This is a genomic window from Aquabacterium fontiphilum, from assembly GCF_009909205.1.
Classification (GTDB): Bacteria; Pseudomonadota; Gammaproteobacteria; order Burkholderiales; family Burkholderiaceae_C; genus Aquabacterium; species Aquabacterium fontiphilum.
The window spans coordinates 113885-168589 of record NZ_JAAAPN010000004.1 but is presented as its reverse complement, the minus strand read 5'-3'; the positions used below and the strand labels follow the sequence as shown (position 1 = coordinate 168589).

Sequence of the window (54705 nt, the reverse complement as noted above, 5' to 3'; positions counted from 1 at the left end):
CCTGCCTGACGACAATGGCCGCGTGATCCTGCCTTCGGCCGTGCGCTACTTTCTGGGTGAGCAGGGGCAGACGCGCCGCCAGATCGGCCACGATGCGCTGGCCGTGCAGGCGCAAGATCCGCTCAACACCATCGTCTCGGTCAAGCGCTTCATGGGGCGCCGCCTGGCCGACTTGCCCGACGCGGGCAAGCTGCCTTATCAGTTCGTGGATCAACCCGGCATGGTGGGCGTGCAGACGGTAGCGGGCGTGAAGTCGCCGGTCGAGGTTTCGGCCGAGATCCTGGCCAGTTTGCGCCAACGTGCCGAAGACACCTTCAACGACGACCTGTTTGGCGCGGTGATCACCGTGCCGGCCTATTTCGACGACGCCCAGCGCCAGGCCACCAAGGATGCGGCTCAGATGGCGGGCCTCAACGTGCTGCGCCTGCTCAATGAGCCCACGGCCGCAGCCATTGCCTATGGCCTGGACAACGGCGCAGAGGGCCTCTACGCTGTGTACGACCTGGGCGGCGGCACCTTCGACATCTCGTTGCTGCAACTCAGTCGTGGGGTGTTCGAGGTGGTGGCCACCGGGGGGGACTCGGCCTTGGGCGGTGACGACATCGACCACGTGCTGGCCGAAGCGGCGCTGGCTGAAGCCAGCATGCAGGCCGCCACACCGCAGGACAAACGCACCGTGCTGGTCGCGGCGCGGGCCGTGAAGGAAAAGCTCTCGACCGATGGCAGCGCCCACCTGTCGTGCAAGCTGTCGGGCGGCATGCTGTCGGTCATGGTCACACGTGAGCGTCTGGGCGAGTTGGTCAAACCCTTGATCGACAAGACGCTGACCTCGGTCAAGCGCGTGCTGCGCGATGCCAAGGTCAAGCCCGACGAGGTCAAGGGCGTGGTGATGGTGGGCGGCTCCACCCGCATGCCCGCTGTGCGCGACGCGGTGGGCGCCTTCTTTGGCCAGACCCCGCTAACCGACCTCAATCCCGACGAGGTGGTGGCGCTGGGGGCGGCCGTCCAGGCCAACCAGCTGGCAGGCAACAACGCGCAAGGCGATCTGCTGCTGCTCGACGTGCTGCCGCTGTCGCTGGGCCTGGAGACCATGGGCGGTCTTGTTGAGCGCATCATCCCGCGCAACACCCCCATCCCCTGCGCCCGTGCCCAGGATTTCACCACCTTCAAGGACGGCCAGACGGCGCTGGCGGTGCACGTGGTGCAGGGCGAGCGCGAGCAGGTCGAGCATTGCCGCTCGCTGGCCCGATTCGAGCTGCGCGGCATCCCGCCGATGGCGGCTGGCGTGGCGCGCATCCGTGTCACCTTCCAGGTCGATGCCGATGGCCTGCTGAGCGTGTCCGCGCGCGAACAGACCTCGGGCGTCGAGGCCTCGGTCATCGTCAAGCCCAGCTACGGTCTGAGCGATGACCAGGTGGCCAACATGCTGCGTGAAGGCTTTGCCACCGCGGCGGCTGACATGAAAGACCGCGCCTTGCGCGAAGCACGCGTCGAGGCCGAGCGCTTGCTGGAGGCCACCCGGGCCGCGCTCAACGCCGATGGCGACCTGCTGGCGGCCGACGAGCGCGACCGCATCGAGCAACTGATGGCCCAGATCGGCCAGCGGTGCGACCGGGGTGACCTCGATGCACTCGAGGCCGCCACCAAGGCGCTGGCCCATGGCACCGAAGCCTTTGCCGCCGAGCGCATGAACCGCAGCATCCGCCAGGCGCTGGCCGGCCGCTCGGTCGATCAGATGTGACCTGAACCAGGCCTCCCCATGCCCACGATCAAGATCCTCCCCCACGCCGCCCTGTGTCCGCAGGGCAAGACCATCACCGCCGCCCCGGGCACCAGCATCTGCGAGGCCCTGCTCGAAAACGGCGTCGAGATTGAGCACGCGTGCGACATGAGCGCCGCCTGCACCACCTGCCACGTCATCGTGCGCGAGGGCTTCAACAGCCTCAACGAGATCGAAGAAACCGAGGAAGACCTGCTCGACCGCGCCTGGGGCCTGGAGGCCAACTCGCGCCTGAGTTGTCAGGCCATCGTCGCGGGTCAGGATCTGACGGTGGAGATCCCGAAATACACCATCAATCACGCCCGCGAGAACCATTAAGCTGCGCGCATGACCCGCCAGATCTTCCTCGACACCGAAACCACCGGCCTGAGCCCAGAGTCGGGCGACCGCATCATCGAAATCGGCTGCGTGGAGATGGTCAATCGCCGCCTGACCGGCCGGCACTTGCACTTCTACATCAACCCCGAGCGCCCCAACAGCGAAGACGCGGTGAAGGTTCACGGCCTGACCGACGAGTTCCTGGCTGACAAGCCCGTGTTCGCCGCGTTGGTCGATGAGATCCTGGCCTATTGCAGTGGCGCCGAGATCATCATCCACAACGCGAGCTTCGACCTGGGCTTTCTGGACGCGGAACTCCGGCGCCTGGGCAAGGGCAGCTTCCGCGACCATGTGGCCGGCGTCATCGACAGCCTGGTCATGGCGCGCGAGATGTTCCCGGGCAAGAGCAACTCGCTGGATGCGTTGTGTCGCCGGCTGGAGGTCGACAACACCCACCGCACGCTGCACGGCGCGTTGATGGACGCGGAACTGCTGGCCGAGGTCTACATCAACATGACGCGCGGGCAGGATGCCCTGCTCATGGATGCCGATGCAGATGGCGCGGGAGCAGGTGAGGGCGCGGGAGACGGCGTCGTGATCGACCTCAGCCAGTTCTCCTTGCCAGTGGCTGGCCCCACGGCCGATGAGCTGGCAGCCTGGGAGGTGTCGCTCAAAGACATCGACAAGGCCTCGGGCGACAAGACGGTATGGCGCTCATTGGAAAACGTGGTATAGTCATGGTCTTCGCTGATTGCTGAGACGATTTTCAGCCGTCAAGTGAAGCCGGTGGACCCAGTCCCGAAACCAGTTTCGGGCGGTTAGCTCAGCGGTAGAGCACTGCCTTCACACGGCAGGGGTCGCAGGTTCGAACCCTGCACCGCCCACCAGATCAAGCCTCTTGCGCCATGGCCCAAGAGGCTTTTTCTTTTCCGGGGCCGTTGTTGGGGCGGTGTCGCATGCAACGAGCGACAAGCGCGGCTACCATGCCCCCTATGCTGCTCGACCGTCACCATGCCGCCCTGGTTCTCGTCGACTACCAAGCGCGGCTGATGCCCGTGATCCAGGATGCCGACCGCATCGTGCGCCATGCGCTGTTTCTGGCGGAGGTGGCGCGTGCGCTGGGCGTACCCGTGTGGGGGACCGAGCAGAACCCCGAGGCCCTGGGGCCCAATGATGCCCGGGTGGCTGCGGCCTGTGACGAGACGCTGCCCAAGATGCATTTCAGTGCGGTGCCCGATGGCCTATTGGAGGCTGTGCGTGCCCGGCGCCCCGGTGTGCGCCAACTGGTGATGGCGGGCTGCGAGGCCCATGTGTGCCTGATGCAGACCGCGCTTGAGGCGCAGGCCGGTGGGTTGCAGGTGGTCGTGGTGGCGGAGGCCTGTGGGAGCCGCCGAGCGGAAGACAAGGCGCTGGCGCTTCAGCGCATGGCTGCGGCCGGCATCGTCTTGGCATCGGCCGACATGGTGGCCTTTGAATGGCTGCGCGCGTGCACCGACCCGGCTTTCCGCGAGGTGCTCGCTTTGATCAAGGCGCGTCCTTGAAGCAAGGCGCGGCCGCGTCAGTGGCCCTTCGACTGCGTGCAGTGCGAGCCACCACCCAGGCCGATACCGAACGCGCGCCCGCCTCGCGCAACATCAGTGCAGCCTCGTTGAGAGTGGCGCCCGTGGTCATCACGTCGTCCACCACCGCCACATGGCGCCCGATGACCCGTCTGCGCGTGGACGGGTTGACGCTGAACGCGCCTGCGATCTCGGCCTGACGTTGGGCTGGGTCGAGTTGCATGAGTCGAGTCGTGTGTCGGGCACGCTGCAGCACGTCGTGCGCAACCGGCAGACCCAGGCGCTGGCCCAGCGCCTGCGCCACCAATCCGCTCTGGTTGTAGCCCCGCTCGCGCAGGCGCACCCGCGAGATCGGCATGGGCAGAATCACGCTGGCAATCTGAGGGCGCGCTTGCCAGGCCTGGGTCAGCCGCTCGGCCAGCCAGGGCGCGAGATGGCATGCATCCTGAAACTTGAGCCGCGCCAGCAGCCGGGACCACGGCGGTGCGTAATCGAGCGCGGCCAGCGCGCGGTCGAACTCGGGCGAGTGGGCCTCGCAGTCCATGCAGATCCCGTCCGCATGGGGCAGGTGGCTCAGATTGACGGCACAACGCTGGCAACGGAGCGGGGCAGGGCGGGCCCAGCGCATGGTGCAATGCCCGCAGACGGCCGCCGCGCTCCAGCGGTGGCAGACCAGACAGCTGCCGGGCGGGCGCCAGCGCATCAGCCCGGTCAGCCAGCCTGTGGCCTGGTCGGGCTTCAGGCGGAGCAGCGCGCCGGGCGCCAAGCTGGACGCCATGGCGGTGGCGCGGAGGGCGCGCGGTGGGGTCTTGTCGACCTGGCTGGGGCGTGCAGGCATGGCGGCTCACTATACTGAGCGCCCCCAGTTCGTTGCCATCGCCCCTTGGGGGGCGATGGCCATCCTCGCTCGGCTCTTTTCCCTTCGCCTTCTGCTTGTACCTGTCGCTGTAGCCATGTCCTCGACCGACGCCTCGCCCGTGCCCCCGCCCGCGTCGCCCTGCGGCGTGGCGCTTGCCCATCAGGCCCGACGGCTGGCGCGACAGCAGGCGCCTTGGCTGCATGAAGAAGTGGCGCGTCGCCTGGCCGACAAGCTGGGCCCCATTCGCTTGCAGCCGCGCAACTGGCTCGACTGGTCTGCGCACCTCGGGGCAGGCGCCGCGTTTGTGACGCAAGCGTACCCAGAGGCCCAGCGCCGACTGGCCGAGCCACACGCTTCGCTGGCCGAGCGCAGTCGCGATGCGGCGGCCGGGGGCGCTTCCGCCAAGGGTTGGGCGGGCCTGCTGCCTTGGCGTCGGCCCGCCCAGTTACCCGTCTGGCTGCCGGGGGAGGATGCCGCCGCCCCCTGGTCACAAGGGGGCGTCGATCTGGTCTGGGCCAACATGGCGCTGCACGCCAGTGACGATCTGCCGACGCTCATGGCGCTGTGGCACCGCTGCCTGGCCGTTGATGGCTTTCTGATGGCCTCCGGCTTGGGTCCGGACACCGCGCGCGAACTGCGCGGGCTGTACGCCGAGCTGGGTTGGGGTCTGCCCACTGTGCAATTCGTCGACATGCACGACCTGGGCGACGAGCTCGTGCGTGCCGGCTTCGGTGACCCCGTCATGGACATGGAGCGACTGACCTTGACCTGGGCGACGCCTGCGGCGATGCTGGCCGAGTTGCGCACCTGGGGGGGCAACGTGGCCCGTGGGCGGTTTGCCGGCTTGCGGACGCCACGCTGGCGCGCCCGGCTGGAAGCCGCCCTGTCGGAGCGGCTGCGCGGCCCAGACGGCCGGCTGCGACTGACGGTGGAGCTCGTGTATGCCCACGCGGTCAAGCCTGTTCCGCGGGCTGCGGTTGCGGCCGAGACGCGCGTCGCCCTCGACGACTTGCGTGCCATGGTGCGCCGCCCGGGCAAGCCCTGAGCCGCGCTGTCGCGTGACGGCTTCAGTTCCTCGACATTGATGCAGGAACCAGGGGTTATCCATAGCATGTAAGCGCAGATTGCGTATTGAGGCAGCGCAAGCGGCTCCCTAGAATGACCTTACCGATTGCGTGGCGCACGAGGCTCGCGGTCGGCTGAGCCCCCACCGGGGCGTTTCAGTTCGGTTCGTTTGGTCGAGGAGCCCTGGCGCGATGACCGCCACACTGCCGCCCGCTCGGTTGAAGTCGATGTCCCGGCTGTCTCGCAGCATGCGGGAGGCGAACCTGACCCGACACCACCCCCCGCGCCGCCCCAAGTGGGCGGCCAGGAACGCTGCTTGCCCTCAGGCACGCGCCCCTGCGTTGACCCTGCTCACCGCCTCCCCCCACCGATCTGCTCGCGCCTGCCTGCCCAAGCGGCAGGCGCACATCCCCTTTTCATTCCATTGAGTCGAGACATGCGCCAGACATCCGACCCTTGCCAAGCCCTCCACCGCCCGTCCCGACTGCGGGGGCTTGACCGGCTCCGTGCCGCGGCCGTGATGCTGGCCGCATCGTGGGCCACCCTGGCACAGGCCCAGCAGGCCGGCAACCTGCCCGGCGGCCCTGCTGTGCGCCAGCTCGACCTGCATCCCCCCGTCACCAAGATTGCCGCAGCCCAGCAGGATCTGCACTACATGATGCTGTGGATCTGTGGGGCCATCTTTGTCGGCGTCTTCGGCGTGATGTTCTATTCCATCTGGAAGCACCGCAAATCCAAGGGCGCCAAGCCGGCTGATTTTCATGAGTCCACAACGGTGGAAATCGTCTGGACCGTCGTGCCCTTCCTGATCGTGATCGGCATGGCGCTGCCCGCCACCAAGGTGGTCGTGGCCCAGAAGGACACCACCAATGCCGACCTGACCATCAAGGTCACGGGCTACCAGTGGAAATGGGGCTACGACTACATCAAGGGCGAGGGTGAAGGCATCGCTTTCCTGTCCACGCTCGACACCGCCCAGCGCATCATGTCCGACCAGGGCAAGCCGCAAGGCGACGATTACCTGCTGCGCGTGGACAAGCCGCTGGTGGTGCCCGTGGACCAGAAGGTGCGCATCATCACCACCGCCAACGACGTGATTCACTCGTTCATGGTGCCGGCCTTCGGCATCAAGCAGGATGCGATCCCCGGCTTCGTGCGTGACACCTGGTTCCGCGCCGAGAAGGTGGGCGACTACTACGGCCAGTGCGCCGAGCTGTGCGGCAAGGAACACGCCTACATGCCCATCCATGTCCGCGTGGTGACCCGCGAGCAGTATGCGCAGTGGGTCGCCGAGCGCAAGAAGGAAATGGCCGCCGCGGCCGATGATCCGAACAAGGTCTGGGAGCTGCCTGCGCTTGTGGCGCGCGGCGAGCAGGTTTACAACGCCAACTGCGCGGCGTGCCATCAGCCCAGCGGCAAGGGGGGCGGCGCCATCAAGGCGCTGGACGGCTCGCCTGTCGTGCTCGACAACGACAAGCTGCGTGCCATCCTCGTGCTGCTCAATGGCCAGGGCAACGCGATGCCTGCCTGGCGCCAGCTGTCGGACACCGAGATTGCGGCCGTCATCACCTACACCAAGAACCAGTGGTCGAACCAGACGGGGCAGATCGTTCAGCCGGCGGACGTGCTGGCAGCACGCAAGTGAGCGCTTCGCGCGGCTCGCAGGCACACGGATCGAACGGATTGAAGAGGACACACCATGAGCGCAGTGCTTGACCATGGCGGACACGCCCACGGCCATGATGGCCATCACGACCATCCGCATGGCTGGCGGCGGTGGCTGTACGCCACGAACCACAAGGACATCGGCACGCTGTATCTGCTGTTCAGCCTGACCATGCTGATGGTGGGCGGGGTGCTGGCGCTTGGCATTCGCGCCGAGCTGTTCCAGCCCGGCCTGCAGCTGATCAACCCCGAGCTGTTCAACCAGCTCACCACCATGCACGGCATCATCATGGTGTTCGGGGCGATCATGCCCGCCTTCGTGGGCCTGGCCAACTGGATGCTGCCGCTGCAGATCGGCGCCTCCGACATGGCGTTCGCGCGCATGAACAACTTCAGCTTCTGGCTGATGATCCCCGCCGCCTTGCTGCTGGTGGGTTCGTTCTTCATGCCGGGTGGCGCACCTGCCGCCGGCTGGACGCTCTACGCCCCGCTGACCCTGCAGATGGGCCCTTCAATGGATGCAGGCATCTTTGCGATGCACATCCTGGGCGCCTCGTCCATCATGGGTTCGATCAACATCATCGTCACCATCCTCAACATGCGCGCCCCTGGCATGACGCTGATGAAGATGCCGATGTTTGCCTGGACCTGGCTGATCACCGCCTACCTGCTGATCGCCGTGATTCCGGTGCTGGCCGGCGCCATCACGATGACGCTGACCGACCGCCACTTCGGAACCAGCTTCTTCAACCCGGCTGGCGGTGGTGACCCGATCATGTACCAGCACATCTTCTGGTTCTTCGGCCACCCCGAGGTCTACATCATGATCTTGCCGGCCTTCGGCATCGTCAGCCAGATCGTGCCGGCGTTCGCGCGCAAGAAGCTGTTCGGCTACCACTCGATGGTGTATGCCACCGCGTCAATCGCCATCCTCAGCTTCATCGTGTGGGCCCATCACATGTTCGCCACTGGCATGCCGGTGACGGGCCAGCTGTTCTTCATGTACGCCACCATGCTGATCTCGGTGCCTACCGGGGTGAAGGTGTTCAACTGGATCGCCACCATGTGGCGCGGCTCGATGACTTTCGAAAGCCCGATGCTGTGGACGGTGGGCTTCATCTTCGTGTTCACCATGGGCGGGTTCACGGGGCTGATCCTGTCGGTGGCGCCCATCGACATCCAGCTGCAGGACACCTACTACGTGGTCGCCCACTTCCACTACGTGCTTGTGGCAGGGTCGCTGTTCGCGCTGTTCGCGGCTTTCTATTACTGGGCGCCGAAGTGGACGGGCGTGATGATTGCCGAGTGGAAGGGCAAGCTGCACTTCTGGTGGTCACTGATCGCCTTCAACATCACCTTCTTCCCGATGCACTTCCTGGGGCTGGCCGGCATGCCGCGCCGCTATGCCGACTACCCCATGCAGTTCGCCGATTTCAACGCCATCGCCTCGGTGGGGGCGTTCGCATTCGGCTTTGCCCAGGTGTACTTCATCTTTGGCGTGCTGATCCCGGCCATGCGTGGCAAGGGCGAACCGGCGCCGGCCAAGCCGTGGGAAGGCGCAGAGGGCCTTGAGTGGGAGGTGCCGTCGCCTGCGCCGTTCCACACCTTCGAGACCCCGCCCAAGCTGGATCCCACCGCCACCCGGGTGATCGGCTGATGCGCGGCATGACCATGAATGACCCGGGCGCCTCTCAAGGCCAACAGGCCCAGCAAGGCGAGGCGGCCCGCCGGGCCCAGCGCCAGCGCAATGTGCGCCTGGGACTGATTCTGGCGTCGATCGCGCTGACCTTCTTTGCGGGCTTCGTGGCCAAGACCATGTTGTTCCCCGCTGGCTGACACGACCCTGGCCCCGACCATGTCCACGCCCTCTGCCACGTCCCCCCGCCGACCTTCGGCCCTGGCTCGCCTCAAGCGCGCCAACGCCGACATGGTCGTCAAGCTGATGGTGATCGCCGGCGTGATGTTCGGCTTCGGCTATGCCATGGTGCCGCTGTACCAGCACATCTGCGCCGCGCTGGGCATCAACGTGCTGTCGCTGTCTGAGAAGAAGGTGCCGGGCATGGCCAGCAAGGTCAAGGCCAACACCCAGCTTGATACATCGCGCACCATCGTGGTCGAATTCGACGCCAACGCGCGCGGCCCATGGGATTTCAAGCCCGAGAAGCGGTCAGTGACTGTGCATCCGGGCGAGATGGTCACCGTCATGTACGAGTTCCGAAACATGCAGGGGCGGACCATGTCGGCGCAGGCCATCCCCAGCTACGCCCCCAAGCAGGCCACGGCGCATTTCAACAAGCTGGAGTGCTTCTGCTTCAACGAGTACACGCTCAGCCCTGGCGAACGCAAGGCCTGGCCGGTCGTGTTCGTGGTCGACCCCAAGCTGCCACGTGATGTCACCACCATCACCTTGTCCTACACCTTCTTCGAAGTGGGCGGCAAGGTGCCGCCTGCGCCGGAGAGCCGCACGTGAGTGGCCTGATCCATGTCCGACGACCTGCGCGAGGCTGCCTCGCGAAAAGGCTCCTTTCTTCAGACGGTCAAGGCCGTGGCCTGGTCGTTTTTCGGGGTGCGCAAGTCGGCCGATCACCAGAAGGACCTCGAGCACCTCAATCCGGTTCACGTCATCGTGATCGGCTTGCTGGCGGGGGTGCTGTTCGTGGTGGTGCTGTTGCTGATCGTGCGCTGGGTGGTGACCAGCGGGGTGACTGTGTGATGCATCAATGGCGTGCCGGCCGGGCTGGCAACTGATCAAGGATCGAGGAGAGCAACATGTCTGCAGCGGTTCCGAAGGGCACGACGCCTTACTACTACGTGCCTGGCCCATCCCGGCATCCCTTGATGGCGTCGATCGGCCTGTTCTTCGTCATCCTGGGCGCGGGCCAGTGGGTCAACGGTGTGAGCTGGGGGCCGTTTGCCGTGGCCCTGGGCCTGGTGTGGTGGCTGGTGGTGCTCAAGCAGTGGTTTGGTGAGGCCATCCATGAAAGCGAAAGCGGCCTGTACAGCGACCGCATCGATGTGTCCTTCCGCTGGAGCATGGCGTGGTTCATCTTCTCGGAGGTGATGTTCTTCGCCTCGTTCTTTGGCGCGCTGTTCTGGGCCCGTATCTACTCGGTGCCGGCTCTGGGCGACATGGAGCATGCGTTGCTGTGGCCCGACTTCAAGGCCATCTGGCCGTCCAGCTCGCCCGGCGCCACCGCCTCGCCCGCCGGCACGGTCGAGCCCTTCCAGATCATGGGCCCCTGGCCCATCCCGACGATCAACACGCTGCTGCTGCTGACTTCGGGCGTCACGCTCACCATCGCCCACCACGCGCTGCGTGAGAACCAGCGCAGCAAGTGCATCACCTTCATGTGGGCCACCGTGGTCCTCGGCGCGATCTTCCTGTGCGTGCAGGGCTATGAGTATTACCACGCGTATGTCGACCTGAACCTCAAGCTCACGTCAGGCATCTACGGTTCGACCTTCTTCATGCTCACAGGCTTCCACGGCATGCACGTGTTCGTCGGCATGTTGATGCTGCTGTTCATCACCTTGCGCCTGCAGAAGGGTCACTTCACGCCCGAGCGCCATTTCGGTCTGGAAGGCGCCGCCTGGTACTGGCACTTCGTGGACGTGGTCTGGCTGGGCTTGTACGTGGTCGTGTACTGGATGTGAGTCAGGTTGCCGCCTTGGCGGCAGCACCTGCGCAAAAAAAGGCCGTCTGCGGACGGCCTTGTCGTTCGCTGAGCCGGCTGCGCGCCAGCAGCCGCCGTCAGCGGCCTACGGGGATGCCAGTGGGCTGGATCCAGCCCAGTTGGTGGGCCAGCAAAATGAATGCAAACAAGGCGATCGACAGCCCCACGCGCCACGCTAGGGCCTTCACCATGCGGTTGCTCTTGGGCGCGCCGTTGCGGCCATCCTTCAGCATGGCGCGCCCGGCCATGGCCAGTGCCAGAATGATGGCGACGAACGCGCCAGCAATGACGATTTTCATGATGAACGATTATGGGGCCGGGCTGTGCCGGCCGATAGCGCGATGACCCCACTGTGGGCACGGATGAGCGTGTGGCTTGCCGCGGCGGCGGGCATCAGCCTGACGGCGGGCCTGGGCGTCTGGCAGATGGGCCGGGCTGACCAGAAGCAAGCCGCCCGCGCAGAGCTGGACGCGCGGGCGCGGGCACCGGCCTGGACCGGTGCGGATTGGCCGTGCGAGGGTGATCCCCAGTCCTTGCCGCGCCATCAGCCAGTCCGCCTGCAAGGCAGTTGGTGGCATGCGCGCAGCGTGCTGCTCGATAACCGGCCGATGAACGGGCAGGTGGGTTTCGTGCTGGTGACGCCCCTGCGCGTAGAGGCGCCAGCGACCTGCCGAGGCCGCGTGATCCTCGTGCAGCGAGGCTGGTTGCCGCGGCACGCACAGGACCGCACAGCCGTGCCGCCCTGGCCTCAGCCCGAAGGCGCCGTCGAGGTCGTGGGCCGGTTAGACACCGATGTGTCACGGGTCTACGCGCTGGGCGAAGAGCCCATGCCGGGCCCCACGCAGCCCGTCATCCGACAGAATGCGCCGGTGAGTTTCTGGGCTGCCTGGCTGGGCGAGTCGCCGCGGCCAGGGGTGCTGGTCCAGGTCCAGTCGGAACTGAGCGACGCTGCCCGTGATCCATTACGGCGGCAATGGCCCGAGCCGGATCTGGGTGTGGACAAGCACCACGGCTATGCGGCGCAATGGTTTGGTCTGTCGGCCCTGCTGACCGGGCTGACAGTGTGGTTTCAGATCATCCGCCCAGGGCGGCAACACAAGGTGCGCAACCATGACAACGCGCGGTGAAGACTCTCTGCTGCAGATGAGCGTCCACAGCATGCCGCAGGCGGATGAGGCTCGGCGGGTGCGCCGTGGACGCTGGCAGATGATGCTGGTGTTGCTGGCGTGTGCTGCGCCCGTCATCGCGTCGTACTTCATGTACTACGTGGTTCGGCCGCAGGGACGCACCAACTATGGCGAGCTCGTCCTGCCCCCGCGGGCGTTGCCCGCTGATTGGCAGCTTCAGCGCGTGGGCGGCGAGGGCGGTGTGGTGCCTGGCAGCGCGCTGCGTGGGCAGTGGCTGCTGGTCACGGTGCAGCCGGGCGCATGCGATGCCGGCTGCGAGCGGGCCTTGTATGTGCAGCGCCAACTGCGCGAGATGCTGGGTCGCGACAAGGACAGGCTGGACCGCGTCTGGCTGGTGCCCGATGGCGAGCCGGTACGCGAGGCCTTGCTCCCTGCGATGAGTGGCGGCTGGATTCTTCGTGTGGATGCCAGCGCATTGGCGCGCTGGCTGCAGCCAGGCGAAGGCCGCTCGCTGGCCCAGGACTTCTTCATTGTCGATCCGCGTGGCGACTGGATGATGCGTGCGCCCATTGACGGCGAGCCCAAGCGCATCCACAAGGATCTGGCCCGGCTGCTCAAGGCAGCCGAGTCTTGGGACGAGGCAGGGCGCTGAGCGTGACCACAGCTGAACTGGTGGATCTCGCCCCGCTGATCGAGTTGCTGGCGCTGGGGGCGGTGCTGGCCTTGTTGCCGCTGGCCGTGGTGGTGTGGAAGGCCAGGCGTGATGGCGTGCAAGGCTGGCCCGCGTGGCAGCGTGCGCTCACCGTCGCCACGCTGTTCCTCACGATGGACCTGATCGCCTTTGGCGCCTTCACGCGCCTCACGGATTCGGGCCTCGGTTGCCCGGACTGGCCGGGCTGCTACGGCGAGGCCAGCCCGTGGGGGGCGCGCGACGACATCCGCGCAGCGCATGCTGAAGCGCCCCATGGCCCTGTCTCGCCTACCAAAGCCTGGATCGAGATGATCCACCGCTACCTGGCCACGGGCGTGGGCGCACTGATCACCGGCCTGATGGTGGCCGCCTGGCTGCGGCGGCACCACCAGGGCGGGCTGTCGCCCTGGTGGGCCACAGCCACGTTCGTGTGGGTGTGCGTGCAGGGCGCTTTCGGCGCGCTTACCGTGACGATGAAGCTGCAGCCGATCATCGTGTCCATCCACCTGCTCGGGGCCATGCTGGGCGTGGCGCTGCTCACCGCGCAGGCGCGCGTGCTCGAAGGCCATCGCCCCCAGCTGGCCGGGGCAGCGGCGTTGTACCAAGCCCAGCAGGCCGTCTGGCAAGCTTGGCGCGGCGCGACGCTCCGGCGGGCAGGGAGGTGGGTGCTGGCGTTGCTGGCAGCGCAGATCGCCCTGGGCGCTTGGGTGAGCACCAACTATGCCGTGCTGGCCTGCATGGACGTGCCCACCTGCCAGGGCCAGTGGTGGCCCGAGATGGACTTCCGCTCCGGCTTCCAGCTGTGGCGCCCGCTGGGCAAAGACGCCCACGGCGAAGCCATCACCGCGGCGGCACTGACCGCCATTCACATGGCGCACCGGCTGATGGCCCTGGTGGTCCTGGGGGCGCTGGCCGCCTACGGGTATGCGCTGTGGCGCTGGCGCGCGGGCGAGCCCTCAAACGCGTTGAATCATCGCGCATCGAACCCGACCGCATTGCCCTGGCGCCGCGAGGCGATGGTGCTCTGGGCGCTGGCCGGCTGGCAACTGCTCACCGGCCTGAGTAATGTGGTGCTGGGCTGGCCCCTGGCTGCCGCGCTCGCACACACCGTGGGCGCGGCGCTGCTGGTGTGGTGGCTGGTGCGGTTGTTGGTGGTGCCGCGTGCGAACGCAGGGGTGCGGTAACCCCTGGCATGCTCCTCTATTGGGCCTGCTCAGGCATGCCGGTTCGTCGGCTCATTGTTATTGCGTCTGAGGTGTGCACAAACCTTCAGTGGCAAGTGGCCTCATCAGTGGAACCACATCGTTTTTATTGTCGGTCACCTCAATCTTGCAACCAGTCGACACCGAGATCAGACCTGACGCAAACAAAGGTGTTCCTGCCAGCTTGTAGGTCTGGCCGGGCTGCGGCATGAACGTGCCTGCAACTTTGCAATACTTGTCTGAAATCGAGTAAAGGTACGAAACAGTGATGGGTCGGTCGGTTTTGACTTTGAGGGAGTGACTTCCATCCGCATTCTCCCGGAAGCGCGACGTGTACACCCGTCTTGCGTATAGACCAGTCCAATTCTTCTCGCATGGACCGCTGTCCAACAACCCGTAAGAATCGTTCTTGTACAGCCGGTACGCTAGGACAATCTCGGCTGTCTCTCTCGTGTTTTCGTCAGCAAGGCTTGACAAATCGGCAGGGACTCTTGGCGGGCCGGCGCAACCGGCCAACGCTACGGCGAATGCGAAGAGGGAGGCTTTTGGGAGGGACAAGGAGGTAAGCATGTTGAGCGAGACCTTTCTGCACCTTCACTTTTCGAGCGCATCGCCTGGCTGCCACGTTCGTGCACACCGTGAGCGCGGCGCGGCTGGTGTGGTGGCTGGTTCGGCTGTTGATGGTGCCGTAGAAGCGCAGGAGATCACTTGTTCTTGAGCTTGCCTTTGGGGATGACCGAGGTGGTAGGCGCAATCGGGCGGGTGGATGGGGAAGAGGGCGCCGTTGGCGGGCTGGTGTCCTTCTTCGGTTTCTTCGTCATCTTGTTGCTGCGTTGCTCGCCTTTGGGCATGTGTGCCTCCTGTGGGTCGACCCAATGTACATGGAATCGCAGCACTCCCCGTGCGGGTGCTCAAGTGCGCCCCGGTTTACCCAGCCTTGTTGCGACCGGCAGCGCCAGCCAGACCGAGCAGCCCCAATCCCATCAGCACCAGCGCACCGGGCTCCGGAATCGCGGCAATGGGGATGCTGGAGTTGTATCGGATGGCACCCATATTCCATGCACTCGGCACGCCCTCGTCGTACTGAAGGAAATCTGCCGCAAACGAAAGCACACGGCCGTCGGTCCCGTAGACCGCTTCCAGCACGGTGAAGGAGCCCGTCAGGGTATTGTTGCCACGCCCGTTGCCCGAGAAGCTCAGCCCGGGTGCATCGGAGGACTGGAACGGCCAGCGCGTCGCATGGTCATAACTGCCGACCGTCAGTTCGGCTTCAGCCGGAGCGGCGAATTCGAGATACCACCAGCTCCGCGACCAGAAGTCCGGGTTGGATTCGTAATCGTTGATGCGGAAGGCGATGGTGTTGTCGGTGTAGCGGTCGACTGTGATGTCAAAGCCGCTGTCACGTCCGACCAGCACGGTCTCGCCGGCGCCCACCCAGCTGTCGGCGCTGCTGGTGTAGTAGAGCTGGGTGGCCGCAAAAGCTTGCGGCGCTGCGCTCAGCCACCCCAGTGAAGCCAAGCAAATGGCGACGAAGGATCTGCTGTTCATATTTATCCCCTGCTATTCTGTTTCGACTGCTCATCGCGGGCGCGTCCATCGTTTGCGCGCCCGGCTGTCCGCCCTCAGCGAGCGGCGCTGCACTTGCCCGTCTTGGCCATTTCGAGCTTGGCGACGTCGGCCTTGCCCTGTTCTTCCGGAACCTGTTCCACGCCTGCACCGCCCACAAACACACCCATCTTGATGAACTGGCGGATGAAGTAGTTCTTGCCGGCCTCCAGCATCACTTCAATGGTATTGGGCGAGAACTCCGACTCTGTGTCTACTTTGTAGGTCTTGCCGCCGGGCACCTCGGTGTAGAAGAAAACGTCGGGAGCAGTTTCGCCAACGCACTTACCGTCGATCCAAACGTCCTTCTTCAGCGATTTACCCACAAAGCTGTTGCGATAGACGTACACGCCTGCGTTGCCTTGGCTGGGAGGGTTGAACTCCTTGGCCTTGGCCGACTCAGCTTTGGATGCCATGTCGACGGAAGCGCAACCCGACAGCAGGATGGCGGCGGTGAATGCGATGGCGTAAGAGACTTTCATGGGTATGGCCTTTGGTTGATTGAAAGTTGAGCTGTTTTTGCCCGCTCACGGCGTTTCAGAATGGGGGCGGTGACATGCGCCGCGCGGAGCAATGTGTGACGTTCGCGCCTCCCGGCGCAATCGCTTTCGTTCACTGCGGTATCCGCCTATTGGCTGCCGGAAGGCAACCCGCGTGCTTGCTGTAAGCATGCGCCATCCCCTGAGACTGTTGGCGGCGTTTGGCCGCTCTTGGATTCATTTATAGCAGCAATGCAGTTGCATCTCACGGAGGTGTTGCGCTTGATACCTTAAAGAGGGGGGCGGGGTGGGCGCGCCACAGGGTGGGATGCCCGACGCGCGCTTGTCATGGGCACGCACCATCTCTTCTTGCCGTTGCTGCATCTGCTGATGAGATTTCCAGCTCCGCTCAGCCTGAGGCTGTCATTGGCCATGCCTTTTTCATGGTTATAGCAGCCCTTGGCCTGTTTATTGCCACCATCAGGGACTTCACGGTACAGCGGAAGTCGGTTGTGCTGCATAGTGCGATCAACTCCGCGCGCAACATGTCGAACACTGCTGCATCCACCTCTGAGGCCCTGCATCTGAGCGCCCAGCGCCCGCTGTCGCGCTGGCGGCAGTACTACGCGCTCACCAAGCCACGGGTCGTGCAGCTCATCGTGTTTTGTGCCGTTATCGGCATGCTGCTGGCCGTACCGGGCTGGCCCACCGAGGCGCAGTGGCTGACGGCGGGTGCGGCGTGCGTCGGTATCTGGCTCGTGGCTGCCGCTGCGGCGGCTTTCAATTGCCTGGTCGAGCAACACATTGATGCCCGCATGAAGCGCACGGCCTGGCGGCCGACCGCGCGGGGCGAGCTCACCCGGCAGCAGGCCCTGCTGTTCAGCGCTGTACTGTGCGGTGCGGGCATGCTGATCCTGGCTGTGTGGGTCAACCTGATCACCATGTGGCTCACGCTGGCCACGTTCGTGGGTTACGCCATCGTCTACACGGTCATGCTCAAGCCCATGACGCCACAGAACATCGTGATCGGTGGCGCCTCGGGGGCGATGCCGCCGGTACTGGGTTGGGCCGCGATGCGCGGCGCAGTCGAGCCCGAGGCCATGTTGCTGTGCCTGATCATCTTTCTGTGGACACCACCGCATTTCTGGGCCCTGGCGCTTTACCGGGTCGAAGACTACGCGCGCGCCGGTCTGCCCATGCTGCCCGTGACACACGGCAACGCTTTCACGCGGCTGCATGTGATGCTCTACACCCTGATCCTGCTGGCGGGCAGCCTCCTGCCCTTCATCTATGGCATGAGCGGCTGGATCTATCTGGTGGCGGCCGTGGGCCTGGGGCTCACTTTCTTTGCGTACACCTTTGCGCTGTGGCGGCGTTACAGTGATGTCCTGGCCCGCAAGACCTTCCGATTCAGCATCATCTACCTGATGCTGATGTTCGCGGCCTTGCTGGTTGATCATTACTGGACGATCTGACCACCACCATGCCTGTTTCTCGCCCGAATGGCCGCCGCGCGGCCCTGGCCGCCTTGCTGGGCGGCTCGATTGTGTTGTCCGGCTGCGAGAAGTGGCCTTTCAGCTGGCCCGGCGCGCCGAAGGCGTCAGACGCCGCAGCCAGCTTCCATGGTGTGGATATCACCGGCGCCAACTACGCCAAGACGCTCTCGCTCAAGGACGTGGACGGGCGTGCCCGATCACTGGAGGAGTTCAAGGGCAAGGTGGTGTTCCTGTTCTTTGGCTTCACCCAGTGCCCTGATGTCTGCCCCACCACCATGGCCGAGCTGGCCGAGGTGCGCCGCCGTCTGGGTGCCGATGGTGAGCGGGTACAGGGGGTGTTCGTGACGGTTGACCCCGAGCGCGACACGCCCGAGCTGCTCAAGGGCTACCTCGGTTCGATGGACCCGAGCTTTGTCGGCCTCACCGGCACGCCCGACGAGATCAAGGCCGCCGCCAAAGAGTTCAAGGTGTTCTATCAGAAGGTGCCGACCAAGGGTGGCAACTACACCATCGATCACACGGCTGGGGCTTTTGTGTTCGACCCCAGTGGCCAGGTGCGGCTGTTCGTGCGCTATGGCATGCCAGTCGACCAGTTGCTGGCCGACATCCGCCAGCTGCTCTAAGCGCGCTCAGTCGTCGATCAGTCTTCGGCCAGCACGAGGGTGTGCAGACCGGCCCAGGTCTCGCCGGGTTGCAGTGTGAGCGGCGACTCGATGCGGGCGGCTTCCACGCACAGCATGTGTTCCCAGTCACCTGCGGGCATGTCGTTCATGGCCGCGCATTTCTGGGGGCCCGGGTTCCACACCACCGCGTCGGGCAGGTTGTCGCTGCGCAGACTGAGCCGGCGTGGGCCATCGCGCAGCAGCAAGTCGGGCACCTGGCTGTAGATGCGGTCCATCTCGCCGTGGAAGCGCTTTTCGGGGTGGTCTTCCACCGCGCTGCCGCCCAGCAGCCTATCTCGGTAGCGGCAGCCCTCCAGCCCCTGCAGCCGCACATTGGCCAGGTTGGACACGGCCAGATAGGTGTGCAGCGCGGCCGCAAAAGGCCAGGGCGTCTGGCCCGTGTTCTCGGCGAACAGCTCCAGATCCAGGCGGCGCGCGCCAACCGAAACGGTCAACTCCAGCCGGAAGCCATGGGGCCACAGGGCGCGGGTGTCGGCATCGTCGTGCAGCGCAAGGGTGACCTGGCTGTGCTCGCGGCCGCGATGGTGGCTGTCGATTTCCCACGCACGGGTGCGGGCAAAGCCATGGCGGGGCAGGCTGGTGTCCGGTCCCATCTGCTCGAATTGAGGAAAGATGACCGGCACGCCACCGCGCACGGCGCGGCCCGGGCCCGCCACAGCGGTGGGCGAGAGGTAAAGCTGTTCATGGGCGCCGGCGGGCACCCACGAGACGACGTGCGCGCCGTGCAGCAGCACGGTGGCCTGTGCGCCGTCGGGCGCGACGATGTGGACGGCTGGCTGACCGAGCACCTCGGTCTGATTCAAGGTAGAGACGTTCATGCCGTGAGTATCCACCCTTCGACCGGATCCACCTCGTCCGGCATGCCCCATAGGGGAGCACCCGCTTCTGCCTGGGCGTGGGCCCAGGCAGCCTGGATCAGGCACAAGACGGCATCCAGCCGGTCGCCTTTCGGGTCGGCCGCGAGGTGGTCGCGTTGCGCAGGCGTGAGCTTGAGCCGCAAGCCCAGGCGGGTGCGGCCCTGCTCCAGGGCGTCGACAAGATCCATGCGGGCGAGCAGTCGCTCGGGGCTTGGGTCGGTTTCGCTCTTGTAGCTGCGCCGGCCAATCACCTCGGTGGCCAGCAAGCCTGGATACGCTTCCAGCGCGATGGCGTGCGGCTGGCCCGCCTGCATGCCAGGCAGGGTCACACCGGCATCCACCAGGCGGCTCAGGCCTTCGAAGTACATCTTGCCAACGGGCACATACCTTGTCTGCAGCGGGCTGGTGCTCACGGTGCCGGGTAGGGCCTGGTCACAGCGGCGGTGAATCAGTCGTGAGCCGGCTGGGCGCGCGGTCTGCCAGTCCTGCCCCCAGCCGTCGACCAGGCGCTGAAAGCCCGCGCGGTCGACGCAGTGCGCGTGCAGCGCCCGAATCAACGTGGCCGGCGCGCCCTGCGCGTCCAGCGGGCCCTGCGCCAGGTCCTGCGGCAGGGCGGCCGGTCCCTCGCGGCGCAGCGCCTCGACAAACGGGCGAGGCAGGCCGAACGGGAAGTCGCAGCCCATGACGAAGCCGTCTGGCAAGGCGACCGCTTCGCGCAGCCATGTTCCCCAGTCGCTCAGGGTGGTGAAGGTGTCGATGCGATCCAGCCGCACGACGGCGCCAATGCGCGTGCCGCGCGCCAGCATCAGTGGCTTGCGGGCGGAAGGCGCGCTGCTGAAGTCCAGCCCCAGCAGCGTGGCAGGCAGAGGATTCAAGGCCGGCTGATGATGGAAGCCGTGGCAATCAGCTCGTCCAGCAGCGCCATCGACACGGCGCCCGAGACCGCATAGGGATCGAGCACCGGCCGTTCGGAATACTTCAGCAGGATGGACGGATTCACACGGGTGAGGTTGACCTGGCCCATCGTCCAGCCGGCAAAGCGCCGCTCGGTGATCTCTTCGTAATACAGCAGCTCGACCGCGCCGTGGCGCGGGTCGCGGCTGATGCGGGTGTACAGCTGGTTGACGGCCTGGCGACCACCTTCGAGCACCTGCATGAAGATGTCGCCGCTGTGGCAAAGCAGCCCTGTGATGCCCACGGCCGGGTTGTTGCGACGCGAAGCAGCCAGGATGCTGTCGATCACTTCCGGCGTGAGCGCCTGGGTGGCGCGGCTGGCATAGAGCAGGCGGACCAGCATGGTGTTCAGCCCTTGCGCGTGTTGACCAACGCCAGAAACTCGCGGCGCAGGTTGGCGTCCTTGAGGAAGGAGCCGCGCATCACGCTGTTGATCATCTTCGAGTCCATGTCCTTGACGCCGCGCCAATGCATGCAGAAGTGATCGGCTTCCATCACGACGGCCAGGCCATCGGGGTTCATGCGCGACTGCAGCAGGTCGGCCACCTGGGTCACCGCTTCTTCCTGAATCTGTGGTCGGCTCATGATCCAGTCGATCAGGCGCGCATACTTCGACAGGCCGATCAGGTTGGAGTGCTCGTTGGGCATGATGCCGATCCACACCTTGCCGATGATGGGGCACAGATGGTGCGAGCAGGCGCTGCGCACGGTGATCGGCCCGACGATCATCAGCTCGTTGAGCCGTTCGACGTTGGGGAACTCGGTGACCGAGGGCGCGGCGTGATAGCGGCCCTTGAAGATCTCGTTGAGGTACATCTTGGCCACGCGGCGGGCCGTGTCCTGCGTGTTGTGGTCGCTCTCGGTGTCGATGACCAGGCTCTCGAGCACGCCATCGAGTTTCGAGGCGACTTCGTCGAGCAGTTTCTCGAGTTCGCCCGGTTCGATGAAGGCCGCGATGTTGTCGTTGGCGTGGAAACGCTGCTGCGCGGCCTTGATGCGCTCGCGGATGCGCACCGACACGGGCACGCCCTCGTCATGCGAAACAGCTTGGGGCGACGGGTCGGACGCAAGTGGCATGGTGACAGCTCTCAGAGTGGGCGTGGTCATGGTTTGTCCAGGCAGGGGCGCGAGGGTGAACGGTCAGGCATGGTAGCCGCCCTCGACAGAACGCGCACAAGCCGGGGACGGGAATCCGGTACTGAGTCAGGGTTGACGCTGGATTGAACCGATTGGCGCCAGATTTTTGTGTGCGAAACCGCGTCAGGGCGGCAGCCAGCGTTGCAGGTCGGCGAGCGTGTCCGCCTCGCGCAGCGGCTTGTCCGTGCGCCAGCGCAGGATGCGGGGGAAGCGCACGGCCAGGCCGCTCTTGTGGCGCGGGCTGGCGCCAATGCCCTCGAAGCCCAGCTCGAACACGAGCGTGGGGCGCAGGCTGCGCACGGGCCCGAACCGGTCGACCGTGGTCTGGCGGATGACTTTGTCCACGGCCTGCAACTCCGTGTCGGTCAGGCCGCTGTAGGCCTTGGCGAAGGTGACCAGTTGCAGGGCGCCGGGCCGAGCAGGTTCACGCGCCGCGATGGCTTCCTGCACGGCCTGCACCTCGGCATCGTTGGCTGGCGGGCGATTCCACACGGCAAAGGTGTAGTCGGTGTAGAGATTGGCGCGCCGCCCATGGCCTGCCTGGGCATAGACGAGCACCGCGTCGACCGTCATCGGGTCGAGCTTCCATTTCAACCACACGCCGTCGCTGCGCGTGCGGCCCATGCCGTAGCGTGCCTCGGCCTGCTTGAGCATCAGCCCTTCCAGGCCCGCTGTACGTGCGCCCGCGCGCTGCGCCGCGAGGCCCGTCCAGTCGGGCGCGCGCACCAGCGGCGAGGCGATCAAACCGAGCGCCGCGGCAACCGCTTCCAGCCGCGTGCGCCGCGCGGCCTGGGGCAGTGCGCGCAGGTCGGCACACTGCCATTCAAGCAGGTCATAGGGGATGAAAGCGGCGGGATGCTCATCGAGCAGGCGCCGTGTGATCTGCTTGCGCGTGATGCGGGTCTGCAGCCGGGCAAACGGGGCGGGTCGCCAGCCCAGGGCGGCCAGGGGACTGTCGGCAGGCAAGGGCACGACCGTTTCGTCGCGCACGACGATCTCGCCATCGAGCACGGTGCCGTCCGGCCATGACGCAGCCAGGGCCAGCAGATCGGGAAAGGCCTCGTTGAGCAACTCTTCGCCTCGCGACCAGATGCCGGTTTCGCCATGGCGGCGCACGATTTGCGCACGGATGCCGTCGAACTTCCACTCGGCCAGCCAGGCGTCGGGGGCTTCGGCCGGCAGCTCGTCCATCGGATGGGCAAGAAAGAAGGGGTAGGGCTGGATGCCGGGTGGGCAAGCCTGACCCTCGTCGCCTGCCGTCGCCGCTGGGGGCGCGACCAGCGCTTCGTATGCTGCAGCGTTGGGCACGTGGCGGCTGTCGGTGTAGCCCATCATGCGCTGCGCCACCAGCGGCACAGGCAGGCCCGCGTGCTCGGCCAGCGAGCGCACCACCAGCTGTCGGCTCACGCCCACCCGCCAGCCACCGCCGATCAGTTTGATCAGCACAAAGCGCTGGGTCGGGTCCAGGCTGCTCATCCAGGCTGACAGTGTGGTCCATTGCTGCTCGGGCGGCTGTGTGCGCCAGGGCAGCAGCCGTTCGGTCATCCACACCGACAGCGGCGTGGTGTCGCGCACGGGCAACGCCGGCAGCAGCAGCGCAATGGTCTCGGCCAGGTCGCCCACGGTCTGGTAAGACACCTCGAACAGCCAGTCGGAGACGCCCGCCCGGTCGGCCGCCCATTGGCGCAGCGCCGTGCTGCTCAGCGTACGGCGTGGTCGCCCGCCCGCCAGAAAGTACACGGCCCAGGCCGCGTCGGCAGCGGGCGCATCTTGCCAGTAACGGCGCAGCGCATCGAGCTTGCGCCGGATGCTGGTGCTGGCGTCGAGTTCCTGATAGAGCTGCGCGAAGCGGTGCATGCCCCCAGCTTAGCCGAGGGGCTGCGACCCCCCGGCGTCATTGGCAGGCCGGCACGCCCGGATGCTGCACACAGATGCGTGCGCGACAGATGGACGCTTCTGCGCCCGACATGCCCTGGCAGGCCCGGAAGAGATCAGTCTTGCTGGCCTTTTGCGGGTCGTGATCGGGGAACACGGCTTCAAGCAGGGCCACGTCGGCGCTGGCGCGGCTGGCCGGGCGCGCGACGGTGGCAGGTGCGGTCGGCGACGTACGGTCAGAGGCGGCAGCAGCCGCCTTGGCGGGTGGGGGTGGCGCGGGTGAGGTGGCGATTGGGGCGACCGTGGGCGCTGCCGAGGCTGCAGCGGTCTTGCGCGGTGTATCGACAACGGGGCCGGGCTTGAGCGCCGCCAGGGGGTCGGGCTCGACCGTCGGCTCATGAGACGCCTCGGCGACCGGAGATGTCAAGCTGGTGTGTGTTTCGGCGCCCGCCGCGGTGTCCGGCTCGGTCGGCACGTTGACCAACGCTGCGGCTTCCGCTTCGGCGACGGTGGCACTCAGCAGCCCCGCCGCCGGTGGCGCAAACTGCCACTCGTCGGCGGTGGGTGACGCGGTCGGTGTTTCGGGCAGCGGCCAGCTGCTCAAGGCCTGTTCGGTGTCGTGCGCCGAGCGAATCAGCAGGTACACGCCCATGGCCACGGTCAACAGACCGAGTGCCATTACGCCCACCAGGGCCCGAGACCACCACCGGGCCCGAGCCGCCTTGCGTTGACGCTGCGATTTGCGTGAGCGTGGATCGGCCACACGCTTGCGCGGTTCGAGCGATGACAGGATGCGCACGCGGTCGGGTTCGACATCGACGATATCGTCTTCCATGCCCGCAAACAGGCTGGGACGGTCGAAGCCGGGTCGACGAGAACGACCAGTTGGATCGGGTCGGCGGGAAGCTCCGCCATGGGTGGAACTCAAGTCGGGCCCCCTCGGTCTTATGATGCGCGCGGCCCGCCATTTTACGAAGCGGGTCCGAAGGCGCCAGCATCTTGAGCGCCTTCGCAAACATTTGTTACGCAGGGCTGTTAATGTTGATGATAGTGATTCTCACTAGCGTGGGCGTGTTAACATCTTGCCCGTATGAACGCTTTGTCCTCCGCCTTGTTGTCGCCGCACGCCCACGCTGTGTCGGATGAGCTGAGCGCGTCGCACCGCACGGGGCTGATTGCACTCGTCGTGGTGGTGCATGCGGCAGCCTGGCTGGGCGTCAACCATTGGACGGCCTCGGTGCCAGTGCAGGAGGGGGCGCCCCCCATCGCCGTGTCGCTGATCAGCGACGAGCCGACGCCGGCTGCTGCTGCGCCTGCGCCCCCAGCCGAGCCCACGCCGGCCGTCACCCGTCCGCCTGTGCCCACGCCGAGGCCTGCTACGCCGCCGCCCCTTGCCGCAGCCGCACGCACGCCGCAAGAGGCCACGCTGACGCCACCCGCGCCCGCGCCGCAGGCGCAGCCTGCACCCGCCGCTGCGGCAGCCGAGCCGGCCCCTGCGGCTGCGCAAACCGCCCCGGCTGCGGCGCCCGTGGCAGGCCCGGCGACGCAGGCACCCGCTGCGCCGCCCGCACCCAAGGTGCTGCCGTCTTCGGCCGTGCGCTACCTCGTCCCGCCGGTGTTGACCTACCCCCGCATCTCGCGCGATCTGGGCGAGTCGGGCACGGTGCGCCTGAAGGTGCTGGTCGATGAACAAGGCCGGCCGCGCGAGGTTCAACTGGTGCAGTCGTCCGGCTACAGCCGCCTGGACCAGGCCGCCACGCAGGCCATGCGCGCCGCCCGTTTTCAGCCGCATCTGGAGGACGGCGTGGCCCGCTCCGTCTGGGTGGTGGCGCCGCTGACATTTCAATTGGAAGAATCATGAGCAACGCGATCCTGACCCCGTCTGACGCCGCCTCGGCCCCGCAAGCCGCCACCACCGAGATGGTGCAGGTGCCACCGGCCCCGCAAGCCGAACTGGGCTTCACCCACTTCATCGCCCAGACCGACGGCGTGGGCAAGGGCCTGTTCATCATCCTGGTGCTGATGTCGCTCGTGTCGTGGTCGCTCATCGTGCTCAAGGGTGTGGCGCTTTACCGTCGACAGAAGCGCAGCAAGGCCTTCCTGAACTTCTTCTGGAACGCGACCTCGCTGGAGGCCGTGCAGCACGAGATCGCCACCCATGGCGCCACCGAGCCCTTCGCGCACCTCACCGCGCACGCCATGCATGCGCAGGCTCACCATGCCCGCTATGGTGCGGCCAAGCTGGAAGAAGCCGGCTCGGCTCAGGAGTTCCTGACCCGCACCATCAAGAAGGTGCTGGATGAAGAGACGATGCGCATGGAGAGCGGTCTGACAGTGCTGGCCACCATTGGCGCCACCGCTCCCTTCGTCGGCCTGTTCGGCACCGTGTGGGGCGTGTACCACGCGCTGATCGCCATCGGCGCCACGGGTGCCGGCACGCTGGACAAGGTGGCCGGCCCGGTCGGCGAGGCGCTGATCATGACCGGTCTTGGCCTGGCCGTGGCCATCCCGGCCGTGATGGCCTACAACTGGCTCACCCGCAACAACCGGGTTTGGGGCGCGCGTCTCGATGCCTTTGCTTTCGAGCTGTTCGCCTTCCTGTCGACCGGCCAGACGCTCAAGACCTCGTCGGGCGGCGACACGCCGGCGCCCAATGTGCGCACGCTGAAGTCTGGCGCCAGCGCCTGAGCGCGGGCCGACCCTTGAAGGAGACACACCATGGCATTTGCTAGTTTTGACGACAAGCGCGGCGGTGCACCGCTGGCCGAGATCAACATGGTGCCGCTCATCGATGTGATGCTGGTGCTGCTGGTGATCTTCATTGTGACTGCGCCGTTGCTAAGCCACTCGGTCAAGCTCGACCTTCCCAAGGCCAGCGCCCAAGTGGTGTCGGCCAAGAGCGAAAAGGTGGACCTGTCGATCGACGCCAATGGCGTGCGCTACTGGAACGGCCAGGCGCTCAGCCGAGAGGAACTGGTCGCCCGCCTGGCGGTAGAGGGGGCCAAGGCGGACACGCCTGAGCTGCATCTGCGTGCTGACCAGACGGTGCCCTATCGCGCCGTGGCCGAGACCCTGGCCGACGCAGCCAAGGCCGGCGTGTCCAAAATCAGCTTTGTAACCGATCCGTCCAGTGCTGTGCCGGCGGTTGCACCGAAGGACTGAGCGCGCGGAGGCGGTGTCACGCCATCGCTGTTCGGCCTGACAGCCGCTACCATGCGGTGCCATGAACGCCGCCACCGCCTTTGCATCCGTGTCGCCCCAGGCCCTCGCCGGCCTGCGGGTGGTTGAACTGGGCCAGCTGATTGCTGGCCCTTTTGCTGGCAAGACCCTGGCCGATTTCGGCGCCGAGGTCATCAAGGTCGAGCCGCCGGCTGCGGACGGCGCGGCGGGGGGCGACCCCCTTCGCCAGTGGCGCATGCTGCACAACGGCACCAGCGTGTGGTGGCAGGTGCAAAGCCGCAACAAGAAAAGCGTCGTGCTGGATTTGCGCACGCCCGAGGGCCGTGCGCAGGCATGTCGCCTGATCGACGAAGCCGATGTGCTGATCGAGAACTTCAAGCCGGGTACCATGGAAAAGTGGGGCATGGGCTATGAACAGCTCAGCGCGCGCAACCCGGGTCTGATCATGCTGCGCATCAGCGGGTATGGCCAGACCGGCCCCTACAAGGATCGTCCGGGCTTTGCCGTGGTGGCCGAGGCCATGGGCGGCATGCGCCATCTCAACGGCGAGCCGGGGCGGCCCCCTGTGCGCGCGGGCGTCAGCCTGGGCGACACGCTGGCGGCCTTGCATGGCGTGATCGGCGTGTTGCTGGCGCTGCAAGCGCGCCATGCCAGCGTGAGCGCCGAGGCGCCCAAGGGCCGCGGGCAGGTGGTGGATGTGGCCTTGTACGAGGCCGTCTTCAACTGCATGGAAAGCCTGCTGCCCGAGTACAGCGCTTTTGGCGCGGTGCGGCAGCCGGCGGGCTCGGCGCTGCCGGGCATCGCCCCGAGCAATGCCTACCCTTGTGCCGACGGCATGGTGGTGATCGGTGGCAATGGCGACTCCATCTTCAAGCGGCTGATGATCGCGATCGGACGCGATGACCTGGCCACCGACGCGGAGCTGGCCAGCAACCCGGGACGGGTGCAGCGTGTGGCCGAGATCGATGCCGCCATCGGGGCGTGGACGTCGACGCGCGCCGTGGAGCAGGTGTTGTCGGTGCTGAATGCGGCCAGCGTGCCGGTGGGACACATCTACACCGCGGCAGACATCGCAGAGGACCCGCACTACCGTGCCCGCGAGATGATCCTGCCAGTGACCACGCCGGATGGCCTCACGGTCGAGGTGCCGGGCATCGTCCCCAAGCTGTCGGCCACGCCTGGCGCCATCACACGGCGTGCGCCGGCCTTGGGTGAAGACACCTACGAGGTACTGGGACGCCTGCGCTGATCGGCTCAGCGCGCTCCGCGCCGTGGGGCGTGCTGCGCTGTGGGCGCTGCGGCCGATGAGGGCATCGCTCGGGCCGGGTGCTCGCGCCACAGATCGACGAAGGCCTGAAACCACCACGAGCGCAGGCCGATGAGCAGGGTATAGGGCTGCCGCTTGTCAGGCGGCAACCGCTGGTCAGCCAGGTGCTGCTGTGCAAAATCGTCGGCCACCCGCTGCAGGCGTTCGGCAAAGGCGGTCGCCAGCCCGGGGCCCAGCGAGCCGTGTACCAGCAGCAGCAACTCGTCTTCGCCACCGAAGTCGCCCGAGAAGTACTCGCCCACCACATGCTGGCGAAAGAACCGCATCACCGGGCCGTCCGGGCGCCAGCGAAAGGTCTTGCTCACGCGCAGCCGATAGCGGTTCAAGGGCCGCAACTCAATGATGCCCAGCCGATCCAGGCGGCTCAGGTGGCCAATGGCCTCGGCTTCGGTGAACTGGTAAGCGCCGATGATCTGCTCGAATGTCCACTGGCTGAGGCAGCAGATCGCCATCAGCAATAGCTTGCGGTCGGACACCACGGCCTTCTCTTGCGCTTCGCTGAGCTCGCGGCGCAGGGGCTGGGCATCGGCTACCCGTCGGGCCAACTGGGCGAAATCCAGTTTGAGCACGCGGCATACCTCGTCCACCCGCGTGAGCGGCATATCGCCCTTGGCGAACATGCGCTTGACGCTCGACTCGGCCATCCCCAGGCCCAAGGCCAGTTGGGCATAGGTGATGCCGGCCGCCTTGAGTTCGGCCTTGAGGGCAAGGATCAGATCGGCGCTGCTGCTCATGGCAGGTTGAGTAAGTATCGAAATGCGATACTTTAAGTGCTAAATGAGTGGACTTCGTTGATTCTGATTGCACTTATTGAAGGGCGTCGAAAGAATGCGATCCGTGTTCAACAACCTGTGAGACCGCAGATGCCCACCAACGATGTCCACACCGCCGCCTCCACCGTTCCGCACCCGTCCCGGGTGGCCGAAGGGGGCGCCGGCGAGTCCCGTCCCCGCGCTCATGCCGCCACAGCGGCGCCCCTGATGCGCGTACGCGTGCGTCGTGACACGCGGGCCTGGAAGGTGCAGGTGTGGGTGTCGTTCGGGCTCGCTGCTGCGCTGTGTGCCACGGGCCTGGGGTGGTTGCCCGTCTTACCCATCGAGCAGGCCTTCATGGTGATGGGCTATGTGTTCTGCCTGTCAGCGGTGTTTGTGGTGTCCAAGCATGTGCGCGACCAGGAGACGCCTGGGCAGGACAGCCCGCTGTGGGGGGTGGTGGTGTGGACGGGCTTTGCCGCCGCATTGGCGCTGACCGCCTGGGGCATGTGGCAGACCGCGCTGGCGCCAGCCTACAAGGCGTACCTCACGGTGGGCTGGCTGTTTCTGATGTCCAGCGCCTTCACGCTGGCCAAGATGCTGCGCGACGCCCATGAAGACCAACGCGCCGAGCAGCGTTGAGGAGCCCATCATGATCCTGCGTTTGTCTTTTCTTTCTTCTGATCGCGGGCGCCGTGTCTGCTCGATGGCACGGGGCCTGATCGCCTCGGCCTCGGTGGTCTGTGGGCTCAGCCTGGCTGCCGTGACGTCCCCGGCTCAGGCCCATGGTGGCGACGCCGGCTCTGCTCTGAGCGCCCTGTCGGCTCTGCCGGTGGCGGTGTCCGTGGTGGCGCCCTCGGTCGTGCTGGCCACTGGTTCGGTGCTGACCCTGGTGGCGGTACAAGCGGTGGCCGAGGGCACGGTATGGGTGCTGCGGCGCGCCAGCGATGGTGCGCAGGTGCTGATCCACTGGAGCAGCACGGCTGTGGGCATGGCTTCCATGGCGCTGGGCACGGCCGTCACGGTCACGGTGGTGTCCTCAGGGTGGGTGCTGTCGGCTGCGGGTGAGGTGCTGGCCCTGGTGCCCAACGCGCTGGGCCAGGCCTTGCTGCACCACGAGGAGGTGATGCGATGAGCCGGACGGTTTGGCATGGCGCGCTGGCGGCCTGGGCTGGGGCACTGTCGCTCTGCGCGGCGAGTCCGGCCTGGGCCGGGCGTGATTGCGAGTCGCGCGCGCCCACGGTGCAGGCGGTGACGCAAGGGCTCGCATTGGCCGAGCGTGTCCAGTTGCAACTCGACCGCAGTGGGGCAGATGTGGTGGTGCTGGCCCGCATGGGGCAGGATCTGAGCCGCCACGGGTTGCGCTACTCCCACCTCGGGCTGGCCTATCGCCAGGGTGGCATGTGGCGCGTGCTGCACAAGCTCAACGCCTGCGGGTCCGCTCGTTCCGCGGTGTTCCGAGAAGGCTTGGGGCACTTCTTCCTGGACGATCCGCACGAGTACGAGGCGGCCGTGTTGCCGCTGACGCCTGCGGTGTCGGAGCGGCTGTTGCCGCTGCTGCTCGCGCCCGAGGCCCTGCGGTCGCTGCACGAGGCGCGCTACAGCATGCTGTCTCATGCATGGTCGCAGCAGTACCAGCAGAGCAACCAGTGGGCCATCGAGGTGCTGGCGCATGCAATGCAGTTGCCTCCGCAGCCGGCGCAACGCGCCCGGTCGCAGCGGTGGTTGCAACAGGCGGGCTACCGGCCTGCCGAGATCTACCTGGCGGCCTGGACCCGTCTGGGCGCACGCCTGACGGCAGCGAACGTGGCTTTCGATGACCATCCGCTGGGGCTGCGCGTGGCGGGGCGGTTTCGCACCGTGACGGTGGAGTCGGTGTTCGCCTGGCTGCAGGCATCCGGCCACGGTGGCCCCATGTTCGTGGTGCGGTGATACGCGCGGTCACCGAGGTGGCGCGATTCTGGTGTCCAATGCCGGCGATGGCCACAAGGATGCCAAGGGAGGTGCTGTGAGCGAATCTTCGTCTTCAACGGGGCAGTTCAGCCTGCTGCGTCAGCGGCGCTTTGCCCCCTTCTTTGCCACCCAGTTTCTGGGCGCGGCCAACGACAACCTGTTCAAATTTGCGCTGACCGTGCTGGTCACTTACCAGCTGCAGCTGAACTGGCTGCCACCGGCCATGGCCGGGCTGGTGATCGGGGCGCTGTTCATCCTGCCCTTCGTGCTGATGTCGGCCACGGCAGGCCAATGGGCCGACAAGTACGACAAGGCCACCATCATGCGGCACACCAAGCTGCTGGAGGTGGTCATCATGGGCGTGGCGGCCGTGGGGCTGGCGATCCAGGCGGTGCCCTTGCTGCTGCTGTGCATCTTTCTGATGGGCCTGCAGTCGACGCTCTTCGGCCCGGTCAAGTACGCCTATCTGCCGCAGCATCTCAGCGAGCGCGAACTCACGGGCGGCAACGGCATGGTCGAGATGGGCACTTTTGTAGCCATCCTGCTGGGCAATGTGGCGGGGGGCCTGCTGATGGGCCTCGGTGCCGAGGGGCGCCACTGGGTGGCCGCGGTCTGCCTGGCCTTGGCCGCACTGGGCTGGTGGACGGCCAGCCGCATCCCTGCATCACCGTCGTCCGACCCGGATCTGATACTGAACTGGAACCCGGTCTCCGAGACGATGCGCAATCTGCGACTGGCCTGGCAATACCCCAGCGTGTTCCGCTCGCTGCTGGGCATCTCGTGGATGTGGTTCTTTGGCGCGGTCTTCCTGTCGCAGTTCCCGGCGTTCGCGCGCGAGGTGCTGGGAGGCAGCGAGCAGGTGGCCTCGCTGCTGCTGGTGGTGTTTTCGGTCGGCGTGGCCGTGGGCTCGCTGCTGTGCGAGCGTTTCTCACACCGTCATGTCGAGATCGGCCTGGTGCCGCTGGGCGCGCTGGGCATGACGGTCTTTGCGTTCGACCTGTACCTGGCCTCCAAGGGGCTGCGCCACGATGGCGGGCCCTTGCTGAGCGTAGGCGAGTTCATCGACAGACCGGCCCACTGGCGCGTCATGGTCGACCTGGCCCTGCTCGCCTTCAGCGCCGGCATCTACAGCGTGCCCATGTACGCGCTCATCCAGTTGCGGGCGCAGCCCAGCCACCGCGCGCGCATCATCGCGGCCAACAACATCCTCAACGCCTTGTTCATGGTGGTCAGCAGCCTCTTGGCGGGTGCCTTGCTGGCCGCAGGTCTGAGCGTGCCCGAGGTGTTTGGCGTGACGGCGCTGCTCAACATCCTGGTGGTGGGCTATGTGTTCTGGTTGATGCCCGAATACATCGTGCGTCTGGTGATGCTGTTCGTCACGCGCATCGTCTACCGCTTGCGCCTGCGTGGCGAGATGAACATCCCGACCGACGGCGCGGCCATCCTGGTCGCCAACCATGTGAGCTTTGTCGACGCCATCATCCTGGGCGTGTGCAGCCCGCGGCCCATGGTGTTCATCATGGACCACCGCATCTTCAAGACGCCGGGCATGGGCTGGTTCTTCCGAGCCATGAAGGCCATTCCCATCGCGCCGCAGAAGGAAGACCCCGAGGCCTACGAACGGGCTTTCGAGCGCGCCCGCGCGGTGCTGCGTGAAGGCGAGTTGCTGTGCCTGTTTCCGGAAGGGGCTATCACGCGTGACGGCAGCCTGCAGCCTTTCAAGGCCGGCATCATGAAGATCCTGGCCGATGTGCCCGTGCCGGTGATCCCGGCGGCGCTGCACAACCTGTGGGGCTCCAGTTTCTCGCGCATCGACGGCGCCGCGCTCGCCCGGCCGCTGCGACGCGGCCTGTTCAACCCGGTGGGGCTGGTGGTGGGAGAGGCCATCCCGCCCGAGCAGGTCAGCCCCGAAGGGCTGCAGCGCCGGGTGCAGGCGCTGCTGGATGAGCCAGCTCCGGTGTGAGGGCCGCGGCGCAGGGCGGCTCGTGGAGCGCGGGTCTTCCGCCAGTGCGAATGGGGGGGTGACGTGTCATCTGAGCCCGGCACAATCCCCGATGGCTCTGGCTGACACTGCTTAACAAGACACCATGGGAAACTTTCTGACGCCCGCGGCACTGGCCCGCATCATCCCCTTCGTGCTGTTCATGGTCCTGCTGGCCCTCCGCGGCAATTGGCCGGAGGGCTGGACGTTTGTCGACCCCCGCTGGCTGTATGCAGCGTCTGTCGTGATCGTGTCCGGCTCGCTGATCTGGTTCTGGCGCCGTTATCAGGAGCTGGGTCGGGGCAGCGGCCTGAGCCTGCCGAACTGGGCCTTGTCCATCGCGGTGGGCGTGGTGGTGTTCGCCTTGTGGATCTCGCTGACCGAGCCGTGGATGATGTTGGGCGAGGCCACGGCGGGCTTTGTGCCGGTCGATGAGAACGGCGAGCTGATCTGGTCGCTCGTGATCTTCCGCTGGGTGGGCGCCGCGCTGATGGTGCCCATCATGGAAGAGCTCTTCTGGCGCAGCTACCTGATGCGCTGGATCGACAAGCCCGATTTCGAGCAGGTCGACCCGGGCACGGTCTCAGCCAAGGCCATTGTGCTGTCCACCGTGGTGTTCACGCTGGCTCACACCCAGTGGCTGGGTGCGGTGATCGCCGGCCTGGCCTATGCTTGGCTGTATCGCCACACCCGCTCGCTGTGGGCGCCCATCATCGCCCACATGGTGACCAACGGCGTGCTCGGCGTGTGGGTGGTCATGCACGGCCACTGGCAGTTCTGGTGAGCCGCCGCAGGGCTGGGCGCTTGGGTGATCAGACGCCCCGCGCCCGGTCGGCCGCGAACTGCTGCTGGAAGGCGGCGAAACGGCCGGCGTCCAGCGCCTCGCGCACCTCTTTCATCAGGTTCAGGTAGTAGTGCAGGTTGTGGATGCTGGTGAGCATGGGGCCCAGCATCTCGCCGCAGCGGTCGAGGTGGTGCAGGTAGGCGCGACTGAAGTTGCTGCAGGTGTAGCAGCTGCAGGTCTCGTCCACCGGGCGCTCGTCGGCCTTGTAGCGGCTGTTGCGCAGTCGCAGGTCGCCATAGCGGGTGAAGAGGTGACCGTTGCGCGCGTTGCGCGTGGGCATGACGCAGTCGAACATGTCCACACCGGCGGCGACGCCGGCCACCAGGTCTTCGGGTGTGCCCACGCCCATCAGGTAGCGCGGCTTGTGCGCCGGCAGCTTGGGCGAGATGAAGTTCATGATGCGCATCATCTCGTCCTTGGGCTCGCCCACGCTGACGCCGCCGATGGCGTAGCCGGGCAGATCGAGCTCGACCAGACCGGCCAGCGAGGCCTCGCGCAGGTGCTCGAACATGCCACCCTGCACGATGCCGAACAGCGCGTTGGGGTTGTCCAGCCGCTCGAACTCGGTGATGCAGCGCTTGGCCCAGCGCAGGCTCAGCTCCATCGACGCCTGGGCTTCTTTTTCTGTCGTGATGTGGCCGAGTGATTTGTCGCCCTTCCAGTAAGGCGTGCACTCGTCGAACTGCATGACGATGTCCGAGTTCAGGATGGTCTGGATCTGCATGCTGATCTCGGGTGTGAGAAACAGCTTGTCGCCATTGACCGGCGAAGCGAAGCGCACGCCTTCTTCGGAGATCTTGCGCATGTCGCCCAGCGACCAGACCTGAAAGCCGCCCGAATCGGTGAGGATGGGCTTGTTCCAGGACTCGAATCGGTGCAGCCCGCCGAACTGCTTCATGATGTCCAGCCCGGGACGCATCCACAGGTGGAAGGTGTTGCCCAGGATGATCTGCGCGCCCATGTCGTTGAGCGCCTGGGGCGTGACGCCCTTGACGGTGCCGTAGGTGCCCACGGGCATGAAGATCGGGGTCTCGACCACGCCGTGGTTGAGGGTCAGGCGGCCTCGGCGGGCGTGGCCTTCAGTCTTGAGCAGATCAAAGTTGAGCATGAAGGGGTCTCAGGCTGCGCGCGCCTCCGGTGGCGCTTGCAGCAGTTGTTCCAGCAGCCGTTCGCTGCGGAAGGGTTTGGGCAGCACCGTCAGCCCCGATGCACTCAGGCGTTGCAACTCGGCTGGGTCGGTGTCGCCGGATATGACCACCGCGTCGAGCTGGCGGCCCTTGGCGCGCCACTGCACGTGCAGGTGTTGCATCAGCTGCACGCCGCTCATGCCGGGCAGCCGGTAGTCGGTGATGACAGCATCGGGCAAGGCATCGGCCGGAATCAGCGTCAGTTGCGGCAGCTCATCCAGCAGACTCTCTGCATCGGGCCAGGCGCGCACCTCTGCGCCCCAATTGCGCAACATCTCGGTCAGCGCACGGCGCAGCAGCAGGTCGTCCTCGACCAGCCAGACTGAGCGGCCCTGCAACGGCAGATCACGGGTCTCGGTGGTGGTGGTCGCGGTCGTGGCGGCCAGGTTCAGCGGCAGCTCGATCGCAAAGCAGGAGCCGCGTCCAGGCCGGGATCGGAGCTCGATGCGCTCGCCCAGGATGGAGGCCATGCGGCGCACGATCGCCAGTCCCAGGCCGATCCCCTTGGTGCGGTCACGCGCGCTGTTGCCGACCTGGTAGAACTCTTCGAAGATGCGGTCGCGCTGGTCATCCGGGATGCCGATGCCGGTGTCCCATACCTCGATGCGGATGCGGTGCTTGCCTCGGCGCCGCGCGGCCACGAGCACGCCGCCGCGCTGGGTGTAGCGGATGGCATTCGACACCAGGTTGCGCAGGACGCTGTGCAGCAGCATGGGGTCGGTCAGCAGCACGGGGTGCTGGCCGGCAGGCGTGCGTGGCAGGCGGAAGCGCAGGCGCAGGCCCTTGGCTTGCGCGGCGCTCTGCTCGTGCACACGCACCGCCTGGAACACGTCGTGCAGGCTCACGGACTGAAACTCGGGCTTGACCGCGCCGGCATCCAGCCGCGAGATGTCGAGCAGGCCGACCAACAGCGACTCCATCGAGGCCACCGCCTCATCAAGCATGTTGATCAGATCCTTGGACTCGGGCGCCTTGGTCTGTTGCCGCAACAGGCTCACCAGCAGCCCGATGGCCGCCGTGGGCTGGCGCAGGTCGTGGCTGGCGGCAGCCAGAAAGCGGGTCTTACTCTGGTTGGCAGCTTCGAGCGCGCGCGTGCGATCAGCGACGCGCTCTTCCAGGATGTGGTTCATGCGCTCGGCCATGTTCATGGCCTCGACGAACTTGCCCATCAACGTCAGCGCAAAGCCCAGGAAGATGACCGGCGCGGTGTAGGGCGTCCAGTAGAGGTCGGTAACCGGTAGCAGGGGAGTCAGGAACAGGTAGTCGTGCGCCACGCTGACCAGCGTGCCCACGGGACCCAGTGTCATGGCGACCGATTCGATCCAGTGCTTGCGCCAAGCCGTCTGCACGACCTTGATCACAACCAGGACGCCGCAGCCCATCATCAGCGGGTAGGCCAGCAGCCGCAGCGTGTCGAGGTGGGGCGTGCCCATGGCCATCAGCGCCAGCAAGGGCAGGCCGAAGCCGATGAAGCGCAACGGCCAGCGCAGCCGCTCCAGCGACATCTGGGCGTAGGTGAGCCCGAACAGCGACAGGTAGTAGGTGCCCACCGCCTGGCAGGCGAAGAACAGCCAGTCGACCACCGGCGCAGGCCAGGTAATCGTCTCGACGAAGTAGAAGGCGTTGCGGCCACACATCACGAGCATCAGCCCGCCGAAGTAGGCAAAGATGCGGTCGTGCGGGCGCGTACGCCACGCCAGCACGATGAACAGCGCCATGCCCGCCACGCTGAGGTTCATGATGCGCGGCAGGTCGACCGTCAGGGCCACCCACTGGTCGTAGGCCTGGCGCGCCTCGGTCAGCGGGCCGATCTGCAACTCGCCGATGCCGGGTTTGCGGAAGGGGTTCATCCGCACGTCGATCTCGATGTCGTTCTCGCCAGCCAGCAGCACGTTGACCGGCAATTCGATCAGATAGGGCAGCGTGGCCATGCTGGTGATGACCTCACCCTCCATGTGGCGCGTGCTCATCTGGATGCCGTTGATCGTCACGCGGTGATTACCAGGCAGTCGGTCGATGCGCAAGCCCCACGGAATCACCGGCGAGCGCTCCATGTAGACCTTGGCGCGGTAGCAGGCCACACCGGGTACCGTCATGCCCAGGCCGCGCCAGTCGTCCGGCAGCATGACCACGCGGCCGGGCTGGTGCTCCGAACATGCACCCGGCGCGAGCGTGGCCTGCCGGACCACCACGGCCGAGGGCTGGAGGATGGCCGGTTCGGCCTGCGCCGACCCTGTCAGGGCCATCCAGCCGAGCGCGGTCAGCCAGATGGACAGGAGCAGCGCCCACAGGCTTGAGCGCGGCCGCTTGCAGGTTGGCGCGCGAAGCTCAGGCCGCCGGGTCCACGGCAGCGGTGTGAAGAGGGTTCCCATGATTGTTTTTTGTGGTGGTCTGGATCAGCATCGCGTCACCGTAGCTGAAAAAGCGGTAGCGCTCGCGGATCGCATGCTGGTAAAGCACCCTGATGTGCTCGTAACCTGCCAGTGCACTGACCAGCATCATCAGCGTGCTCTTGGGCAGGTGGAAGTTCGTGATCAGCAGATCGACGACCTTGAACTGGAAGCCGGGGGTGATGAAGATGTCGGTATCCCTGCTGCCGATCTGGACGATCTCATCCGGCCCTGCATGCAGCGCGGCCGACTCCAGCGCGCGCAGCGTCGTCGTGCCCACGGCCACGATGCGGCCGCCCGCAGCCCGTGTGGCGCGGATGCGCTCGGCGGTGTGCTGGGGCACATCGAACCACTCGCTGTGCATCTTGTGTTCGTCAATGCGCTCGGTGCGAACGGGCTGGAAGGTGCCGGCGCCCACATGCAGCGTCACCTCGGCGGTCTGCACGCCGCGCGCGGCCAGGCCGGCCAGCACGCCCTCGTCGAAGTGCAGCGCAGCCGTGGGGGCGGCCACCGCGCCAGGCTCCTTGGCGAAGACGGTCTGGTAGCGGCGCACATCGTCTTCGTCGTCCGCGTGCGTGATGTAGGGGGGCAGCGGCACGTGGCCGTGTTGCTCCAGCAGCGCAAACGGATCGCCTTCGAAGCGGAGGTGAAACAACCCGTTGTCCGGGCCACAACGACCCAGCACCTCGGCGTTGAACGCATCGGCAAAGCGCACGAGTGCGCCCGGCTTGGGTGACTTGCTGGCCCGCATGTGCGCCCAAACCTCGTTCGTGCCGGGCAGCACCCGCTCGATCAGCGCTTCGACCGCACCGCCCGTGGCCTTGGCACCGAACAGGCGGGCCTTGATCACGCGGGTGTTGTTGAACACCAGCAGGTCGCCCGGCTGGAGCAAACCGGGTAGATCGCGAAAGACGCGGTCGGTGGGGGGAAGGGTGCGTCCGTCCAGCAGGCGCGAGGCGCTGCGCTCGGGGGCCGGGTGCTGGGCGATCAGTGCCTCGGGCAGCTCGAAATCGAAATCCGCGAGGGTGTAGGCGTGAGGTGCGGCGTGGGCGGCCGAAGAAGAGGGCTGGGTCATGCTTTTGAGGGGCTGACGGGCCCCGTGCCAAAACTGAATCCGTTATTGTCGCTCATTGCCACCCGCCTGGCGGCCCTATGATCCGGGGACCGGATGCCTCGCCCCCGCACTGTGTCTGCCACACCGCCATCGCCTGCTGCCGCCTCGCGAACTGCCGCCCAGAAGTCGGCGCCGCAGAAGGCCATGGAGAAGCTCGGCCTGGTGCGCGACATCGACCTGGCGCTGCATCTGCCGCTGCGTTATGAAGACGAGACACGCCTGACGCGGCTGCGCGACGCCCGCGATGGCGACACGGTGCAGGTCGAAGGCGTGGTCACCGACAACCGCATCGAGCAGCGCAGCCGGCGGCAGATGCTCGTCCGCCTGGATGACGGCAGTGGCGAGGTCTTGCTGCGCTTTCTGAACTTCTACGGCTCGCAGCAGAAGAGCTGGGCGCCTGGCGTGCGCCTGCGGGTGCGCGGCGAGCTGCGCCACGGCTTTTTCGGCCGCGAGATGGTGCACCCCACGGTGCGCATCGTGCAGGCCGACACGCCGTTGGCCGATGCGCTCACGCCCGTCTACCCCACCAGCGCCGGCCTGCCGCAGGCTTACTTGCGCAAGGCGGTGGCGGCGGGCCTGAGGCGTGCGCCACTGGACGAGCTGCTGCCCGAGGCGCTGTGGCCTGAAATCGGCCTGCCGCGCCGTTGGCCCAGCCTGCGCGACGCGCTGCAGGCACTGCATCATCCGCCGCCCTCGGTGTCGCTGCCCGAACTGGAAGACCACCAGACCCATCCGGCGTGGCAGCGGCTGAAATTCGAAGAGTTGCTGGCGCAGCAACTCTCGCAACTACAGGCACGGGCCGAGCGGGCGCACCTGCAGGCGCCCCCGCTGCGCAGCCGACGGGACGGCCTGGCGGACAAACTGCTGGGCGTGCTGCCGTTTCAGCTCACGGGCGCCCAGCAGCGTGTGGTCGAAGAGATCGCCCAGGATCTGGCGCAGGGCCGCCCCATGCACCGCCTGCTGCAGGGCGATGTGGGCTCGGGCAAGACGGTGGTGGCCGCGCTGTCAGCGGCCGTGGCCATGGATGCCGGCTGGCAGTGCGCGCTGATGGCGCCCACCGAGATCCTCGCCGAGCAGCATTTCCGCAAGCTGGTGGGCTGGCTGGAGCCGCTGGGCGTCAAAGTGGCCTGGCTCACCGGCAGCCTCAAGGCCAAGGCCAAGCGGGAACAGATCGCAGCCGTGGCCTCGGGTGAGGCGCAGCTGGTTGTGGGCACCCACGCCGTCATCCAGGACCAGGTCGAGTTCGCCCGGCTGGGTCTGGCGCTGATTGACGAGCAGCACCGCTTCGGTGTGGCCCAGCGCCTGCAACTGCGGCGCAAGCTGGAAAGCAGTGAGCTGGAGCCACACCTGCTGATGATGAGCGCCACACCCATTCCGCGCACGCTGGCCATGACCTTCCTGGCCGACCTGGAGGTGAGCACCATCGACGAGCTGCCCCCTGGGCGCACCCCCATCGTCACCAAGGTGTTTGCCGACAGCCGCCGAGAAGAGGTCATTGCCCGCATCCGCGACGAGGTGGCGCGCGGCCGCCAGGTGTATTGGGTCTGCCCGCTGATCGACGAGACGCAGGACAGCGATGCCGCAGCCGACCAGGCGGCAGGCCGCGACAGCGCGCGGCGCAAGCCGCTCGACCTCAGCAACGTCACCCAGACCCATGCCGATCTTGGCGAGGCCTTGCCAGGGGTGGGGGTGGGGCTGTTGCACGGCAAACTGCCGGCGGCGGAGAAGGCCGACGTGATGGCGCGTTTCGCGTCGGGCGAGCTGGCCGTGCTCGTGGCCACCACCGTGATCGAGGTGGGGGTGGACGTGCCCAACGCCAGCCTGATGGTGATCGAACATGCCGAGCGCTTCGGTTTGAGCCAATTGCATCAATTGCGCGGCCGGGTGGGGCGCGGCGCGGTGGCCTCGGTCTGCGTGTTGCTGTATGCGCCGCCCTTGTCCGATTCCGGCAAGCAGCGCCTGAAGGCCATGGTCGAAACCACCGACGGCTTCGAGATCGCGAGGCGTGACCTGGCCATCCGGGGGCCGGGCGAGTTCATGGGCGCGCGCCAGTCGGGCGCGGCGCTGCTGCGCTTTGCCAGCCTGGAAGACGACCAGCCGCTCATCGAGCAGGCCCGCCGGGCGGCCGAGTTCCTGTTGCATGCGCACCCTCACATCGCACAGCGGCACGTGGCCCGCTGGCTGGGCAACAAGTCCGAGTACCTCAAGGCCTGACGTAATATCCCGGCATGACCCTGACTGAACTGCGCTACATCGTTGCCGTGGCCCGCGAGCGGCACTTTGGACGGGCGGCCGAGGCCTGCTTCGTGTCTCAGCCGACCCTGTCGGTGGCCGTCAAGAAGCTTGAAGAAGAGCTCGATGTGAAGCTGTTCGAGCGCGGCTCGACGGAGGTCAGCGTCACGCCGCTGGGCGAAGAGATCGTCCGTCAGGCGCAGGCCGTGCTGGAACAGGCCGCGGCCATCAAGGAGATCGCCAAGCGCGGCAAGGATCCGCTGGCCGGCCCGCTGCGCCTGGGTGTGATCTACACCATCGGGCCGTATCTGCTGCCCGATCTGGTGCGGGCCACGATTGCGCGCGTGCCGCAGATGCCGCTGATCTTGCAGGAGAACTTCACCGCCAAGCTGCTCGACATGCTCCGCGCTGGCGAGTTGGACTGCGCCATCCTGGCCGAGCCCTTTGTGGACACCAACCTGGCAATGGCGCCGCTGTACGAAGAGCCGTTCATGGTGGCCGTGCCGCGCAGCCACCCGCTGGCGCAGCGTGAGCGCATCGATGCCGAAGAACTCAAGCGCGAGACCATGCTGCTGCTGGGCTCAGGCCACTGCTTTCGCGACCATGTGCTGGAGGTGTGTCCCGAGTTCGCACGCTTTTCGAGCGACGCCGAGGGTATCCGCAAGAGCTTCGAGGGTTCGTCGCTCGAAACCATCAAGTACATGGTCGCCGCTGGCATGGGCGTGACCGTGGTGCCACGGTTGTCCGTGCCGCCTGAGCCTCACCCTTACATCACCTACGTGCCGTTTGAAGACCCGCCCCCGACGCGACGCGTCGTGCTGGTCTGGCGCCGTAGCTTCACGCGTTACGAGGCCATTGCAGCCTTGCGCAACGCGGTTTACGACTGCGCCCTGGAGGGCGTCATGCGTCTGTCGGCGTGAGCGTGGGCTCGGTCGACGAGGACGACTCGAAACAGTCGGCCACGGTGAAGTACAACGAGGCGTAGAAGGCCGAGAACAGCCACAGGCCCGAGGCGACGGCCAGCAGGCTACCCAGCACCCCCGGCAGCAGCGACAGCAGCACCCGGTCTATGGCCACCAGCGCGGTGACGGCCAACAGCCAGCCCAGGCCGTACACGATGAAGGCGCCAAGGTTGCGCCATGAGGCCACGGCGCTGAAGAACAGCGCCTTGACCACAGATACACGGCCCCAGACAACGAGGGCGGGTGTGTGCCAGAACACGAGGCTGATGGGCAGTGTGAGCCCCATGCGCCACAGCATGTCGCGTTGCACGTCAGGGTGAGCCACCACCTCGCTGACATCCTTGGCCTGCTCGATGGCTTCGCCCAACACATCGGCACCCGGACCGAGCCAGTGGGCCAGTTGCATCACGGCCAGGGTGGCCAGCACATAGGCGCCGCCCAGCTGGGCCAGGGCCTGGCGGGGGCTGTCGGTGCCGCGTACCGGCTCCAACAACACACCGGGCGTCAGGCGCTCACCGCTGAGCACGCGCCGGGTCGCCAGCATGAAGCCCATCCAGATCAGCGGCATGGTGGCCACGACGACCAGCGCGCCGAGCACAGGCACCCCCGCCAGCAGGATGGCGCAGGAAGCCACCATGCCGACAAGGCCCATCATGTGAAAAGGCTGACGCCGGGCGATGTCCAGCCCGTTGCGCACCCAGGTCAGGCCCTGGCGTGCGGGGACGATGCGAAGTCTCATGCGCGTACGTAGCTCCATGGCGCGGTGCGGCGCAGGCGCAGCACCCGTTCAAAATGCGTGGGGTCGTGGGGCTTGAGCATGCTGGCCTCGCGCGGCAGGTGGAAATCCCACAGCCGGGAGGTCCAGAATCGCAAGGCTGCAGCCCGCAGCAACGCCGGCATCAGCGCCAGCTCCGCTGCGTCCAGGGGCCGTTCGGCATCATAGGCTGCCACAAAGGCTTGCGCGCGCGCCGGGTCAAGGATGCCCGTGGCCAGGTCGATGCACCAGTCGTTGAGGCACACCGCGATGTCGAACAGCCAGGTGTCGCAGCCCGCAAAGTAGAAATCGAAGAAGCCCGACAGCGTCGGGCCGTCGAACATGACGTTGTCGCGGAACAGATCCGCATGGATCGGGCCGCGTGGCAGGGCGAGGTAGTCAGGCTGCGTGGCCAGGGCCTGCTGAAAGGCCAACTCGTCGTCGATCATCTCTGCCTGCGCGGGATCCAGGTAAGGGCGCACCACCGGCACGGTCTCGGACCACCACGCCAGGCCGCGCAGATTGGGTTGCTCGCGCGGGTAGTCGCGCCCGGCCAGGTGCATGCGCGCGAGCATGGCGCCCACCTGTGCGCAATCTGCAGGAGCAGGTTGCAGCTGGTTGGCACCCCGCAGCCGTGTGACCACCGCAGCAGGCTTGCCCTTCAGGGACAGCAGGATCTCGCCCTGGCCGTTGGGCTGCGGCGCCGGCACGGGAATGCCGCGCTGCGCGAGGTGATCCATCAGGTGTAGGTAGAACGGCAACTGCGCGAAGCTCAGGCGCTCGAACAGGGTCAGCACGTAGCGGCCGCGGTCGGTGTCCACGAAATAGTTGGTGTTCTCGATGCCGGAGGCGCAACCCTGCATTGACTGCAGCGTGCCCAGGTCCAGCGCATTGAGCAGGGTCTGGGCTTCCTGCGGTGAGACGTCGGTGAAAACGGCCATGAGGGGTCGGCGTCGAAGAAGGGGGGAAATCCTGTCAAGTCTGGCATCTGGGGAAAGCTCGGGGCCGCTGTTTCAGCGTAAACCCTCAGCGCCTTCGGGATGCCGAGCGTGAGATTGTAGAAGTCGATGTGGCAGACTCGGCAAAAATCCGATGCGATGCCATGCCCCATGGGTGCTGGCACCGCGTTGTCATCTACCGAGGACCGGCCCTTTACCATGAGCAAGACTGTTTCCCGCACCGTTTCGAAACTCGCCGCGGCCCTGCCCGTGGCCTTGGCCCTGGCCAGCGCGCCTGGCTTTGCGCAGGTCATGCAGCCGCAGTCGGCCCCCTTGGGCGTCTACGGCGGCATCAACGCCGGTATCGGTGTGTATGAGTGGGATTGCGGTACCAGCTGCGGCCGCACCTCGTTCAGCGGCAAGCTCTTTGGTGGCAAGCGCCTGACACCGGGCCTCGCGGCCGAGGTCAACTACATGTTCTTCGGACGGGTGGATAACGCCAACAATGCCGGTCTGGCAGCTCAGACCAACATTGCAGCCGAAGACCGCAAGGTGACTGCACTGACGCTGGGCATCAACTGGGAAGTCGAGTTGCTGCACCACTTCACCAACCACCTGCGCGCCGGTTTTGCCCGTGTCAAGCGTGACCAGGACATCGACCGTCCCGACGGCAGCTTTGAGTCGAGCACGTCTTACCGCACGGCGCCGTATGTGGGCGCGGGTCTGTCGTTCCGGGTGGCGCGAGACATCCGCATGAACACCAGCTTTGACTACATCGTTGATGGTAAGAGCAGCCTGTATCTGTTCTCGGTCGGTGGCTCGATGGAGTTCTGATTCCCTGGCCGTTTGATGCCGCATGATGCCGTTTCCGGGCGGCTGGCGCGCGGCAATTTCACCGCACAATCCGGGGCATGACTGCCCCGGTTTCCATTTCTGAGTCGGCTGATGCCGCCGCGCTGCCCACCTTGTTGCTGGTGGACGGCTCCAGCTACCTGTATCGCGCCTTTCATGCCATGCCCGACCTGCGCGGGCCGAACGGCGAGGCGACCGGGGCGATTCACGGCATGGTCAACATGCTGGGCTGGATCCGTGACCACTTGAACGCCGAGCATGCCGTGTGCGTGTTCGACGCCAAAGGGCCCACCTTCCGCGACGCGTGGTACCCCGAGTACAAGGCGCATCGCCCCCCGATGCCCGATGACCTGCGCAGCCAGATTGAGCCCATCCATGAAGTGGTGAAGCTGCTGGGTTGGCCGGTGCTGGAGGTGCCCGGCATTGAAGCGGACGATGCCATTGGCACGCTGGCGCGGGTAGGTGTGGCCTCAGGCCACAAGGTGGTCATTTCAACCGGCGACAAGGACATGGCCCAGCTGGTCAACGGCCGCGTGTCGCTGATCAACACCATGGCCAAGCCGCCCGAGGTGCTGGATGAGGCCGGTGTGCTGGCCAAGTTCGGTGTGCCGCCCGAGCGCATCATCGACTACCTCACGCTGATCGGCGATGCGGTGGACAACGTGCCTGGTGTCGAGAAGGTCGGCCCCAAGACCGCTGCTAAGTGGATTGCCGAGCACGGCTCGCTGGAAGGCGTCATGGCGGCGGCCGCCAGCATCAAGGGCGTGGCCGGCGAGAACCTGCGCAAGGCGCTGGACTGGTTGCCGCAGGGGCGGCGACTCATCACCGTCAAGTGCGATTGCGACCTGACGGGCCATGTGTCTACATGGCCAGGCCTGGATGCCCTGGCCATGAAGGCGCCCGACCTGCCTGGCCTGCTGGATTTCTACACGCGCTTCGGCTTCCGCTCGGCCCGGGCCGAGATCGAGCGCCTGCTCAAGGGCCAGGCCGGCGCGTCGTCGACGGGCGCCCCCGTCACGGTGTCTGGTGCGGCAGTGGCCCCGGGCGGCACGGGTGACCTCTTTGCCGACCCGCCGGCGCCCCACACGTTGCCCGAGGCTGCGTGCGTCACGTCCACCTGCTACGACACCATCCTGACCTGGGCCGATTTCGAGCGCTGGCTCGCGCGCATCCGGGCAGCCGAGCTGGTGGCCTTCGACACCGAGACCGACTCGCTCGAATCGATGCGTGCGCGCATTGTCGGCCTGTCGTTCAGCGACAAGGTGGGCGAAGCCTGCTACATCCCGTTGCGCCACGAAGGGCCGGATGCGCCCGAGCAGTTGCCGCTGGACGAGGTGCTGGCCCGCCTCAAGCCCTGGTTTGAAGACGAGTTGCGGCCCAAGCTGGGCCAGCACATCAAGTACGACACCCACGTGCTGGCCAACCATGGCATCACCGTGCGTGGCTACCGCCACGACACCATGCTCGAGAGCTATGTGCTCGAAGCCCATCGCAAGCACAACCTTGGCGATCTGGCCTTGCGATACGTGGGCCGCGCCGGTCTGAGCTACGAAGATGTGGCCGGCAAGGGCGCCCAGCAGATTCCGTTTGCTCAGGTGGCGGTCGATCGCGCCGCGCAGTACTCGTGCGAGGACAGCGACCTGACCCTGGCCGTGCACCAGGCCCTGTGGCCTCAGTTGCAAGCGGAGCCGGGGCTCAAGGACATCTATGAGCGTTTCGAGATGCCTACCTCACGCGTGTTGCAGCGCATCGAGCGCAACGGCGTGCTGATCGACAAGGCCTTGCTGCAGCAGCAAAGCCATGAACTGGCGCAGCGCATCATGGCGCTGGAGCAGGAGGCCTATGCGCTCGCCGGCCAGCCCTTCAACCTGGCTTCACCCAAGCAACTGGGCGAGATCCTGTTCGTCAAGCAGGGCCTGCCCGTCGTGAAGAAGACGGCCACGGGCGCGCCATCCACCAACGAAGAGGTGCTGGAAAAACTCGCCGAAGATCACCCGCTGCCCGCGCGCATCCTGGAGCACCGCAGTCTGGCCAAGCTCAAGTCCACCTACACGGACAAGCTGCCACTGATGATCAACCCCGATACGGGTCGGGTGCACACCAACTACGCGCAGGCCGTGGCCGTCACCGGGAGGCTGGCCAGCAACGACCCGAACCTGCAGAACATCCCCGTGCGCACGACCGAAGGGCGCCGCATCCGCGAAGCCTTCATTGCGCCGCCGGGGCACGTCATCGTCAGCGCCGACTACTCGCAGATCGAGTTGCGCATCATGGCCCACATCTCGCAGGACGAGAACCTGCTGCGCGCGTTCGCCGACGGCGTCGATGTGCACAAGGCGACCGCCAGCGAGGTGTTCGGCGTGCCGGTGGACGAGGTATCGAGCGAGCAGCGCCGCTATGCCAAGGTCATCAACTTCGGTCTGATCTACGGCATGAGCGGTTTCGGTCTGGCGCAGAATCTGGGTATCGAGCGCAGCGCGGCCAACGCCTACATTGAGCGTTACTTCCAGCGCTTTGCCGGGGTCAAGCGCTACATGGACGACACTCGCGCCCAGGCCAAGGCCCAGGGCTATGTCGAAACGGTGTTCGGTCGCCGTTTGTGGCTGCCTGAGATCAACAGCGGCAACGGCCCCTTGCGAGCCGGGGCTGAGCGCGCCGCCATCAACGCGCCCATGCAGGGCACGGCCGCCGACCTCATCAAGCTGGCCATGGTGGCCGTACAGGACACGCTCGACGCGGAAGGACGCGCTTCTAAGATCATCATGCAGGTGCACGATGAACTGGTGCTGGAAGTGCCCGAGGCCGAGCTGGACTGGGTGAAGGCGGCAGTGCCTCGCATGATGGCCTCGGTGGCCACCTTGCGCGTGCCCCTGCTGGCCGAAGTGGGGGCTGGTCCGAACTGGGAAGCCGCGCATTGACGGCGTGTCACGGAACTGTCATCAATTCGCCAGCTCCAATCGATAAACTCAAAGCGGCCGGCGTCATGCCGGTTTTTCGCTGGTTTTGCTGGGGGATGTGTGCCGTTTTCCGTGGTGTCGCCTGAGGTATCAAGTCTGAAGCTGCTCAGCCGTGAGCAGGCCATTCTGGAGTTCAACCGGCGGGTGCTCGCCCAGGCTCAGCGCGAAGACGTCCCCCTGCTGGAACGCTTGCGCTACATCTGCATCGTCTCGTCCAACCTTGACGAGTTCTTCGAGGTGCGGTTTGCCGACGTGCTGGAGGCTGCCCGCACACGCGGTACCGGCATCGGACCTGACGACATCGCCCAGGCCACCCAACTCGCTCAGGCGCTGGTCGAAGACCAGTACCGCATCTTCAATGACGAGTTGGCCCCCGCCTTGCAGCAAGCCGGCATCTTCATCCTCAATCACGCCGATCGCAACGACGCGCAGCGCGAATGGGTGGCGCGTTTCTTCCGCCGGCAGGTGCAGCCGCTGCTGGTGCCCATCGGGCTGGATCCGTCCCATCCATTCCCCCAGGTCGCCAACAAGTCGCTGAACTTCATCGTGCGGCTGGGTGGCAAGGACGCGTTCGGGCGCGACAACGACATCGCCATCGTGCGCATTCCGCGTGTGCTGCCACGGGTGATCCGCATGCCGGCCGAGCTATCGGGCGGGCAGCAGGCTTTCGTGCTCTTGTCGAGCGTGATCCGGGCCCACCTGGATGAGCTCTTCCCCGGGCGAGACATTGTTGCGTTCTCGCAGTTCCGGCTCACGCGGGATTCGGACATCGAAGTCGACGAAGACGACGTGACCGACCTGCGCCAGGCGCTGCGCACCAAGATGAGCACGCGGCAGTTCGGCCGCGCCGTGCGGCTGGAAGTCGTGCGCTCATGCCCAGCCGATTTGTCGGATTTCTTGCTCGAGCAGTTCGATGTGGATCCGCAGGCCTTGTTCAAGGTGCACGGCCCCGTCAACCTGGTGCGGTTGACGCAGCTGATCGATCAGGTGGATGCCGATGCGCTGCGCTTCCCGGCTTACATGCCAGGCTGGCCCGAGGGCCTTCCAGAGACCGGCCTGTTTGACCGGGTGCGGCAGGGCGATTGTCTGTTGCATCATCCCTTCGAATCGTTCGAGGCCGTGGTGCAGTTCCTCCGCGAGGCGGTGCACGACCCCGATGTGCTGGCCATCAAACAGACCATCTACCGCACGGGCAGCGAGTCGGTGCTGATGGACCTGCTGCTCGAGGCCGTGCGCCGTGGCAAGGAGGTTCTGGCCGTGGTCGAACTCAAGGCCCGCTTCGACGAAGAGGCCAACATCAACTGGGCCGAACGGCTCGAAGCCCTGGGCGCGCAGGTCGTCTACGGCATCGTGGGGCTCAAGACCCACGCCAAGATGATGCTGATCACCCGCCGCGAGGGCACGCGCCTGCGCCGGTACGCCCACCTGTCCACTGGCAACTACAACCCGCGCACGGCACGGCTCTACACCGATGTGGGTTACCTCACGGCCGATCCGGAGCTCACCGCCGACATCGACGGCGTGTTCCAGCAGCTGTCCAGCCTGACGCAGCTCAAGGCCCCGCGCCAGCTGCTGCTGGCCCCGTTCAACCTGCAGACGCACATGCTGCGGCTGACCGAGCGTGTGGCCCAGGCGGCGCGCGAAGGCGCCATGGCCCGCATCGTCATCAAGGTCAACTCGCTGACCGACGAGGTGCTGGTGCGCGCGCTGATCGCCGCTGGCCAGGCTGGTGCCAACATCGACCTCATCGTGCGTGGCGCCTGTATCCTGCCGCCTGGCTTGCCTGGCCTGACCGACCACATCCGCGTGCGCTCGGTGGTGGGGCGCCTGCTGGAGCACCCCCGTATCTTTTACTTCTGCTGGGGACCCGGCGAGCACGACGAGCAACTCTATCTGTCGAGCGCCGACTGGATGAACCGCAACATGACGCGCCGCATCGAGGCGGCGTGGCCCGTGCGAGACCCGGCCTTGCGCCAGCGCGTGATCGACGAGGCCCTGGTGCCGTACCTTCATGATGCGCGCGACGCGTGGGTGCAGCAGCCCGACGGACGCTACGAACGCGTGCCGCCGCTGGGCCACAGCGCGCAGCAGGCGCTGATGGCACGCCACGGCGCGCGCGACTGAACACGCGCGGCCTTATCGGATCACAGGAGACCCGCATGGACCTCATTCTGTGGCGCCACGCCCAGGCCGAAGCCTTGCCCCTGCCGGAGGGCGCCACGGTCACCGCGGGCGCGCTCACCATCGAGATCGACTGGGCAGCCGACCTCGCCCGGGAGCTCACGCCCAAGGGCCATCGACAGGCCGCAGCCATGGGGGCCTGGTTACGGGGTCGTCTGCCAGATGACGCCCGCGTGCTGGTAAGCCCGGCACAGCGCGCTCAGCAGACGGCTCTGGCGCTCGGGCGCACATTCAAGACCGTGCGGGCGATCGACCCTCGCGCCGATGTGGACGCCGTGCTGCGGGCCGCGCGGTGGAGTGGAGAGACAGGGGGTACCGTGGTCGTCGTGGGCCACCAGCCGACGCTGGGGATGGTGGCCGCCCGCCTGATGACCGGCCAAGATCTGGCCTGGTCGGTGCGCAAGGGGGGCGTGTGGTGGCTGCGCAGCCGGGCGCGTCAGGGCGACCAGCGGCTCGTGCTGCATGCGGTCGTGAACCCTGAGACGCTCTGAGGTCGTTCTGCCCGGCGATAATGCCGGGATGAGCCTTGAGCCCGGGACTGGTGACGTGTCACCGCATTTCCATATTGAACTCCGCGTGTACTGGGAGGACACCGACGCCGGCGGCATCGTGTTCTACGGCAACTACCTCAAGTTCATGGAGCGGGCCCGCACGGACTGGCTGCGGGCACTCGGCTTCAGCCAGGAAGCCATGCGCCAGCAGGGTGCCGGCATGTTCGTGGTGACTGCCACCGCCCTCAAGTACGAGTTGCCCGCGCGCCTGGACGATGTGCTGCGTGTCACCGTCACGCTGGCGGAGCGCGGCCGCGCCTCGCTGTCCTTTCATCAGGCCGTATGGCGCGGCACGGAACGCCTGACCCAAGGCGAGATCCGAGTGGGTTGGGTGGCTCCCGACGCCAGCGGTCGTCTGCGGCCCGGGCGGTTGCCTGTGGCGGTGGTCGAGGCCTTGCCCGATCCGGTCACGCCATCGGCCCGCCGAGACTCATGAGTCACCTGAATCGTTGAATCCTTTGAGCCGGTCTGCGCCGGCAAGCAGCCAACCGAGATCTGCCGATGAACCAAGACATGTCGATCCTGTCCCTCGTGATGCAGGCCAGCCTGGTGGTCCAGCTGGTCATGGCGCTGCTGTTGGGCGTCTCGCTCGTGAGCTGGAGCGTCATCTTCGCCAAGGCCATCGGCCTGCGCAAGGTGCGCGACGACAACGCCGAGTTCGACCGCGAATTCTGGTCCGGCCGTACGTTGCAGGAGCTCTATCAGGACGCCTCACGCACCGACGGTCCGCCGTCCCCGCAGGAGCGCATTTTTGCGGCCGGCATGCGTGAGTTCATGAAGTTGCGTGAACGCCGTGTGGCCGATGTGGGTTCGTTGCTGGATGGCGCCCGACGCGCCATGCGGGCCAGCTACCAACGCGAGCTGGATGTGATGGAGGCACGGCTCGATTTTCTGGGTTCGGTGGGCTCGGTGTCGCCCTATGTCGGCCTGTTCGGCACGGTGTGGGGCATCATGCACGCGTTCACCGGGCTGTCCAATCTGCAGCAGGTCACGCTGGCCACCGTGGCCCCCGGCATCGCCGAAGCCCTGGTGGCCACGGCCATCGGCCTGTTTGCCGCCATTCCCGCCGTGCTGGCCTACAACCGATTCGTGCGCGACATTGACCGCATCGCCTCCCAGCTTGAGTCCTTCATGGACGAGTTCTCCAACATCCTGGCGCGCAACGTGCCGGCCGCCGGTGCGGTGACCGAGCCGCCCCGGGCCATGCAGGGGCGTTGACATGGCCGAGCAGATGGGCCGCCGGGGGCGGCGTGTGCGCAACGAGATCAACATGGTGCCGTTCATCGACGTCATGCTGGTCCTGCTCATCATCTTCATGGTGTCGGCACCTCTGATGCCGACCGGTGTCGTGGACCTGCCCAGCGTGGGCAAGGCCCAGCAGCCGCCGCAGCAGGTCATCGAACTGGTGGTCGAGGATGAGGCGAGGGTGCGCGTGCGAGTGAACCAGCGCGATGTGGACACCTATGCCATCGAGGCGCTGGCCGAGCAAGTCAGGCTGCTGCAGGCGCAGGCCGAAGGCGGCCCTGCGCAGTCGCCAGTCATCATCAGCGCACGCAAGGACCTGCGCTATGACACGGTGATCCAGGTGATGGATCGCCTGCAACGCGCCGGGGTGGCCCGCGTCGGCCTGTCTGTGCGCACCACGGGAGCGTGATCCATGGTGTCGCCCTGGACGCCTGCCGTGCCTGAAGGTCGTCTCTTGCGCCCGCAGACCAACGAGCCCTTGCGTCAGGGGGCGGTCATGGCGGTTGGCGCGCACCTGTTGCTGGTCGGCGCGCTCGCCCTGGGTGTGAGCTGGAAGGTCACCGAGGTGCAGGTGGCCGAAGCCGAGGTCTGGGCCGAGGTCCCGACCGTGGCCGCGCCGCCCCCCCCGCCGCCGGCACCAGCGCCCCGCCCCCAGCCTGTTGCTGAGCCGCCCAGGCCTACGCCGGCCCCCCCGCCCAAGCCGGCACCGGAGCCCCCACCCCCGCCAGCGCCGAAGCCTGACATCGTCGTGGCACCCGAGCCCAAGAAGCCGCCCAAGCCCAAGCCGCCGGTGGAGGTGTTCGAGAGCACGCCGCCCAAGCGGCAGGTGCAGCCACCGCCCAAGCCGGCCCCCGAGCCCCCGCCCCGCCCGGAGCCCCGACCTGAGCCGAAGCCTGCGCCCAGGGAGCCGACGCGCGCCGAGCCGAAAGCGCCGGCCACGCCGCCAGGGCCCACAGCAGCCGAACGCGAAGCGCAGCGCAAGGCCCACATGGCGCGCATGATGTCCGAACTTGGATCTCTGGACAGCACGGGCAGCGACGCTCGCACGGCCGGGCCGAGTGACAACTACGCCGGGCGCATCAAGGCGCGCATCAAGCCGCACATCGTCTTTACCGATCTGATCCAGGGCAACCCGGTGGCCGTGGTCGAGCTGCGCTGCGGGCCGGACGGGCGCATCCTGTCGAGCCGGCTCGTGAGTGCCTCTGGCGTTCCCGCCTGGGATGCGGCGGTCCTGCGGGCCATCGAACGCACCGAGGTGCTGCCTGCCAACGAGCAGGGGCGGGTGCCCCAGGTGATCGAGATCAGCTTCCGTCCGCGCGACTGAACGCCTGGTGGGCCAGCCTCGCCTCGTCGGCCAGCACGGCGGGGGCTGGCGCCGGGCCTTGCCATTTGATGCGCAAGGGCTTGGGCCCCCAATGGGTGCACAGCTCATCCACCAGATCCCACAGCGCGTCGGGCACGCGTTGATCGGCCTGAGCGACCGGCTCGTGCCAGCGCTGTTGTCCGCCGATTTCCAGGCGGCCCACACAGGTGCCGGGAAGCTGGTTCACCGTCTGCCGCACCAGCGCCATCGCGGCGTGGGTGTCACGGACGGCGGCGTGGGCCCGCAGCAGCGCCTCGTGCAGGTCGACCGCCAGCGGGCAGCCTGTCTGCAGGCTCAGCGCCACCAGCGACTCCAGGCCCCGATGGTCGCCGGGCTCCGGCAAGGCGGTGGGGCGCAACAGCCCGGTCAGCCCGGGGTGAGCGGTCTGCCAGGCGCGCATGGCCAGCGCCCAGTCTTGCCTGGCAGCCTCGGTGGGCTCGGTCCACACCAGCGCGGCGGCCCGGCCGGCTGGTGCCGGCACGTCGTCGGGCGCGCAGCGCCAGGTCAGCGACACCAGCGCACCGTCTGGCCACGCACTCATCGGATCTTCCAGGTGCAGGGCCGTGTCCTTCGGAAGGAGGGACCACAGCGAGCGGCCGAATGTGGCCTGTGGGCCCAACGCAGGAGGCAGGTCGACGAACACCCTGGGGATCGCCCCGAGTGGGGATGGGTCGCGGTCAGTGTGGTGCATGGTGCTGACGGGGAATGTGCCTCGATTCTGTCGTTTTTCTGCTCTCCTGTGGTGTCAGATTTTCATAGGATGCAGGGAGCATGCGCGTGGCGTTCGCCTGGGCCGGCGGCGCGCGTGCTGGAAGGAACACGATGTCTGATACACGACCGCAAGCGCTGGATGCCGCCACCCTCGAATGGGAGCCGGCGACGCCCTCGGCCACATTCGAGCCAGAGGGCTTTGTCTGGCCCATGCCGCCGTTTGACGCCTACCCCCGGGCGCAGGCGCAACACCACCACGAGCCTTGCGACATCGTCGGCCTCAACGGGCGGGTCATGCACGGGCGGCTGAACTTTTTCGTCCCTGAACAACTCGTGGCCCACATCCAGGTGCCGCCTGCCCGCACCACCATGCCGCTGCGCTTTGGCCACTTCCAGTGTCTGCGGCTGACCCGGGCCATCGTGCCGCGCGACACGGTGGCCAGCGGGCTGATGCCGCTGCAAGATGGCAGCGAGCGGCCCGTGAGCACCTACCGCATCGCACTGAACAACGGCGATGTGCTGGCCGGCGAAACCATTGGCCATGTCGAGCGCGAGTTCGGCTGTTTCCTGTTCCCGCCGATTGACGAGCACGGTGCTGTCGTGCGCTTGTTCGTCCCACGCGAGGTCATCGCCCAGGCCGAGTTTCAGGATGCTGCGCCGCACGACGCACAGCCAGATCCCTTCGCCGTGCCTGCCTTGCCTCCCGAGGCCGTCGCCCCGCCTGTGGCGACCGCCGCCGCCCCCGCGGCGCCCGTGACGCCTCGCGCGGCCCGCGTGGGCGACGCGTTGCTGACCCAGCTGGTCACCACGCCGGAGCAGCTCACACAGGCCATCGAGGCGCAGAGCCGCATGCCCATGGTGCGCATCGGCGAGGCGTTGATTGCCATGGGGCTGATCACGGAAGACGAGCTCCACGAGGCGCTGAGTCAGCAGCAAAGCGACCGTGCGGTGCCGCTGGGAGAGCTGTTGGTGCGCCTGGGCCTCATCACCCGGCAGGATCTGCTGCAGGCGCTGGCGCGCAAGATGGGCTACCCGCTGGTCGACCTCAACCGCTTCCCGATTGACCCTGATGCGCTGAACAAGGTGCCGTTCAACGTCGCGGCACGGCTGACGGTGGTGCCGCTCATGGCGCGCGACTCCACCCTGGTGGTGGCGGTGGAAGACCCGAGCAAACGCCTCACGCTGTCCGAACTCGAGTTCATCACCCAGTGCAAGGTCGTGCCCGTGCTGGCGCAGTCGCTACAGCTGGAGCTGGCCCTGCGCGATGCCTACGGCAAGCTGGGCGCCGATGTGTCGTCTCTCGCCTTCAAGGACACCCATCTGCCCAATGTGGATTTCGACGCGCTGGATTCCGGCAAGCTGGTCGAAAGCCTGGAGCGCGAGGGCATGGACGTGCTGGGCCCCGAGGACGAGAAATCCATCGAGCAGAGCGACAACTCGCTCGTGCGGCTGATCAACACCATGATTGTCGAGGCCTACTCGCAAGGCGTCTCCGACATCCACATCGAGTGTCATCCCGGACGCGAAAAGGTCAAGATCCGCTTCCGCAAGGACGGGCTGCTCGTGCCCTACCTGGAGCTGCCGCACAACTACCGCAGCGCCGTGATCGCCCGCATCAAGATCATGTGCGATCTGGACATCTCCGAGCGGCGCAAGCCACAGGACGGCAAGATCAACTTTGCGCGCTTCGTCCCCCAATACCGCATCGAGCTGCGCGTGGCCACCATCCCGACCAACAACGGTCTGGAAGACATCGTGATGCGGTTGCTGAGTTCGGCCAAACCGATGCCGCTGGACAAGCTGGGTCTGAGCCCCGTCAACCTCAGCCGCTTCAAGGAGGCATTGGAGCGGCCCTATGGCCTGATCCTCTGCGTGGGCCCCACCGGCTCGGGCAAGACGACCACGCTGCATTCGGCGCTCAGTTACATCAACGTGCCCGAGCGCAAGATCTGGACGGCGGAAGACCCCGTTGAGATCACCCAGCCAGGCTTGCGCCAGGTTCAGGTCAACCCCAAGATCGACTGGACGTTTGCCAAGGCGCTGCGGGCTTTTCTCCGGGCTGATCCGGACGTCATCATGATCGGCGAAATGCGCGACCACGAGACGGCGACCATGGGCATCGAGGCCTCGTTGACCGGCCACCTGGTGCTCACCACGCTGCACACCAACAGTGCGCCCGAGACCGTGACCCGTCTGCTCGACATG

Annotated in this window: 54 protein-coding genes and 1 tRNA gene (2 of these 55 only partly in view); 37 read left to right on the top strand and 18 right to left on the bottom strand. The window is 66.5% G+C overall.

Going from position 1 to position 54705, the window contains the following annotated elements; translation table 11 throughout:
• From hscA to GTZ97_RS06220, 5 genes are all read left to right on the top strand, one after another.
• A protein-coding gene (gene hscA, locus GTZ97_RS06240; RefSeq protein WP_161649713.1) for a Fe-S protein assembly chaperone HscA crosses the window boundary here: on the top strand, positions 1-1741 show its 3' portion. 128 nt of this gene lie to the left of the window's left edge; 1741 of the gene's 1869 nt are visible here — the last part of the coding sequence; its start codon lies beyond the left edge, outside the window; it ends in the stop codon at positions 1739-1741.
• Positions 1742-1759: 18 nt separating this feature from the next.
• The gene (fdx, locus tag GTZ97_RS06235; RefSeq protein ID WP_161649712.1) at positions 1760-2098 is read left to right on the top strand and encodes an ISC system 2Fe-2S type ferredoxin; all 339 of its coding nucleotides are present in this window, start codon (positions 1760-1762) and stop codon (positions 2096-2098) included.
• A gap of 9 nt (positions 2099-2107) precedes the next feature.
• Positions 2108-2833, top strand: a complete 726-nt coding sequence (gene dnaQ / locus GTZ97_RS06230; protein ID WP_161649711.1) for a DNA polymerase III subunit epsilon — start codon at positions 2108-2110, stop codon at positions 2831-2833.
• 77 nt (positions 2834-2910) lie between these two features.
• Positions 2911-2985, top strand: a tRNA-Val gene (locus tag GTZ97_RS06225).
• Between the two features lie 105 nt (positions 2986-3090).
• Positions 3091-3639 (top strand): isochorismatase family protein, encoded by a 549-nt coding sequence (locus tag GTZ97_RS06220; protein ID WP_161649710.1) that lies wholly within the window; start codon positions 3091-3093, stop codon positions 3637-3639.
• Here GTZ97_RS06220 and GTZ97_RS06215 read toward each other — a convergent pair.
• Positions 3623-4495 (bottom strand): ComF family protein, encoded by an 873-nt coding sequence (locus GTZ97_RS06215; protein ID WP_161649709.1) that lies wholly within the window; start codon positions 4493-4495, stop codon positions 3623-3625. The genes GTZ97_RS06220 and GTZ97_RS06215 overlap by 17 nt on opposite strands.
• A 115-nt stretch (positions 4496-4610) precedes the next feature.
• Between GTZ97_RS06215 and GTZ97_RS06210 the strand changes: the two genes are divergently transcribed.
• The 7 genes from GTZ97_RS06210 (at position 4611) to GTZ97_RS06180 (ending at position 10900) form a co-directional block, all read left to right on the top strand.
• A complete protein-coding gene (locus GTZ97_RS06210; protein WP_161649708.1) occupies positions 4611-5561 on the top strand; it encodes a methyltransferase domain-containing protein in 951 nt (316 codons plus the stop codon).
• 540 nt (positions 5562-6101) lie between these two features.
• Complete coding sequence (coxB, locus tag GTZ97_RS06205; RefSeq protein ID WP_161649840.1) at positions 6102-7226, top strand: cytochrome c oxidase subunit II; 1125 nt, start codon at positions 6102-6104, stop codon at positions 7224-7226.
• Between the two features lie 54 nt (positions 7227-7280).
• The gene (ctaD, locus tag GTZ97_RS06200) at positions 7281-8903 is read left to right on the top strand and encodes a cytochrome c oxidase subunit I (protein WP_161649707.1); all 1623 of its coding nucleotides are present in this window, start codon (positions 7281-7283) and stop codon (positions 8901-8903) included.
• An 8-nt stretch (positions 8904-8911) separates the two neighbouring features.
• Complete coding sequence (locus GTZ97_RS17075; protein WP_161649706.1) at positions 8912-9082, top strand: cytochrome oxidase small assembly protein; 171 nt, start codon at positions 8912-8914, stop codon at positions 9080-9082.
• A gap of 19 nt (positions 9083-9101) precedes the next feature.
• Entirely contained in the window at positions 9102-9716 is a 615-nt protein-coding gene (locus GTZ97_RS06190) for a cytochrome c oxidase assembly protein (RefSeq protein ID WP_161649705.1), read from the top strand.
• 12 nt (positions 9717-9728) lie between these two features.
• Positions 9729-9959 carry a DUF2970 domain-containing protein gene (locus GTZ97_RS06185; protein ID WP_161649704.1) on the top strand — a complete coding sequence of 77 codons (231 nt, stop codon included), beginning with the start codon at positions 9729-9731 and terminating at the stop codon, positions 9957-9959.
• Between the two features lie 56 nt (positions 9960-10015).
• Entirely contained in the window at positions 10016-10900 is an 885-nt protein-coding gene (locus GTZ97_RS06180; protein ID WP_161649703.1) for a cytochrome c oxidase subunit 3, read from the top strand.
• Between the two features lie 97 nt (positions 10901-10997).
• Here the strand turns inward: GTZ97_RS06180 and GTZ97_RS06175 are convergent, their stop codons facing one another.
• Positions 10998-11219 carry a twin transmembrane helix small protein gene (locus GTZ97_RS06175; protein ID WP_161649702.1) on the bottom strand — a complete coding sequence of 74 codons (222 nt, stop codon included), beginning with the start codon at positions 11217-11219 and terminating at the stop codon, positions 10998-11000.
• Between the two features lie 63 nt (positions 11220-11282).
• Here GTZ97_RS06175 and GTZ97_RS06170 point away from each other — a divergent pair, with 63 nt between their 5' ends.
• From GTZ97_RS06170 to GTZ97_RS06160, 3 genes are read left to right on the top strand one after another with little or no spacing between them, the layout of a single operon-like run.
• The gene (locus GTZ97_RS06170) at positions 11283-12047 is read left to right on the top strand and encodes an SURF1 family protein (RefSeq protein ID WP_161649701.1); all 765 of its coding nucleotides are present in this window, start codon (positions 11283-11285) and stop codon (positions 12045-12047) included.
• Positions 12031-12699 carry a redox-active disulfide-containing membrane protein gene (locus GTZ97_RS06165; RefSeq protein ID WP_161649700.1) on the top strand — a complete coding sequence of 223 codons (669 nt, stop codon included), beginning with the start codon at positions 12031-12033 and terminating at the stop codon, positions 12697-12699. The genes GTZ97_RS06170 and GTZ97_RS06165 overlap by 17 nt, the downstream gene beginning before the upstream one ends.
• Before the next feature lie 2 nt (positions 12700-12701).
• Positions 12702-13922 carry a COX15/CtaA family protein gene (locus GTZ97_RS06160; RefSeq protein ID WP_161649699.1) on the top strand — a complete coding sequence of 407 codons (1221 nt, stop codon included), beginning with the start codon at positions 12702-12704 and terminating at the stop codon, positions 13920-13922.
• A 722-nt stretch (positions 13923-14644) separates the two neighbouring features.
• Here GTZ97_RS06160 and GTZ97_RS16465 read toward each other — a convergent pair.
• The 3 genes from GTZ97_RS16465 to GTZ97_RS06150 form a co-directional block, all read right to left on the bottom strand.
• The gene (locus GTZ97_RS16465; protein WP_201748181.1) at positions 14645-14791 is read right to left on the bottom strand and encodes a hypothetical protein; all 147 of its coding nucleotides are present in this window, start codon (positions 14789-14791) and stop codon (positions 14645-14647) included.
• Between the two features lie 76 nt (positions 14792-14867).
• A complete protein-coding gene (locus GTZ97_RS06155) occupies positions 14868-15488 on the bottom strand; it encodes a PEP-CTERM sorting domain-containing protein (RefSeq protein WP_161649698.1) in 621 nt (206 codons plus the stop codon).
• Positions 15489-15562: 74 nt separating this feature from the next.
• Complete coding sequence (locus GTZ97_RS06150; protein WP_161649697.1) at positions 15563-16027, bottom strand: DUF2846 domain-containing protein; 465 nt, start codon at positions 16025-16027, stop codon at positions 15563-15565.
• Between the two features lie 542 nt (positions 16028-16569).
• On the opposite strand from GTZ97_RS06150, the gene cyoE reads away from it, so the two are divergent.
• Both cyoE and GTZ97_RS06140 read left to right on the top strand, forming a co-directional pair.
• Positions 16570-17499: a heme o synthase gene (gene cyoE / locus GTZ97_RS06145; RefSeq protein WP_161649696.1), complete on the top strand. Its 930-nt coding sequence runs from the start codon at positions 16570-16572 to the stop codon at positions 17497-17499.
• An 8-nt stretch (positions 17500-17507) separates the two neighbouring features.
• Positions 17508-18143 (top strand): SCO family protein, encoded by a 636-nt coding sequence (locus tag GTZ97_RS06140; protein ID WP_161649695.1) that lies wholly within the window; start codon positions 17508-17510, stop codon positions 18141-18143.
• Between the two features lie 17 nt (positions 18144-18160).
• On the opposite strand, the gene GTZ97_RS06135 is transcribed toward GTZ97_RS06140, so the two are convergent.
• The 6 genes from GTZ97_RS06135 to GTZ97_RS06110 all read right to left on the bottom strand — a co-directional run bounded on the left by GTZ97_RS06135 (position 18161) and on the right by GTZ97_RS06110 (position 23861).
• On the bottom strand, positions 18161-19021 hold the full coding sequence (locus GTZ97_RS06135) for a D-hexose-6-phosphate mutarotase (RefSeq protein WP_161649694.1): 861 nt from the start codon (positions 19019-19021) through the stop codon (positions 18161-18163).
• Complete coding sequence (locus GTZ97_RS06130) at positions 19018-19935, bottom strand: DUF429 domain-containing protein (RefSeq protein WP_161649693.1); 918 nt, start codon at positions 19933-19935, stop codon at positions 19018-19020. The genes GTZ97_RS06135 and GTZ97_RS06130 overlap by 4 nt, the downstream gene beginning before the upstream one ends.
• The gene (locus GTZ97_RS06125) at positions 19932-20357 is read right to left on the bottom strand and encodes a BLUF domain-containing protein (RefSeq protein ID WP_161649692.1); all 426 of its coding nucleotides are present in this window, start codon (positions 20355-20357) and stop codon (positions 19932-19934) included. Before GTZ97_RS06125 ends, GTZ97_RS06130 begins: the two co-directional genes overlap by 4 nt.
• Positions 20358-20362: 5 nt before the next feature.
• The gene (gene folE / locus GTZ97_RS06120; protein WP_161649839.1) at positions 20363-21091 is read right to left on the bottom strand and encodes a GTP cyclohydrolase I; all 729 of its coding nucleotides are present in this window, start codon (positions 21089-21091) and stop codon (positions 20363-20365) included.
• 183 nt (positions 21092-21274) lie between these two features.
• Positions 21275-23008 carry an ATP-dependent DNA ligase gene (locus GTZ97_RS06115; protein WP_161649691.1) on the bottom strand — a complete coding sequence of 578 codons (1734 nt, stop codon included), beginning with the start codon at positions 23006-23008 and terminating at the stop codon, positions 21275-21277.
• A 37-nt stretch (positions 23009-23045) separates the two neighbouring features.
• Positions 23046-23861: a hypothetical protein gene (locus tag GTZ97_RS06110; RefSeq protein ID WP_161649690.1), complete on the bottom strand. Its 816-nt coding sequence runs from the start codon at positions 23859-23861 to the stop codon at positions 23046-23048.
• A gap of 255 nt (positions 23862-24116) precedes the next feature.
• On the opposite strand from GTZ97_RS06110, the gene GTZ97_RS06105 reads away from it, so the two are divergent.
• The 4 genes from GTZ97_RS06105 (at position 24117) to GTZ97_RS06090 (ending at position 27455) form a co-directional block, all read left to right on the top strand.
• Entirely contained in the window at positions 24117-24887 is a 771-nt protein-coding gene (locus tag GTZ97_RS06105) for an energy transducer TonB (RefSeq protein WP_161649689.1), read from the top strand.
• Positions 24884-25714 (top strand): MotA/TolQ/ExbB proton channel family protein, encoded by an 831-nt coding sequence (locus GTZ97_RS06100; protein WP_161649688.1) that lies wholly within the window; start codon positions 24884-24886, stop codon positions 25712-25714. Before GTZ97_RS06105 ends, GTZ97_RS06100 begins: the two co-directional genes overlap by 4 nt.
• A 30-nt stretch (positions 25715-25744) precedes the next feature.
• Positions 25745-26188 carry an ExbD/TolR family protein gene (locus GTZ97_RS06095; RefSeq protein WP_161649687.1) on the top strand — a complete coding sequence of 148 codons (444 nt, stop codon included), beginning with the start codon at positions 25745-25747 and terminating at the stop codon, positions 26186-26188.
• Positions 26189-26249: 61 nt separating this feature from the next.
• On the top strand, positions 26250-27455 hold the full coding sequence (locus tag GTZ97_RS06090; protein ID WP_161649686.1) for a CaiB/BaiF CoA transferase family protein: 1206 nt from the start codon (positions 26250-26252) through the stop codon (positions 27453-27455).
• A 5-nt stretch (positions 27456-27460) separates the two neighbouring features.
• Here GTZ97_RS06090 and GTZ97_RS06085 read toward each other — a convergent pair whose 3' ends face one another.
• Complete coding sequence (locus GTZ97_RS06085) at positions 27461-28267, bottom strand: helix-turn-helix domain-containing protein (RefSeq protein ID WP_236651049.1); 807 nt, start codon at positions 28265-28267, stop codon at positions 27461-27463.
• A gap of 129 nt (positions 28268-28396) precedes the next feature.
• On the opposite strand from GTZ97_RS06085, the gene GTZ97_RS06080 reads away from it, so the two are divergent.
• The 5 genes from GTZ97_RS06080 to GTZ97_RS06060 all read left to right on the top strand — a co-directional run bounded on the left by GTZ97_RS06080 (position 28397) and on the right by GTZ97_RS06060 (position 33003).
• Positions 28397-28927 (top strand): YiaA/YiaB family inner membrane protein, encoded by a 531-nt coding sequence (locus GTZ97_RS06080; RefSeq protein WP_407926731.1) that lies wholly within the window; start codon positions 28397-28399, stop codon positions 28925-28927.
• Between the two features lie 10 nt (positions 28928-28937).
• Positions 28938-29420, top strand: coding sequence for a hypothetical protein (locus GTZ97_RS06075; RefSeq protein ID WP_236651048.1), 483 nt, complete (start codon positions 28938-28940; stop codon positions 29418-29420).
• The gene (locus GTZ97_RS06070; protein WP_161649685.1) at positions 29417-30217 is read left to right on the top strand and encodes a DUF2145 domain-containing protein; all 801 of its coding nucleotides are present in this window, start codon (positions 29417-29419) and stop codon (positions 30215-30217) included. Before GTZ97_RS06075 ends, GTZ97_RS06070 begins: the two co-directional genes overlap by 4 nt.
• A 76-nt stretch (positions 30218-30293) precedes the next feature.
• On the top strand, positions 30294-32201 hold the full coding sequence (locus GTZ97_RS06065; RefSeq protein WP_330863559.1) for an MFS transporter: 1908 nt from the start codon (positions 30294-30296) through the stop codon (positions 32199-32201).
• Positions 32202-32325: 124 nt separating this feature from the next.
• On the top strand, positions 32326-33003 hold the full coding sequence (locus tag GTZ97_RS06060; protein WP_161649684.1) for a CAAX prenyl protease-related protein: 678 nt from the start codon (positions 32326-32328) through the stop codon (positions 33001-33003).
• Between the two features lie 28 nt (positions 33004-33031).
• On the opposite strand, the gene tgt is transcribed toward GTZ97_RS06060, so the two are convergent.
• From tgt to queA, 3 genes are read right to left on the bottom strand one after another with little or no spacing between them, the layout of a single operon-like run.
• Positions 33032-34171: a tRNA guanosine(34) transglycosylase Tgt gene (gene tgt, locus GTZ97_RS06055; protein ID WP_161649683.1), complete on the bottom strand. Its 1140-nt coding sequence runs from the start codon at positions 34169-34171 to the stop codon at positions 33032-33034.
• Between the two features lie 9 nt (positions 34172-34180).
• Positions 34181-36622 carry a hybrid sensor histidine kinase/response regulator gene (locus GTZ97_RS06050; RefSeq protein ID WP_161649682.1) on the bottom strand — a complete coding sequence of 814 codons (2442 nt, stop codon included), beginning with the start codon at positions 36620-36622 and terminating at the stop codon, positions 34181-34183.
• Entirely contained in the window at positions 36579-37715 is a 1137-nt protein-coding gene (queA, locus tag GTZ97_RS06045; protein WP_161649681.1) for a tRNA preQ1(34) S-adenosylmethionine ribosyltransferase-isomerase QueA, read from the bottom strand. Before queA ends, GTZ97_RS06050 begins: the two co-directional genes overlap by 44 nt.
• Positions 37716-37808: 93 nt before the next feature.
• On the opposite strand from queA, the gene recG reads away from it, so the two are divergent.
• Together recG and GTZ97_RS06035 are read left to right on the top strand one after the other, a co-directional pair.
• Positions 37809-39968 carry an ATP-dependent DNA helicase RecG gene (gene recG, locus GTZ97_RS06040; RefSeq protein ID WP_161649680.1) on the top strand — a complete coding sequence of 720 codons (2160 nt, stop codon included), beginning with the start codon at positions 37809-37811 and terminating at the stop codon, positions 39966-39968.
• Positions 39969-39982: 14 nt separating this feature from the next.
• On the top strand, positions 39983-40906 hold the full coding sequence (locus GTZ97_RS06035; protein ID WP_161649679.1) for a LysR substrate-binding domain-containing protein: 924 nt from the start codon (positions 39983-39985) through the stop codon (positions 40904-40906).
• On the opposite strand, the gene GTZ97_RS06030 is transcribed toward GTZ97_RS06035, so the two are convergent.
• On the bottom strand, positions 40887-41687 hold the full coding sequence (locus GTZ97_RS06030) for a BPSS1780 family membrane protein (RefSeq protein ID WP_161649678.1): 801 nt from the start codon (positions 41685-41687) through the stop codon (positions 40887-40889). The two genes, GTZ97_RS06035 and GTZ97_RS06030, sit on opposite strands and share 20 nt — an antisense overlap.
• Positions 41684-42643: a homoserine kinase gene (locus tag GTZ97_RS06025; protein WP_161649677.1), complete on the bottom strand. Its 960-nt coding sequence runs from the start codon at positions 42641-42643 to the stop codon at positions 41684-41686. Before GTZ97_RS06025 ends, GTZ97_RS06030 begins: the two co-directional genes overlap by 4 nt.
• A 216-nt stretch (positions 42644-42859) precedes the next feature.
• Here GTZ97_RS06025 and GTZ97_RS06020 point away from each other — a divergent pair, with 216 nt between their 5' ends.
• The 8 genes from GTZ97_RS06020 (at position 42860) to GTZ97_RS05985 (ending at position 51750) form a co-directional block, all read left to right on the top strand.
• Entirely contained in the window at positions 42860-43474 is a 615-nt protein-coding gene (locus GTZ97_RS06020) for an outer membrane beta-barrel protein (protein WP_161649676.1), read from the top strand.
• Positions 43475-43551: 77 nt separating this feature from the next.
• Positions 43552-46410: a DNA polymerase I gene (gene polA / locus GTZ97_RS06015; protein ID WP_161649675.1), complete on the top strand. Its 2859-nt coding sequence runs from the start codon at positions 43552-43554 to the stop codon at positions 46408-46410.
• A 99-nt stretch (positions 46411-46509) separates the two neighbouring features.
• Positions 46510-48573: a polyphosphate kinase 1 gene (gene ppk1 / locus GTZ97_RS06010; protein WP_330863558.1), complete on the top strand. Its 2064-nt coding sequence runs from the start codon at positions 46510-46512 to the stop codon at positions 48571-48573.
• Positions 48574-48608: 35 nt separating this feature from the next.
• Positions 48609-49121 (top strand): SixA phosphatase family protein, encoded by a 513-nt coding sequence (locus GTZ97_RS06005; RefSeq protein ID WP_161649674.1) that lies wholly within the window; start codon positions 48609-48611, stop codon positions 49119-49121.
• 28 nt (positions 49122-49149) lie between these two features.
• Positions 49150-49617, top strand: coding sequence for a YbgC/FadM family acyl-CoA thioesterase (locus GTZ97_RS06000; protein ID WP_161649673.1), 468 nt, complete (start codon positions 49150-49152; stop codon positions 49615-49617).
• A gap of 65 nt (positions 49618-49682) precedes the next feature.
• The gene (gene tolQ, locus GTZ97_RS05995) at positions 49683-50399 is read left to right on the top strand and encodes a protein TolQ (protein ID WP_161649672.1); all 717 of its coding nucleotides are present in this window, start codon (positions 49683-49685) and stop codon (positions 50397-50399) included.
• Position 50400: 1 nt separating this feature from the next.
• Positions 50401-50835, top strand: coding sequence for a biopolymer transporter ExbD (locus GTZ97_RS05990; RefSeq protein WP_161649671.1), 435 nt, complete (start codon positions 50401-50403; stop codon positions 50833-50835).
• A 3-nt stretch (positions 50836-50838) separates the two neighbouring features.
• Entirely contained in the window at positions 50839-51750 is a 912-nt protein-coding gene (locus GTZ97_RS05985; protein ID WP_161649670.1) for an energy transducer TonB, read from the top strand.
• Here GTZ97_RS05985 and GTZ97_RS05980 read toward each other — a convergent pair.
• Positions 51728-52480: a multinuclear nonheme iron-dependent oxidase gene (locus tag GTZ97_RS05980; RefSeq protein ID WP_236651047.1), complete on the bottom strand. Its 753-nt coding sequence runs from the start codon at positions 52478-52480 to the stop codon at positions 51728-51730. The genes GTZ97_RS05985 and GTZ97_RS05980 overlap by 23 nt on opposite strands.
• A 131-nt stretch (positions 52481-52611) precedes the next feature.
• Here GTZ97_RS05980 and GTZ97_RS05975 point away from each other — a divergent pair, with 131 nt between their 5' ends.
• On the top strand, positions 52612-54705 hold the 5' portion of the coding sequence (locus tag GTZ97_RS05975) for a GspE/PulE family protein (RefSeq protein ID WP_161649668.1). Its footprint extends 471 nt past the window's final position; 2094 of the gene's 2565 nt are visible here — the first part of the coding sequence; it begins with the start codon at positions 52612-52614; the stop codon falls past the right edge of the window.

Bases quoted from the DNA above. Each gene is read 5' to 3' on its own strand.
- polA (WP_161649675.1), top strand. From the start codon at position 43,552: ATGACTGCCCCGGTTTCCATTTCTGAGTCGGCTGATGCCGCCGCGCTG.
- recG (WP_161649680.1), top strand. From the start codon at position 37,809: ATGCCTCGCCCCCGCACTGTGTCTGCCACACCGCCATCGCCTGCTGCC.
- GTZ97_RS06140 (WP_161649695.1), top strand. From the start codon at position 17,508: ATGCCTGTTTCTCGCCCGAATGGCCGCCGCGCGGCCCTGGCCGCCTTG.
- GTZ97_RS06105 (WP_161649689.1), top strand. From the start codon at position 24,117: ATGAACGCTTTGTCCTCCGCCTTGTTGTCGCCGCACGCCCACGCTGTG.
- GTZ97_RS06170 (WP_161649701.1), top strand. From the start codon at position 11,283: ATGAGCGTGTGGCTTGCCGCGGCGGCGGGCATCAGCCTGACGGCGGGC.
- GTZ97_RS06030 (WP_161649678.1), bottom strand. From the start codon at position 41,687: ATGAGACTTCGCATCGTCCCCGCACGCCAGGGCCTGACCTGGGTGCGC.
- GTZ97_RS06180 (WP_161649703.1), top strand. From the start codon at position 10,016: ATGTCTGCAGCGGTTCCGAAGGGCACGACGCCTTACTACTACGTGCCT.
- folE (WP_161649839.1), bottom strand. From the start codon at position 21,091: ATGCCACTTGCGTCCGACCCGTCGCCCCAAGCTGTTTCGCATGACGAG.
- coxB (WP_161649840.1), top strand. From the start codon at position 6,102: ATGCTGGCCGCATCGTGGGCCACCCTGGCACAGGCCCAGCAGGCCGGC.
- GTZ97_RS06100 (WP_161649688.1), top strand. From the start codon at position 24,884: ATGAGCAACGCGATCCTGACCCCGTCTGACGCCGCCTCGGCCCCGCAA.
- GTZ97_RS06155 (WP_161649698.1), bottom strand. From the start codon at position 15,488: ATGAACAGCAGATCCTTCGTCGCCATTTGCTTGGCTTCACTGGGGTGG.
- GTZ97_RS06025 (WP_161649677.1), bottom strand. From the start codon at position 42,643: ATGGCCGTTTTCACCGACGTCTCACCGCAGGAAGCCCAGACCCTGCTC.
- GTZ97_RS06060 (WP_161649684.1), top strand. From the start codon at position 32,326: ATGGGAAACTTTCTGACGCCCGCGGCACTGGCCCGCATCATCCCCTTC.
- GTZ97_RS06185 (WP_161649704.1), top strand. From the start codon at position 9,729: ATGTCCGACGACCTGCGCGAGGCTGCCTCGCGAAAAGGCTCCTTTCTT.
- GTZ97_RS06000 (WP_161649673.1), top strand. From the start codon at position 49,150: ATGAGCCTTGAGCCCGGGACTGGTGACGTGTCACCGCATTTCCATATT.
- GTZ97_RS06125 (WP_161649692.1), bottom strand. From the start codon at position 20,357: ATGCTGGTCCGCCTGCTCTATGCCAGCCGCGCCACCCAGGCGCTCACG.
- GTZ97_RS06135 (WP_161649694.1), bottom strand. From the start codon at position 19,021: ATGAACGTCTCTACCTTGAATCAGACCGAGGTGCTCGGTCAGCCAGCC.
- GTZ97_RS06070 (WP_161649685.1), top strand. From the start codon at position 29,417: ATGAGCCGGACGGTTTGGCATGGCGCGCTGGCGGCCTGGGCTGGGGCA.
- queA (WP_161649681.1), bottom strand. From the start codon at position 37,715: ATGACCCAGCCCTCTTCTTCGGCCGCCCACGCCGCACCTCACGCCTAC.
- GTZ97_RS16465 (WP_201748181.1), bottom strand. From the start codon at position 14,791: ATGCCCAAAGGCGAGCAACGCAGCAACAAGATGACGAAGAAACCGAAG.
- GTZ97_RS06085 (WP_236651049.1), bottom strand. From the start codon at position 28,267: ATGAGCAGCAGCGCCGATCTGATCCTTGCCCTCAAGGCCGAACTCAAG.
- GTZ97_RS06095 (WP_161649687.1), top strand. From the start codon at position 25,745: ATGGCATTTGCTAGTTTTGACGACAAGCGCGGCGGTGCACCGCTGGCC.
- GTZ97_RS06080 (WP_407926731.1), top strand. From the start codon at position 28,397: ATGCCCACCAACGATGTCCACACCGCCGCCTCCACCGTTCCGCACCCG.
- GTZ97_RS06090 (WP_161649686.1), top strand. From the start codon at position 26,250: ATGAACGCCGCCACCGCCTTTGCATCCGTGTCGCCCCAGGCCCTCGCC.
- GTZ97_RS06115 (WP_161649691.1), bottom strand. From the start codon at position 23,008: ATGCACCGCTTCGCGCAGCTCTATCAGGAACTCGACGCCAGCACCAGC.
- GTZ97_RS06050 (WP_161649682.1), bottom strand. From the start codon at position 36,622: ATGGGAACCCTCTTCACACCGCTGCCGTGGACCCGGCGGCCTGAGCTT.
- GTZ97_RS06005 (WP_161649674.1), top strand. From the start codon at position 48,609: ATGGACCTCATTCTGTGGCGCCACGCCCAGGCCGAAGCCTTGCCCCTG.
- cyoE (WP_161649696.1), top strand. From the start codon at position 16,570: ATGTCGAACACTGCTGCATCCACCTCTGAGGCCCTGCATCTGAGCGCC.
- GTZ97_RS05990 (WP_161649671.1), top strand. From the start codon at position 50,401: ATGGCCGAGCAGATGGGCCGCCGGGGGCGGCGTGTGCGCAACGAGATC.
- GTZ97_RS06075 (WP_236651048.1), top strand. From the start codon at position 28,938: ATGATCCTGCGTTTGTCTTTTCTTTCTTCTGATCGCGGGCGCCGTGTC.
- GTZ97_RS06190 (WP_161649705.1), top strand. From the start codon at position 9,102: ATGTCCACGCCCTCTGCCACGTCCCCCCGCCGACCTTCGGCCCTGGCT.
- fdx (WP_161649712.1), top strand. From the start codon at position 1,760: ATGCCCACGATCAAGATCCTCCCCCACGCCGCCCTGTGTCCGCAGGGC.
- GTZ97_RS06110 (WP_161649690.1), bottom strand. From the start codon at position 23,861: ATGGAAGACGATATCGTCGATGTCGAACCCGACCGCGTGCGCATCCTG.
- GTZ97_RS06175 (WP_161649702.1), bottom strand. From the start codon at position 11,219: ATGAAAATCGTCATTGCTGGCGCGTTCGTCGCCATCATTCTGGCACTG.
- GTZ97_RS06220 (WP_161649710.1), top strand. From the start codon at position 3,091: ATGCTGCTCGACCGTCACCATGCCGCCCTGGTTCTCGTCGACTACCAA.
- GTZ97_RS06150 (WP_161649697.1), bottom strand. From the start codon at position 16,027: ATGAAAGTCTCTTACGCCATCGCATTCACCGCCGCCATCCTGCTGTCG.
- tolQ (WP_161649672.1), top strand. From the start codon at position 49,683: ATGAACCAAGACATGTCGATCCTGTCCCTCGTGATGCAGGCCAGCCTG.
- tgt (WP_161649683.1), bottom strand. From the start codon at position 34,171: ATGCTCAACTTTGATCTGCTCAAGACTGAAGGCCACGCCCGCCGAGGC.
- GTZ97_RS06035 (WP_161649679.1), top strand. From the start codon at position 39,983: ATGACCCTGACTGAACTGCGCTACATCGTTGCCGTGGCCCGCGAGCGG.
- GTZ97_RS17075 (WP_161649706.1), top strand. From the start codon at position 8,912: ATGACCATGAATGACCCGGGCGCCTCTCAAGGCCAACAGGCCCAGCAA.
- GTZ97_RS06020 (WP_161649676.1), top strand. From the start codon at position 42,860: ATGAGCAAGACTGTTTCCCGCACCGTTTCGAAACTCGCCGCGGCCCTG.
- GTZ97_RS06210 (WP_161649708.1), top strand. From the start codon at position 4,611: ATGTCCTCGACCGACGCCTCGCCCGTGCCCCCGCCCGCGTCGCCCTGC.
- dnaQ (WP_161649711.1), top strand. From the start codon at position 2,108: ATGACCCGCCAGATCTTCCTCGACACCGAAACCACCGGCCTGAGCCCA.
- GTZ97_RS06215 (WP_161649709.1), bottom strand. From the start codon at position 4,495: ATGCCTGCACGCCCCAGCCAGGTCGACAAGACCCCACCGCGCGCCCTC.
- GTZ97_RS05980 (WP_236651047.1), bottom strand. From the start codon at position 52,480: ATGCACCACACTGACCGCGACCCATCCCCACTCGGGGCGATCCCCAGG.
- GTZ97_RS05985 (WP_161649670.1), top strand. From the start codon at position 50,839: ATGGTGTCGCCCTGGACGCCTGCCGTGCCTGAAGGTCGTCTCTTGCGC.
- GTZ97_RS06165 (WP_161649700.1), top strand. From the start codon at position 12,031: ATGACAACGCGCGGTGAAGACTCTCTGCTGCAGATGAGCGTCCACAGC.
- ctaD (WP_161649707.1), top strand. From the start codon at position 7,281: ATGAGCGCAGTGCTTGACCATGGCGGACACGCCCACGGCCATGATGGC.